Below are 56,922 nucleotides of genomic sequence, written 5' to 3' on the forward strand. Positions count from 1 at the left end.
TCGCGATCGGCTGGTCGCCGCCGGCAAGCCCAAACTCGTCGCGCTGGTAGCTGCCATGCGCAAACTCGTCACCATCCTCAACGCCATGCTCCGGGACAGTAAACCATGGAAAACAGCTTGACCCCCAACACAGTCGCTCCCCCATGGATGGGGGAGGATCCCTGAAAAGTAGCGCTCGACGCTCGGATCCTCCCCTGCTTGCGGGGGAGGTGCCGCGAAGCGGCGGAGGGGGAGCCGGATCGTTGCTCCAGGGAGACCATTCATCCCCAAACCGAGCCTAAGCTGCCCTTACAGCCCGCATCTTAAACATTTGAAATTGGTTTAAACCGATTCGACTGCGGGGCCTCCATTCCGTTCCAACGCCGCGTCTGGTAAGGGCCAGCCATTGTCAAGCACAGGAGGCAAGTGAATGAGCGAACGTTCCCACGATATCGCGGCAATGGCCGAGCAGGCCGCTAACAAAGATGGGTTCATTGCGGCACTTGACCAGTCGGGCGGATCGACCCCCAAGGCGCTGAAGCTTTACGGCATCGAAGAAGGTGCCTGGTCCAACGAAGCCGAGATGTTCGACCTCATCCACCAGATGCGCGCACGCATCATCAAGTCGCCTGCCTTTACCGGCGACAAGGTGATGGGGGCCATTCTGTTCGAGCAGACGATGGATCGCGACATCGATGGCACGGCGACGGCGGAATATCTTTGGAAGCAGCGCGGCGTGGTCCCGTTTCTCAAGGTCGACAAGGGCCTTGCTGACGCACAGGACGGCGTCAAGCTGATGAAGCCGATGCCAGAACTTGACGCGCTTCTGGACCGCGCTGTCACCAAGGGCATCTATGGCACGAAGATGCGTTCGGTCATCGATGCGGCAAACCAGAAGGGCATCGAGGCAGTCGTTGCGCAGCAGTTTGAGGTTGGCAAGGAGATCCTCGCCAAGGGCCTGATGCCGATCATCGAGCCGGAAGTCACGATCTCCATCGCCGACAAAGCGGAAGCTGAGGAGATCATGCTCGCCGAGATCTTGAAGCAGCTCGATGCGCTGCCGGAAGGCCAGAAGGTGATGCTGAAGCTGACGCTGCCGACCAAGGCCAATCTGTTCAAGCCGCTGGTCGATCATCCGCGCGTCGTGCGCGTCGTGGCGCTCTCGGGTGGCTATACCCGCGACGAAGCCAACGCGAAGCTGCGTGAAAACGACGGCGTCATCGCCAGCTTCTCGCGTGCGCTGACCGAAGGTCTGTCTGCCCAGCAGACCGAGGAAGAGTTCGACGCGCTGCTCGCATCTTCGATCGACAGCATCTTCGAGGCCTCGCGCGCGCGCTAAGTTGCAGCGGCGATCGTCGCTACGCGTTCATTAAAAACCCGGTCCAGAAATGGGCCGGGTTTTTTATTTGCCGTGGCTGAAGCCGGCAGTGATGACGATCAAGCCCAGAGCAAAGACTGCCAGTTTCCAGAAGTCGGCACGGCGCTTCAGCCCCGGAAGGCCAAGCGGCTTGATTATCTGAACAACCATGAGGCCGATGATGATGATGGACAGAATCTTTGTCATGCTGTTCCTCTTTGAGCAGCATAGTTGATCCCTGTCAAAGCTATTGGCTTTTCCAGATAGTTCAGTGGACTTGGAGGAATTTCGCCGCATAAAATGTGGCGTTGGAGACTGGGAGGAAGATGTGAATTCAAGATATGCCGAGGTCTATGCTGGCTGGAAGTCAAACCCGGAGGAATTCTGGGCGGAAGCGGCAAAGTCGATAGACTGGATCAAGGCACCGACAAAGATATTCGACGCAGACAGCGGTGTTTTCGGGCACTGGTTTCCGGATGCTGTCTGCAATTGTTGCTACAATGCGATTGATCGCCACGTGGAGCGTGGCCGCGGCAATCAGGTCGCGATCATCTATGACAGCCCCATCACTGGCGCCAAGCGCAGCTATACCTATGGCGAGCTGCTGCAGGAGGTCGAGGCGCTGGCGGCAGTCCTTCGTGCTCAAGGGGTAGAGAAGGGCGACCGCGTCATCATCTATATGCCGATGATCCCGCAGGCGATGTTCGCAATGCTCGCTTGCGCCCGACTTGGTGCCGTGCACTCTGTCGTGTTCGGCGGCTTTGCCGCACGCGAACTGGCCACGCGGATCAATGATTGTGCGCCGAAGGTCATCGTTTCGGCATCGTGCGGCGTGGAGCCGGGGCGGATTGTTGCCTACAAGCCATTGCTGGATGAAGCCATCGAGCTTGCATCCCACAAGGTGGAGCGGTGCATCGTCTTCCAGCGTGACGAGCTTCGTTGCGATCTTCTGTCAGGCCGCGACATCGACATGGCCGAAGCAGTAGCCAAGGCAATTGCGGACGGCGAGAAGGTTGAGTGCGTCCCGGTGGCCGCAACCGATCCGCTCTACATTCTCTACACGTCCGGCACGACCGGCCAGCCCAAGGGCGTCGTCCGCGACACGGGCGGCTATATTGTTGCTCTGCACTGGACCATGGAGAACGAGTACGGGATTAAGCCCGGCGAGGTCTTCTGGACCGCATCCGACGTCGGCTGGGTCGTCGGGCATTCCTACATTGTCTACGCGCCGCTGCTGGCCGGGTGCACTACGGTTCTATTCGAAGGCAAACCGATCGGTACGCCCGACGCGGGCACATTCTGGCGGGTGATCTCGGAGCACAACGTCGTGGCGCTGTTCACGGCTCCGACCGCCTTTCGCGCCATCAAGGGTCAGGATCCAACCGGCGAGTTCATCAGGAAATACGATTTGTCGAGCCTGCGAACCTTGTTCCTGGCCGGTGAGCGTGCGGATCCTGGCACCGTGAAATGGGCAGAAGAGCAGCTGGGCGTTCCGGTGATCGATCATTGGTGGCAAACGGAGTCGGGTCATCCGATCAGTCACAATCCGGTCGGTCTCGGGCAGTTGCCGGTCAAATATGGCTCGCCTGCAGTTCCGATGCCGGGATTTGACGTTCGGGTTGTGGACGATGGCGGCGAGCTTGTTCCTGCAGGAACGCTCGGCAATGTCGTCATCAAGCTTCCTCTGCCACCTGGAGCGCTGCCGACCCTGTGGAACGCAGAGCCGCGCTTCCGGAGCTCATATCTCGATGAGTTCCCCGGCTACTATAAGACCGCTGACGCAGGCTATATCGATGAAGACGGATATCTCTTCATCATGGCGCGGACCGACGACATCATCAATGTTGCGGGACATCGTCTTTCAACCGGTGGCATGGAGGAGGTGGTTGCCGAGCATCCGGATGTCGCCGAATGCGCGGTCGTGGGGGTCCACGATGAGATGAAGGGTCAGATACCTTGCGCTTTTGTCGTTCTCAATGCTGGTGCCGACCGCGATCCGGCCGAGGTTGAGCGGGAAGTGATCGCGCTGGTTCGTTCCAAGATCGGGCCGGTGGCGGCACTCAAATCGGTGGTGACGGTGAAGCGCCTGCCGAAGACACGATCGGGCAAGATCTTGCGCAGCACGATGCAAAAGATTGCCGACAAGGAAAGCTGGAACATGCCGGCGACGATCGATGATCCGGCAATCCTTGACGAAATCAGCGATGCGCTCAAGGGCAAGGGGATAGGCATCTAAGCCAAAAGCATTTCCTCGTTGACGCCTGGAACTGGTCAGGCCGGCGGAGAAAGCTGAAGCGCGACCGAACATAGCGGAACTTTGCACCCCCTCGCTCCGCCTTTGGGGTGCAGGTTTCGGCTGCGCATATGCGCAGAGCTGACCGGCGAACCTTGGGGGAGGAAGCGCAACGCGGTTGATGGACGCGCAGAAGGGCTTTTAGGTTTCCATCTTCTGATGGATGAGGTAGATGGGCGTCCCTTTCCCAATCCTTCTTCGCTGTCGCGCCCTGGTGTCGATGGCGAAGCCATTCGAGCAGTCATCCCATGTCCGTTCTTCACTGTGGCGTCGACTTCGGCACCACCAATTCCACGGTCGGCCTTTGCGCTGCCGGTGGTGCGCCATATCTCGTTCCGGTTGAAGGCAACGAGGTAACGATCCCGTCGGCGCTGTTCTTCAGTCTTGAGGACGGGAGTGTGCACTACGGCCGCTCGGCGGTGCACGAATATATGGATGGAGCGGAAGGTCGCTTCATGCGGGCGTTGAAGTCGATCCTCGGCACCAGCCTGATGAAAGAGACCACGCAGGTCGGACGCGACCGGATGACGTTTCAGGGGCTGATTGGCCGCTTCCTGCGTAACCTCCGAACCCAGCTCGAGGCGCATCACGGGAGTGTGCCCGAACATGTCGTCTTGGGGCGCCCTGTGTTCTTCATTGACGGGGACCCGGCGGCCGACCGCACCGCGCAGGACCAGTTGGAGGCCGCAGCGCGGGACGAGGGCTTTAAACATATCGAATTCCAGTTCGAGCCGGTTGCTGCCGCGCTGAATTTCGAGCGCGAGCTCAATGACGAGGCGCTGGCACTGATCGTCGATATTGGCGGCGGCACCTCGGACTTTTCGGTCCTGCGTCTGTCGCCGGAGCGCAGCAAGGCAACCGACCGTCGCTCGGATATCCTCTCGACTTCGGGTGTCCATGTCGGCGGCACCGATTTCGACCGGCAATTGAACATTGCCCGCGTGATGCCGGAGTTTGGGCTTGGCAGCAGCACAAAGGATGGAAAGCGCCAGCTGCCGGTCTGGTACTTCAACGACATGGCAACCTGGCACAAGATCAATCTGCTCTATACGCCGAAGACCATGCGCGATATCCATTCCTTGCAGCGCGAGGCCGCCGAGCCTGCAAAGCTCGATCGCTATCTGCATCTTCTGGAAAATCGCTCGGGTCACCGTCTTGCGGCGCAGGTCGAAGCGGCGAAGATCCAGCTGACCGACGCCGCCGATGCGGCGGTTCGGCTTAAAGAGCCGGGCCTTGACCTTTCAGTGCCCGTCGCACGCTCCGAGTTTGAAACCGCGAGCAACGAGCTTGTGCGCAAGATCGAGACCGCCATCGATGAAGCGCTGACGGCGGCGGGTGTTCTGGCTGGTGAAATCGAGACAGTTGTTCTGACTGGAGGCGGTGCGCAGGTGCCTCTGGTGCGCAAGACCGCTACCGAGCGGTTCCCGCATGCGCGTATCGTCAATACCGATCGCTATGGCGCTGTGGGCCTCGGCCTCGCGCTCGATGCAGCGCGCCGCTTCGGCTGATACTATCGCTCCTGACATCCTCCTGACAGGATGGTGTCAGGAGGACCATGTCATAGTGTCCTCTCATCCTTCTTGAGGACCCTTTGCCATGCGCCGCGCCGACCGCCTGTTTCAAATCGTCCAGCACCTTCGCGGGGGCCGTCTTGTGACGGCACGGATGCTGGGCGAACGGCTGGAAGTCTCCGAGCGCACCATCTATCGCGACATAGCCGACCTTCAGTCCACAGGTGTACCGATCGATGGCGAGGCAGGGGTGGGCTATCTGATGCGGGAGGGCTTTGAACTGCCACCGCTGATGTTCACGCGCGATGAGATCGTCGCACTGGTCGCTGGCGCGAGGATGGTGAGGGCCTTTGGCGGCGCGCAGATGGCACGGGCCGCTGAGGAGGCATTGGTCAAGATCGGCTCGGTGCTCCCAGAGCCTGAGAAGGCCCGCATTGCCCGGACGGAAATTCATATGCCGGACTGGGTGGTGAGCGAAGCGGAGCGCAAGCTTGTCGACGTTCTCGAGCGTGCTGTTGAAGCCCGTGACGTGCTGACGCTCGACTATAGGGACGAGACCGGAGCCTCATCGATGCGCGACGTGCGCCCGCTTGGGCTGTGGTTCTGGGGGAAGGTATGGACCCTCGTTGCCTGGTGCGAATTGCGCAACAACTTTCGCGCGTTCAGGCTCGACCGTATTCTGGAGGCCAAATCTGCGGGCCGGATTTTCCGGCCCGAGAGGGGCAAGCAACTTGCCGATTTCTACCGCTGCTGGGAAGCGCGCGGAAACGCCTGAGGATTACTCCTCGTCCTCGTCCTGGGGAGCGGTCGAGCGCAGCGACGAAAGCTTCGCGAAGACGGCATCTGCGTCGAGCTCTTGCTCCTCGTCCTGATTGTCGTTGACGTCGAGACCTTCAGTCATCGAGGCCGGCAGCAGGGTGTCGCCCGTCGGTGCTGCCGGAGGCAGGCCGCGCGATGCGCGCTGGATTTCGAGGTCAAGGTCGATCTGCGAGCACAGGCCGAGGGTGACCGGATCCATCGGGACGAGATTTGCGGAATTCCAGTGGGTGCGGTTACGGATCTGCTCGATCGTGGACTTGGTGGTACCAACGAGGCGCGAGATCTGTGCGTCCTTGAGCTCCGGGTGGTTCTTGACCAGCCAAAGGATGGCGTTCGGGCGGTCCTGACGCTTCGACAGCGGGGTGTAGCGAGGGGTGCGGCGCTTGGATTCTGGTACGCGAACCTTCGGTTCGGACAGCTTGATGCGGTAGTTGACATCTGCTTCGCCACGCTCGATCTCATCGCGCGAAAGCTGGCCGGTGATGACCGGGTCCAGACCCTTGATGCCCTGAGAAGCTTCGCCATCGGCGATTGCCTTCACCTCAAGCGGATGCAGCTTGCAAAAGCTGGCGATCTGGTCGAACGACAGTGCAGTATTGTCAACGAGCCAGACGGCGGTCGCCTTCGGCATCAGCAGTGTGTTGGCCATAGGATAAATCCTCTCGTTCGCCCGCGTCCCTGTCGCGGGCGGTGGCAAGCCACCAATTTATGGGAAATCTCTGACGCATATAACGTCATTTTGTTCCCCCCGCAACGAAAAGCGGCAATTGAGCAGCGCTACTCCTCATTACGCACATAATGCAGCGTCCCGGCGATACGAGGTCCTTTGCGGTTCTCGTCATCCGACGGGTGGTTGATGCCGTCAATAACCAGCACCTTTTCAAAGTCGAACGGGCTGATTCCCTCAAGACATGCAGCGTTTATGCCGTATTCATTCTGGTTCGAACGGCGCAGGTGATGAGTGTAGATGCCGCAACGCGAGCAGAAATAGTGTTGCGCCGTGTCGGTATTGAAAGTGTAAGTCGTCAGCGCGTCGGCACCTTCGAGAAGCTCGAAGTCTTCACGATCTGCTCCAACGGCGACTGCGCCACGCATACGGCAAAATGAGCAGGTGCAGCGGCGCGCACTGTCGAGGCCGTTCTTAAGACGGACGCGGAAGCGGACCGAGCTGCAATGACAGGCGCCGTTGTATGTATTCATCTACGCTATTCCTTTCATATATCAAGCACGATCTTGCCGATGTGGTCGCCCTCTTCCATGCGCTCATGCGCGCGCCAGGCTTCCTTCAACGGAAAGATCATGTCCATAACGGGTGCTATCTTGCGGGTGGCGAGCAGCGGCCACACCTTGGCCTCCAGTTCGGCCGCGATCTTTGCCTTGAACTCGATCGTGCGCGGCCGAAGTGTCGAGCCTGTATGCGTCAGACGTTTGACCATCAGCCGTGAGATGTCGGCATTGGCCTGGACCCCGCCCAGCGTGGCAATCTGCACAATCCGGCCTTCAATGGCTGCTGCCTGGTAATTGCGGTCGACATAATCGCCGCCGACCATGTCGAGGGTGAGTTCAACACCCTTGCGATTAGTCTCGTCCTTGACGACGCGGACAAAGTCTTCCTCGCGGTAGTTGATAGCCCGTTTGGCGCCAAGGCTTACGCAGGCCGCGCACTTGTCTGCCGTTCCGGCGGTGGCGAAAACAGTGGCGCCGAATGCGGATGCAAGCTGGATCGCAACCGTGCCGATGCCCGACGATCCGCCGTGAACGAGGAAATCCTCGCCTGCCTGCAGGCCGCCCCTTTGGAAGACATTGTGCCAGACGGTGAAGAAGGTCTCCGGGATCGCTGCTGCTTCGGTGAATGTAAATCCGTGCGGGATAGGCAGAGCGTTGGTTTCGTGCACGACGACATATTCTGCGTACGCGCCTCCGGCAGTCAGCGCGGTGACGCCATCACCGATCCGCCAGCGGGCGACGTTTCCACCTACCGCCACCACCTCGCCTGCAGCTTCGAGCCCGGGAAGGTCGGAAGCGCCTGGCGGTGGTGGATATGCGCCTTTGCGCTGAAGGACATCAGGCCGATTGACGCCGGCAGCGCGCACCCGGATCAGGATTTCTCCCAGCCCTGGGCTCGGGACTGGACGCCGGTCAGGTTTCAGAACCAGCGGCCCCCCTGGCTCGCTGATGGCTATTGCGGTCATCGCGTCGGCAACCATTTGCGCCAGTCCTCCCTCGTTTGCGTCCTCTCGTTCCTTATGTAGACTTGTACCTGCAAGGGCAAATGAAGGAGTTCAATATGGCGCTGTTCGATGATGAACCCCTGAGGCCGAAGAAAGTCCACGAAATCGGTCAGGACCTGTCGTTGCTCTCCGTCCACGAACTGGAGGAACGCATTCTCCAGCTGAAATCGGAGATTGCCCGCCTCGAGAACGAGCTGTCCTCGAAAAGCAGCAGCCGAATCGCCGCGGAATCGCTTTTCCGCCGCTGATGCCTTCCGGACGGTGCGTCTATGATTGCGCGGCGCTTAGTTAAGTGGTTGTAGAGCGCCGTCCGGTCTCTTGAGGGACTATTTTTTGGCGCGTCATTGTTATGTCGCGGTCAGTGGACAAAAGGGCGCTGCCGATTCACCCTGACGCCCGAATCTCAGGAAAGATTGGCGTACGGAGCCTGCCAATGTTCATCACCTATCGCCCGATCTTTTCGCTCTTGAGCGGGACTGCATTTTTGCTGGCCGCATCCGGTCTGCACGGCATCCTGCTGCCGCTACGCGGCCAGGCGGAGGAGTTTTCGACGGCCGCCCTTGGCCTTCTGGGAACCGCCTGGGCCGGTGGCTTCGTCGCTGGATGCTACTTCATTCCAAGACTGGTGCGGAAGGTGGGGCATGTGCGCGCCTTCGGAGCGCTGGCTGCTTCGGCCGCGATCATCGCTCTCTTGTCGGGCCTCATGATCGGCGAAGTCGTCTGGATCCTGCTGCGCGCCGGCACCGGCTTTGCGATGGCAGGCGCATTCATGGTGATCGAGAGCTGGCTGAACGAGAAGGCGACCAACGAAAATCGCGGCACAGTCTTCGGCCTGTACATGATGGTGACCTATGCCTCGATCATGGCGGGCCAGATGCTGGTCGCGGTGTTCGATGTCACTGCGGCGGATTTGTTCCTGATTGTCGGCATCCTGTTTTGCGCCTCGGTTATCCCCACGGCGGTTTCTTCAGCCGCAAGTCCGCAACCGCTTGCTGACGTCAAGCTCGATATACGAGGTCTTTACAAGAACTCGCCCGTTGCCGCCGTCGGCTGTCTGCTCATTGGGGTCGCCAATGGTGCCTGGGGGACACTGGGCGCTGTCTATGGCGCGCGTGCAGATCTGTCGTCCGGCACTGTCGCCCTGATGATGAGCCTTGTGGTTCTGGCCGGCGCTTTGGCACAGGTGCCGGTCGGGCGTGCATCCGACAGGACTGACCGCCGCTATGTTCTGGCAGCTGCTTCCTTTGGGGCCGGCCTCTTCGGGTTCCTGATGTTCCTCCTGACCCCGCGCGATCTTGGTGCCGTTCTCGGGATCACGGCGCTTTACGGCGCGATGGCCTACACGCTCTATTCGATCGCCGTTGCCCATGCGAATGACCACGCCTCGCCTGAGGATTTCGTCAAGGTGTCGGGAGGTCTTCTCTTCCTTTACGGCTTTGGCACGATGATCGGCCCGGTCATCGGCGCGGCGCTCATGGCCGGGATGCGGCCCGAGAGTCTCTTTCTGGCGACGGCGGCTCCGCATGTGGCGTTGGGCATCTACGCACTTATGCGTGTTCGTGTCCGTGCTCCGGTGCCGATCGAAGATCGCGAGGCATTCAAGACGCTGCCGGCCGAACGTGCTGTCACGACCCAATCCAGTTTGCTTGATCCAAGAAGCGAAGGTGACGCAGCACATGATGAAGAGAGTGTCGAGCTGACCCCTGCGGAGGCTTGAGCCGGTCCTCTGCACAAGGCCGCGTCACAAAAATACAACGGCCGATGGCGCGTACGCCATCGGCCGTTGATCTTGGGAAAATGATGGTGCGCTGAATTAGTGGCGCGTCGGAACCTGAAGTTTCCTGATCTCGTCCTTGAGAGCCAGCTTCCGGCGCTTGAGCTTAGTAAGCTCGATTGTATCGAACGAGGGCTGATTAAGTGCCTCGTCGATTTGTCGTTTGAGGTCGCCGTGTCTACGTTCCAGCTCGGCAAGGTGGGATGCAAGAGACATATTAGCTCTCCCTTTGGGTTCCTCGTATGTGTCGTATCCGGGCCTTCAGTGACCGCGGTTGAGACGGCACGATGATAGTTTGCCACCTAAAATCTGTTCTGTCGAATGCCGGTTCATGTCATTTCGTCGCGAATGAGAGTGTGCTATTTCTGAAAAAGTTCGATGCAGTGCGTCGATTTTTCCTTTCATTGGGACCACCGTTTAACCAGCCATCGGATCGGTATGTCGGAACAGGAACAGGCCTCTCTTCGTCTCGAGTTCGCCAAACTCAAACAGGAACATTCTGATTTCGACGCCGCGATCAATGCGATGCTCGCTACCGGATGTGACGCGCTGCAAATCCAGCGCATGAAAAAGAAGAAGCTTGCCCTGAAGGACAAGCTGCAGAAGCTGGAAGACTCGATCATCCCAGACATTATCGCCTGAGCCGCGCAACTTGCGGCAGGGGACCGATTGCGTTAATCCGCGGCGGTCTCGAATGGAGTACCGACATGGCCAGCACCCCCGTCGACGTTGCAATCATCATGGGGAGCCAGTCCGACTGGACCACGATGCGCCATGCGTCGGAAACACTCACCGCGCTCGCCATTTCGCATGAAAGCCGGATTGTCTCCGCTCACCGGACGCCGCAGCGTCTCTATGATTTTGCGACGAGTGCGAAGGCGAATGGGTTCAAGGTGATCATTGCCGGTGCCGGGGGTGCCGCTCACCTGCCCGGAATGACGGCCGCGATGACGCCCTTGCCTGTCTTCGGCGTGCCGGTGGAATCCAAGGCGCTGTCAGGCCAGGATTCGCTTTTGTCGATCGTGCAGATGCCGGGAGGCGTTCCGGTGGGAACCCTTGCCATCGGCAAGGCGGGTGCGATCAACGCGGCGCTAATGGCGGCCTCTGTGCTGGCACTTTACGACGAGGAGCTTGCCGCGCGGCTTGATGCCTGGCGGGCATCCCAGACAAATAATGTTGCAGAATTTCCGGTAGACGAGGCATGAGCGGCGCACTTCCACTCGGTTCGACGATCGGCATCGTCGGCGGCGGTCAGCTCGGTCGCATGCTTTCGATGGCTGCGGCAAGGCTTGGCTATCGCACGATCGTGCTGGAGCCGCAGGAGAATTGTCCGGCTGCCCAGACCGCGAACGAGCTCCTTGTTGCACCGTATGATGACCCGGCTGCGCTGGCTGCCCTCGCCAGCGAATGCGCGGTGGTGACCTACGAGTTCGAGAACGTTCCGGTAGCTGCCGCAAGCGCCCTCAACGAAAAAGTTCAAGTCTCCCCGCCTCCGCGCGCACTTGAGGCAGCACAGGACCGCGTGACGGAGAAGACGGGCCTAAACGATATGGGCATCGCGACGGCGCGCTTCGTCCAGGTCGATAGCGACGAAGATCTGATCGCAGGTCTTGCCAAATTCGACGGAAGTGGCGTCCTCAAGACCCGCCGCCTTGGCTATGACGGGAAGGGCCAGCGGGTCTTCCGCAACGCCGTCGCCGACGATGCGCGGGGTGTCTATGAGGCGATGGGATCGGTGCCGCTGATCCTCGAAGCTCTCGTCCCGTTCGAGCGCGAGATTTCCGTGATCGCGGCGCGAGGCAAAGATGGCGAGGTCGTCTGCTACGATCCGGCAGAGAACGTCCATCGCAACGGCATTTTGCATATTTCAACCGTACCTGCATCGATCAGCGACAGCACAGCAGAGGCGGCCCGCCGGATGGCAAGCTCGATCCTCGAAGGTCTCGACTATGTCGGCGTCATCGGTGTCGAGCTTTTTGTTCTCGCCGACGGCACCGTGCTCGTGAATGAAATTGCGCCACGGGTTCATAATTCGGGCCACTGGACCGAAGCTGCGTGCGCCATCTCGCAGTTCGAGCAGCATATTCGCGCTGTCGCCGGCTTGCGTCTGGGGGATCCACGCCGTCACAGCGACTGTGTGATGGAAAATCTGATCGGCGACGATATCCTTCGCACCGCCGAGCTGTTGGCCGAGCCTGACCTCATTCTTCATCTCTATGGGAAGGCGGAGGCGCGTCCGGGACGCAAGATGGGCCACTTCACGCGCATCGTTGCCAAAAAGGGCTGATCGCGCATCTTTCTTGCGCGGCAGGACGAATTATGGATTGCTGCAGGCCCATTCCTGAGAGGGCCTGCAGATGTCATTTGAAACCTGGGCCGCATTCGCCGTCGCGTCAGCCATCATGCTGGCAATTCCGGGCCCGACGATCCTTCTTGTTGTCTCCTACGCGCTGAGCCATGGCCGGCGTGTCGCCTTTGCGACCGTTGCAGGCGTGGCACTTGGAGACTTTACCGCGCTGACTGCGTCCATGCTGGGCCTCGGGGCGCTGCTAGCGACTTCGGCTACGCTCTTTACCGTTCTGAAGTGGGTGGGGGCGGCATATCTCGTCTATCTGGGCATCAAGCTCTGGCGCGCGCCGATGTCGCAGCAGGCGCTGCCGGAGGCCACACAGGAGGCGGGCGTCCGCCGCATCTTCCTCCACGCCTACGTCATCACGGCGCTTAATCCGAAGAGCATTATCTTCTTCATCGCTTTCCTGCCGCAGTTCTATAACCCGTCCGCGCCTGGCCTGACGCAGTTTGTCGTGCTTGAAGTGACGTTCGTTGTCCTTGCGACCCTGAATGCAGCAGTCTATGCCGTGCTCGCATCCAGGGCGCGCGGGATGATTCGCAAGCCGTCCGTGCAGCGCATCGTCAACCGCACGGGAGGTTCCTTGCTCATGGCCGCGGGATTGCTCGCTGTCAGCTGGCGCAGTGCCTCTGCATAGGGCCGGAATGCGTGGAAACTATTGACATGTTCACCGCTCCCGGTTTATGAGCAACCCGATTTCGCGGCGTGCCTCGCGGCACGCCTTCATGTTGGCCCGTATGGGCATATCAGAACACGGGCTAGACCGATGAAGATCAAGAATTCGCTTAAGGCGCTCAAGGGCCGTCACCGCGACAATCGTTTGGTTCGCCGCAAGGGCCGCGTCTACATCATCAACAAGACCGATCCGCGCTACAAGGCACGTCAGGGCTAATCCCCTTTCGCACTTCACGCGATATTCAGTTTGACGTTCTGCATCACGCGGGTAGTTTCCTGCAGATGCGGAACGTTTTCGTTTTTGGACTTGGTTTTCTGGCTCTTTTCCCTGCCGTTGATGCTGTTGCTCAACAGACAGGCCGGCAGGCTGCGGTCCTGACGCTCGAGGACCCGGAGACCCGGCTTGATGCGCTGTTTGCCGAATTGAAGCGCGCGCAGAACGAGAACGCCGCCAAGCGCATCTCAAGTCGCATCGTCAAGCAATGGTCGCTGTCGGGAAGCGCCAATATCGACCTTCTGATGCAATGGGCACAGAAGGCGATGGAGGCCGACAAGACGGATGTCGCGCTTGATCTGCTGGATCAGGTTGTCACGCTCGCGCCGGACTATGCCGAGGGCTGGAATCGGCGCGCCACACTGCATTTCATGAAACAAGATTATGCGAAGGCAATGGCTGATATCGGCCACGTGCTCGAGCTTGAACCGCGCCATTTTGGTGCGCTCGCTGGCATGGCTGAAATCCTGCGTGAAGATGACCGCAAGGAAGCGGCGCTGCGCGCCTACCAGCGTCTTCTCGACATTTATCCGATGATGCGCGAGGCGCAAACCGAACTCGGCAAGCTCGCTGACGAGCTTGCCGGGCAGGGCATATAGATTTTCCGATTAAAGGCGCTGCTTAGCCTTCGTCGCCGATATTTGCGATCCGCAGCATATTGGTAGCGCCCGGTGTTCCGAGCGGCACACCCGCCATGATGATGATGCGATCCTCATCCTTGGCAAAACCCTCTTCCTGGGCAATGCGGCAGGCGCGGTCGACCATATCGTCAAGATCGCGGGCGTCATCCGTCACAACACAGTGCACGCCCCAGACGAGCGAGAGCCTGCGTGTGGTCTCGGTAACCGGGGACAGTGCAATGATCGGCAGGCGCGGCCGCTCTCGAGCCGCGCGAAGCCCGGTTGCGCCTGAGCCGGTATAGCAGACGATGGCGGAGACATTGAGCGTTTCGCCGATTTCGCGGGCCGCCATCGAGATCGCGTCTGCACCGGTTGGTTCCGGGACCGAGCGCTGGGCGTTGATGATGCCCGGGTAAAGCGGATCGCGCTCGACCTGGACGGCGATCGCATTCATCGTTGCGACAGCTTCAACCGGGTATTGGCCAGCCGCCGACTCCGCCGACAGCATCACTGCATCCGCACCTTCGAAAACCGCGATCGAGACGTCGGAGACTTCGGCGCGGGTCGGGACCGGTGCGGTGATCATCGATTCCAGCATCTGTGTCGCGACCACAACCGGCTTGCCTGCCTTGCGGGCTGCGCGGGTGATCTGCTTCTGGATGCCCGGGACGGCTTCGAGAGGCATTTCGACACCGAGGTCGCCGCGTGCCACCATGAGGGCGTCGGACAGCTCGATGATCTCGGCCAGACGGCTGACAGCCTGTGGCTTTTCGATCTTGGACAGAAGCAGCGCGCGTCCGGCTGCGATCTGACGTGCTTCGACCAGATCTTCAGGGCGCTGAATGAAGGAGAGTGCGATCCAGTCCACGCCAGCTTCAAGTGCGGCGTCGAGGTCTTCCCGGTCCTTGCGCGTCAGGGCACCGACAGGAAGATCCGTATCCGGAAGGCTTACGCCCTTGCGATCCGAGATCTTGGTACCGGAAACGACGGTGCAGACGATCTTGCGACCATCAGTCTCGGTCGCGCGCAACCTCAGCCTGCCATCATCAATGAGCAGCTGATGTCCGGCCTGGACAGCCTTCAAGATTTCGGGGTGGGGGAGATGAACGCGGGTTGCGTCTCCAGGCGTCGGATCATCATCAAGGGTGAAGGTTTGTCCCGGGACAAGCTCTTCGGCGCCGTTGACGAACTTTCCGACGCGCAGTTTTGGACCCTGCAGATCAGCCAGAATACCGATTGGCCTGCGAACTTCGCTTTCCACTTTGCGAATGCGGGCAACGAGCGTGCGCATCAGATCGTGGTCGGCATGGCTCATATTGATGCGGAAGACATCCGCGCCGGCCTCGAAAAGCCGCTTGATCATATGCTCTTCAGAGGAAGCCGGACCGAGTGTGGCGAGTATCTTGACCTTGCGGCTGCGTCTCATGGAGTACCTGTTCCTGTGACGGATGGACCGTCATTGACCGGGTCGTCTGTCAGCTGGACCATCCAGCTCGACTGTTCCCGGGTGTCATATTCCTGAAAGCCTGCGCGCTGGAAGCCGCGCGCAAAACAGTCGCCTGCTCCGGCGATCTTGAACTCACGTTCGGCGACGCACATGTTGATCGGGCCATCCCATCGGCCGCCGCGATCTGCGTCTTCTGCGTAGAGATAGTAATAGCGCGAGGACAGCGGACCCTCGATCAGTGTCTTGCAACTGGATGCATCGATGTGCCACCAGCCCTCCGTTACCCAGCCCGCGCTCGCCCGATAGCCAATGGCGACCCCGACGAGGCTCTGCGTCGCGTTGCAGACGCGAAAATCGGCAAATGCAATATTAGGCGATGCCAGCAATGCTCCCGCGCCAAGCGTCAGAGAGACAGTGCAAGCCGCCAGGCGCGATCTTGCTGCATTCGCCAAAGCTGACCTCATCATTGATGCCAAAGGAATCGCCATGCTGAGCCTCTTTTCGAAGAAGTGCCGCGACATGTCAACGCGTGTAACGGTGGAATCGAACCGATTAGAGTGGGCGGAATCGGCCGGATATCGGCACATTTCAGGGCATCCTTCTTGAGGTCGGGGGTTGTGCATTGCGTCGCTTGAGCCTTCATGAAAGAGATGAATATCTCGGCAAATGGAATGTTTTCTCATGACACGTGACGCGCTTTTCGCTCCCTTCGAATTGATCGAGGGGGACAGGACCAAGGGGATGGTTCTTGTAGCAGATCACGCGGGCCGGGAACTCCCTGATGAGTATCGCGATCTTGGCCTGCCTCGAAGCGAATTCGACCGCCACATTGCCTATGATATCGGTGTGGAAGGTGTGACGCGTGCCCTCGCGCATAAACTTGGCGTGCCTGCGGTGATGGCGCGGTTTTCGCGACTTCTCATTGATCCAAACCGCGGCGAGGATGATCCGACACTGATCCGCCAGCTTTATGACGGAACGATTATTCCCGCCAACTACCCTCTTGGTATTGAAGAACGGGAGCGGCGGCTGGAGCGTTATTATCGTCCCTACCATGAGGCAGTGGGCTCAGTCATCGCATCGGTCGCAGCCATGACCGGTGCTGCGCCTTTCATCTTTTCGGTTCACTCGTTCACCCCATCAATGCAGGGGCGGGCAAGACCATGGCATGCCGGCGTGCTTTGGGACAATGACCCGCGCGTTGTTCGACCACTGATTGATCTGCTCGAAGCCGAACCGGGCATAATTGTCGGCGACAACGAGCCTTACGACGGGGCTTTGCGTGGAGATACGTTGTACAGCCATGCAACCGTCAACGGATATGCTCATGCGCTGCTTGAAATCCGCCAGGATCTGATTGCGGATGCGTCCGGGCAAGAAGCCTGGGCAGACAGGCTTGCCCCCATGCTTGAAACAATAAATGCCATGGCCGATATCCATGATGTGCGCCAATACGGCTCACGCACGGGGCCGCTGACACGGGAGATGAATCGATGATCGACCTTACCGAAGATCAAAAACGTGAACTCGAGGCAGCTGCGTTTCGACGCCTGGTCTCGCATTTGCGCGAGCGGACCGATGTTCAGAACATCGATCTGATGAACCTGGCCGGTTTTTGCCGGAACTGCCTCTCCAACTGGTATCGGGAGGCAGCTGAGACATCGGGGATCGCGCTCGACAAGGAAGCGTCGCGAGAAATCGTCTACGGCATGCCATACGATGAATGGCGTTCGCGCTATCAGACAGAGGCTTCGCCTGACAAGCAGGCGACGTTCGAAAAGAGCCGCCCAAAAGACCATTGATTCTTCGGGCCGCGTCGGGCAACCAACCCGCATCCCCATTGCGGCGCGACTCGCGAATTGTGTCGCTCGTCTTGCCTGAACGAACATCACGCTTGGAGTTATGATGTCAGACGAAATCACCGAGAGCAGCCAGACCGTCGCAGCAGGCCAGCTGCGCGCCTTCATCGAGCGCATCGAGCGTCTGGAGGAAGAGAAGAAGACGATCTCCGACGACATCAAGGAAGTCTTCGCCGAGGCCAAGGGCAACGGCTTCGACACCAAGGCGATGCGGACCATCATTCGCCTGCGCAAGAAGGACCAGGCCGAACGTGAAGAAGAAGAAGCGATGCTTGATCTTTACCTCTCGGCTCTGGGAATGATCTGAGCCCGTTCAAGAGGCTGAATTGAAAAGAGCGCCAGGGTTACCGGCGCTCTTTTTTTGTTTTCTCAGGTCTGATCTCAGGCCGATGCGCTTTCACCAGCCTCGCGGACGAATGCACCCTGCTTGCGCAGCGTTGCCTGAAGTTCCGCGATGTCGACATTGCGCGGCTGGACGCCGCGGTTTGCGGCGATCCCAGCGGCAGCACCTGCGGCGTGGCCAGTGAGCCAGCACTGCGGAATCTCACGCATGAAGCCGTGGCTGTTGGCGTCGCACGAGACATGGCGGCCAGCGGCGAGCAGGCCGTCGAGACGTGTCGGCACCAATGCGCCATATGGCACGGAAACGACCGGGAATTTTGGCGACACCGAGGGGCTGACGCCGATCTCGTCAGCGAGCGCGACGCCCGCGCCCCACTGCGAACGCTCGATACGGCCAGCGCCTGCCAGGCGGCGAGTATGGCGCACGCCGAGCTGCGGCGCGCTCAACAGCATGTAGGCGTTTTCGAAGCCCGGCGCGTTTTTGCGGAAGAAATCGCAATGCGCCTGCATAAAGCGGTGCGAGCGGATTTCGACCTCGGTGATGTCATCCACATTGAGCGCCGACAGGCCCGACTGTCTTGGCCCGAGGAAGAGCGCAATATCGTTGCGCCATGAGACGTACGGCGTCTGGAAAAAGCCAAGCTGATCGCGGCCCATGGTGTTGAGCTCGGCAAAGGCGGCTTCCTGCTGGCCGCGGAAGGCGAGCCAGGTTTCCATGTCGACGCCGCCGAGCATGAAGCCGGTGTTCATTGAGTGGTGAACGTCGCCCTCCTCGATGTCGGTGTCAAAACCAGCGCCTGCGCGGGCAAAGACGTCACCGTCGCCGGTGCAGTCGACGACGACCTTGGCCATCAGCGCTTGACGGCCTTCTTTGCTCTCAAAGATGACGCCCTTGACCGCGCCTTCCTCTACGATCGGCACAGCCGCCCACGAATGGAAGACGATACGGCAGCCAGCGTCGATCAGCATTTCTTGCGAGGTCAGCTTGAGGCGTTCCGGATCAATGGTCGGGGCCCAGGTGACGATGCCGTGGAAGGCCGAGGTGCGCAGACGCCAGTGTTTTGCCAGCGCCTCGTCCTTGACGCCCCAGATCGCGCGATCGGGGCCGGCCTTGCCTTCCGGCGGCAGACGGTCGAGCACTTCTTCGGCAAAGCCGCGGATGACCAGATTGCCGTGCCAGTCGGTCATGCGGTCGATCCAGATGACGACGCCGCCGGTCGAGAGGCCGCCAAGGTGGTTGTAGCGCTCCATGACGACGACTTCCGCGCCGGTGCGGGCTGCGGCGAGCGCAGCGGCGGTGCCGGCAGGGCCACCGCCGACCACGAGCACGTCACACTTGTGATAGATCGGCACGTCGCGGGTCTGCTCGGTGACAAAGCCTTCGCCATTGCGCTTGGGGAAGATGTAGCGGCCGGATTCGAAGATGTCCGAGGACAGGAAGCGGTCCTCGTTCTGGCGGATCTCGCGCACGGCTGGCGTGTCGGTCATGAAATTCTCTCTCCCATCAAGCCCCGCAACCGCAGGGCATTCGTGCGGCGGACAATATTCATGATTGGCTGCCTGCGGAACGATGTATTTGACAGCCAAAGCTTTCGCGTTTTGCGAAAGGTGGAGGGGAGAGGGAGAGGAGTAGGGTTGTGGGGGAGTAGGATGCTAGGCCGCCCCCCTTCGTCGCTTCGCGACACTTCCCCCGCGGGCGGGGGAAGATCCCGGAGATCGTAGTGCGCGACGTTCGGATCCTCCCCCGTTCACGGGGGAGGGGGACCACCGAAGGTGGTGGAGGGGGCGGTGCAAAGCGGGACAGTTGCAAGTGTGACTCGGTAGGCCGCCCCCTTCGTCGCCTCGCGACACTTCCCCCGCAGGCGGGGGAAGAACCCCGGAGATATGGTGCTCGACGTTCAGATCCTCCCCTGCGAAGCGGGGGAGGGGGACCATCGAAGATGGTGGAGGGGGCGGTTCGCGTTGACCTCAACCACAAAAAAGGGGCACCGGTTTCCCGGCACCCCTAAGACCATCGCTTGGGAGGATAATCAGTCCTTGACGCTGAGGCGCACGATGCGGTCGCTGGCTTCGTCTTCGCCGCGGCCCTTGTTGACCACGAAGACATTGCCCTTGCCGTCTTCATGCAGGTGGTTCGGCTGCGGGGCGTTTTCGAGGTTGGCGACGATGTTACCATCGACGTCGAGAACGGTGACCGTGCCCGCACCGCGGTTGGCGACATAGGCAAGACGCTTCACCGGCTCGAAGGCGACGTTGAGCGCGCCCGCGCCGACCAGCACGTTCTTGATGGTTTCGCCCGAAGCTGCATCGATGATCGAGAGGTTGTCGCTACCCTGCGCGGCAACGAAGATGCGGTTGGTTTCGCCGTCATAGGCGATGCCGATCGCGCCTTTGGCACCCGCGACCGGGATGACTTTCTCGACTTCGCCCTTGGCGGTGTCGATGATCGCAACTTCTGCGGTCGACAGAGAGATGACGAAGAGCTTGCCGCTCCTGGCATCGTATTCAAGGCTCAGCGGCGAGAATTCCTGGCCACGCTTGCCCGACTTGATCTCGATCTCGCCTGCAACTTCAACGCTCTTGGCGTCGAAGACCATGACGGCCGGGTGGCCGACCGGCGAGACGTAGACCTTGCCACCGGCGACGACGAGGTCACGCGAGTGGGTCGCTGCGCCTTCTTCGAACTGCTTCACCAGCGACAGGTCATCCTGCTTGTAGACCGCGACGGTGTTCTGGCGGGTGTTGCTGACCCAGACATTGCCGTTCTCGTCGTCGACGGCAACGCCGTAGAGCGCGTAGACGCCGCCTTCACGATCGCCACGACCAGGCGCTTCGCCCGGCGTAATCTGCGCGATGATTTCGAGCGTTTCCGGGTTTACCTTGAGCAGCGCCGACTGCTTGACCGGCGGACGACCAACAGCTGCGGTGACGAACAGAACGTCGTTCTTGGCGCTGTAGGCGGTCTGGTAGAGGCCTGGGACGAGCTTGGCGTCCTGCGTGTTGAACAGGTCCGTGCCCGAGATGGCGATGTCCGGCGAGACCTTCAGCTCGACGATGGCGGCGTTGTAGGGCGCCTGCGCGGCGAGAACCAGCGGGTGTGTGCCGACTGCGGCATCGGTCGGGAGCGTGAAGCTCGTCTCGAACTTGCCTTCGTCGTCAGCCTTGATGCCGTCTGCGAGCGGGGTGAGGCCGCGCGACAGGGTGATCTCCTGGCCCGGCTTGAACTTGTCGCCGACGATCTTGACTTCGCTGCCAGCCAGAACCGGTGCGCCCGGCTTGGCGGCCTGTGCACGGACCTGACCGGCATAGGCTGCATCCGGCGCATCGAATGCGACTTGCGCCAATGCTGCGCTCATACCAACGGCGAGCGAGCCGGCGAGAATGGCCGCGCGGGCTGCAAGGCGGAAGCCGTTGAGCCGGCGATGCGATGCGAAGTTTGTCATAGGCAATGTCCCAAAATGGTTTGAAGCCATGCACGGTCCGGAGGGCCACGAACCGTTGCGTGAAGCATTGCTACAAAAGGTGACCTAAAAACTCAAGTTAAATTTCGGTCATCACGCGCGCATCGTCGCGCCGCCGTCGACATAGAGATCGGCCATGGTGATGTGGCTGGCGCGGTCGGACAGGAGGAACACGACAGCGTCGGCAATATCGTCAGGCGTCGCGAGCTTGCCGAGCGGAATGCCGGCCTTGAACGTTTCGAGCGAGCCGGCGATGACGTTCTTTGCGCCGTTCTCGTCGGCCCACATGCCGGTCTGCATCGGCGTCAGCGTCGAGCCGGGGGCAACGATGTTGCAGCGGATGCCATGCGGCGCGAGTTCGATGCCAAGGCAGCGCGTGAACATGGTCGAAGCGGCCTTCGACGCCGCATAGGCCGCCATGGCGTGGCGCGGAATCCCGGCAGCATTCGACGAGACGGTGACGATCGCGCCCTTATTGCGCGGGGTCATGACGCGGGCGAGCGCACGCGAGACATGGAAGACGCCATCGGTGTTGACGGCAAAGACATTGCGCCAGGTGGCATCGTCCGTTTCGGTGACGATGTCGGTGGCAAGAATTCCGGCGACGTTGCAGCCATAGTCGATGGGCCCGAGCGTTGCTTCGACCTCGGCGATGACGGCGTCGACGGCGGCACTGTCACGCACGTCCAGCGCGCGGGTTTCGCAGCCAAGGTCAGCGATCTGCGAGATATCGAGGTCGGTCGCGACAACGCGGGTGCCTTCGGCAAGAAGCTGGGCGACGAGCGCGCGGCCAATGCCACCCGATGCGCCGGTGACGAAAGCGAGCTTTCCTTCAAGGCCGGTCGGTTTCATCGGCTAGTCTCCGTGTCGAGAAGGTCGCGAAGCTGCGGCGCGATCTGCGCCGTCGCCTCGGTCGAGGTCAGTTGCGAGTGCTTGAACGGAACCTCGATGACACGCAGCGAAGCTGCATGCGCGCTCCAGAGGTCGGAGGTGAGGTTCGTGCCATGATGGTCATTGCCAGCGCGGACATGGACCAGTTTGCCATCAAAGCGCTGGTGATAGTGGCCGCGCACCAGACGGTTGGTGTCGAGCACCGAGCGCACGACGCCGTCGAGCGCTGCCGTCGGCAGATTGCCGATTGGGCTATCGCCAGCGCGAAGGAAAGCGAGAATGTCGTCGCGGGTTTCGAGATCTGGATGGGCTTCCGGGTCATAGCCCGCGATGGCGAGAAGCGCACGCAGTGCGGCGCGCTCATCCGGCTCGGCTTCGGCACGCCAGCATTCGGCCGGATAGGCGTCGAGGAGGGCAAGAAGGCCGACCTTGTCGCCTGCGGCCTGAAGCTTGGTCGCCATCGCGTGCGCAATGATGCCACCGACCGACCAGCCAAGCAGGTTGTAGGGGCCTTGCGGCTGCACAGTGCGGATGGCGTCGGCGTAGGCAGAGGCCAGTTTGTCGAGGCTTTCCGGCAGTGACTTTTTCGGATCGAGCGCTGGCGACTGCAGGCCGTAGACCGGACGGTCGAGTTCGCGCGCCAAGCCGCGATAGCACCACGAAATGCCGCCTGCCGGGTGGATGACGAAGAGCGGGCTCTTGTCTGCATTGTCGCCCGAGAGCTTGATGAGGTTGCCGAGACCATCGTCGCTTGTCGCATCCGCATCGAGGAAGGAAGCGAGCGAGGACAGCGTCGGATGCTCGAAGATCGCGCCGAGGCCGGCATCGCGGCCAAGCACTTCCTGAATGCGGAGCGTGAGATTCACCGCCAGAAGCGAATCGCCGCCGAGTGCGAAGAAGTCGGCATCTGCGCTGGCGGGCTCAGAAAGACCGAGCACTTCGGCAAAAAGGGCGGCCAGCATGATCTCGGTCGGGCCGCTCGCCTCTCTGAGACCGGTGTCTTCAAAGCTTGGTGCGGGGAGCGCTGCGCGGTTGAGCTTGCCGTTCGAGGTGACCGGCAATTCGTCGATCACGACGAAGGCCGCCGGGATCATGTAGTCGGGGATGGTGGCTGCGAGATGGCGCTGTATCGCATCGTCGCAATAGGTCTCGCTCGGCACGATATAGGCAACGATGCGCTTGTCGCCGGGGCGATCTTCGCGCGCCATGACGCCGGTTTCGCGGGCAAGGCCAGACGACATGATCGCGGCTTCGATCTCGCCAAGCTCGATGCGCAGGCCGCGGATTTTCACCTGATGGTCGGAGCGGCCAAGGAAGACGACGGCACCGTCGGCGCGGAAACGCGCAACGTCGCCGGTGCGATAGATGCGCTCGCCGGGGCGGAATGGATCGGGCAGGAACCGATCGTCGGTAAGGTCAGAACGGCCAAGATAGCCGCGCGCCAACTGGACGCCGCCAAGCCAGAGTTCGCCGACGACCTCAGCCGGAACCGGCTTCATATTGGCGTCGAGCACGTAAAGACGCGTGTTCCAGACCGGGAAGCCGATGGGGACGGGCAGCGACGTGTCATCCTTGGCGGCTGGCCAGTAACTGACATCGACGGCAGCTTCGGTCGGGCCGTAGAGATTGTGCAACTCGCCGTCGATCGCCTTGTGGAAGCGGTCGCGGTGGTCGGCGGTCAGTTCTTCGCCGGAGCAGAAGACACGGGAAACTTTCAGGCCGTCAACGCCCGGCCAGGCAAGGAAGGCCGATAGCATTGACGGCACGAAGTGCAGCGTCGTGATCGCTTCGTCGCGAATGATTTGCGCAATCGCAGCCGGGTCGCGATGGGCGCCGGGCGCGGCAACGACCAGCGTTGCGCCGCACATCAGCGGCAGGAAAAATTCCCAGACCGAGACGTCGAAGGTCGCTGGCGTCTTTTGCAGGATGCGGTCATGCGCGCCGAAATCGTAATGCGTGCGCATCCATTCGAGGCGGTTGACGATGGCGCGGTGCTCGATGACCACGCCCTTGGGCTCGCCTGTCGAGCCCGACGTATAGATGACATAGGCCATGTCGCCGGGGGCGGGCAGGGCAAGCTCCTGCGACGAAGGCGCACTCGGCCAGTCGCTCGGAAGAACCAGCGGAATGTCACCGTCGAACAGCGGCGCGGTCTCGTCATTGGCGAGAACGCAGATCGGCTGAGCCGAGGTGAGGATCCGGGCGATACGATCGCGCGGATGTTCGGTGTCGAGCGGCAGATAGGCTGCGCCCGCACGTAAGGTGGCGACGAGCGCGATGACGAGTTCGAACGATCGCGGCAGGGCGACGGCAACGATCTTGTCTGCGCTGGCACCGAGAGCGATCAGCTTTTCCGCGAGCGCTGCGGTACGGGCATCCAGCTCGCGATAGGTCATCGTTTCGCCGGCGAAGCGCAGTGCCGGTGCGTCCGATGCCTTGCGCATGCCCTCAACGATCAGCTGCGTTAGCGAGACATCGCGAACGTCGTGGTCGGTCGCGTTGAGATCGAAGATGAAGCGCTGGGCTTCGTCGGTTGAGGCGGTCGGGACTTCCGACAGCGTTTCCGCCTTGAGCGCGTTGGTGAGGAACGCAGCGAGGCGTTCGCCATGCTGGCGCGTCACCTCTTCCGAATAGAGGTTTGGATTGGTGTCGGTCTCGAACAGCAGCTCTTCGTTGGCATCGCCACGGAAGGTGAAGGTGATATCATCGACAGCGCCGGCACCCAGAATGTGGAGCGTGACATCAAGGCCGGCCATCTTCGGCGCGACGTCGAAGGGCTGGACGTTGACCATCGCGCCAAACAGACGACGGGCACCACCGATGAGGCCAAGGTCGCGGCGCATCTGCTCAGAGCGATAGCGGCCATGACGGCGGGCCTTGATCAGATCCTTGGCGACGGCGGACAGGAACGCCGGCATCGGCTGCTTATCGTCGATGGCAACACGCAGCGGCAGAACGTTCATCAAGGTGCATGGCACGCGTGCGGCCTTGCTGCCAAGACGGCCCATATGCGGCACGCCGACGACGACTTCGGCCGTGCCGGTAAAGCGCTGGCAATAGGCAGAGACGAGCGCGGTCAGCACATCTGGCCAGGTGACTTTGGCGGCCTGCGCTACGCTGCGCAGATTATTGAGCACTTCGCCACGCAGATGCATGGTGTGGCGACGGAACGAATGCGCGGAGACCGGGCGCCCCTGTGCCATCGAGCCGGGCTCGGGCAGGTTGGCGAGATAATCGTGCCAATAGGCGCGGTCGGTCTCGCGGCGCTCGGCGGTGAGATAGTCAGCGTTTTCGGTAATCGCCTGTTCAAGCGGCGGGAAGGCCGGGGCTGGCGTTGTGCCATTGACGGTGGCCGAATAGAGCTCAGCAACGCGATTGGTGATCAGCACCCAGCCATAGCCGTCGATGGCAAGATGATGGACGCGCTCGTACCAGAAGAAGCGCTGGTCGCTGATTTGGAACAGCGTGAAGGCAGCGATTGCATCGCGCGTCAGATCAAGCGGGGTGTCGGTGTCCTTGCGCATCGCGGCATGCGCAACGCTCTCGGCAGCAACTTCGCCGCGAAGATCAACGAAGCCGAGCGTCGGGCGCGTTGACGGATCGAGAAATTGCACCGGGCCTTCGGCGCTTTCGGCAAACCGCAGCGTCAGCGCCTCGGTCTCGCCGACCATCTGATCAAAGGCGGCGCGGAAGATGTCGACGTCGAGTTTGCCGACGATCTCCAGATACTGGCCGGTGTTGAGGATCGGGTTTTCCGGCTCCAACTTCTGGAAGTACCAAAGGCCGGACTGTGCTTCAGTCAGTGGAAACCGCGTCATATCAGTGCCCCCCGGATTTGGCATGTCCGCATGGTGCGGCGTCTGGGTCAGACGCGCTAAGAGCGCTGCTGCCCGATCATGGTGTCACGCGAGATGCGTGAAAAAGCTGTGTTGCCTGTTGAGGGTCAGCTTGCGGACTGGCGCTTTTCGACGGCGTTCCACCACGCGCCAAGCGTGAAGTGTTCGGCGAATTCGCCAAACTCGAGATCAACGCCGGCCTCCTGCCAGAGCAGGATCAGGTTCATCAGCCGCATGGAATCGAGGCCGAGATCCATCAGATTGTCGTCAACGCCGATGGCTTCCGGCTCTTCGCCGATCATCTCGGCAATGTCGGCGCGCATCTTTTCGAGCGTCACAGCCATGTCAAACTCCTTTCAGACGAGCGCGGCGATAAGCTGCGCCGTTGTCATCGGCACGCCGCAGCGGCCCGCAACCCAATCGAGAGCAAGGTTATGCTTCTCGCGCGAAAAATCTGCCAGCGCATCGGCGGCAAAGAAGGGCTCGATATCGAGCTGGAAGGCTTCGCCCGCCGTCATCATGCAGCCGATATGGGCATAGATGCCGGTGATGATCAGTTGGTCGCGCTTGCGCGCGCGCATCAAGGTTTCGAGGTTCGAGCGCTGGAACGCGCTGTAGCGATGCTTGACGAGAACGAAGTCGGACGCCTCAGGCGTGAGTTCATCAATGATCGCCTGATGCTCGGGCGCAGTCGACATGCCGGGCCCCCACAGATCAGCCTGAAGGCCGCGATCGCGGCGGTCCTGATTGCCGTTCTGCGCGGTGTAGAACACCGGAATGCCTTGCGCGCGGCAATGGGCGGCAAGCTTGGCGATATTGGCAGCCGCCGGCGCGATGGGCGAAGCATCACGCTCGAATGCGCCAACGAAATAGTTCTGCATGTCGTGGATGAGGAGCGCAGCACGGCTCGTCTCCACCTTCCACGGACCACGCGCGGCAGGAATCTCGTCCTCGCGCGGCAGGTCGTAGCTGGCGATCTTGGGAAGTCCGGCCATCGGATCAGGCTTTCTTTTCGAGGAAGTCCGCACGCAGCTTGGCGCGCAGTTCCTTGCGGCTGATCTTGCCGACTGCTGTGGTCTGGAATTCGCTGACGAAGACGATCTGATCCGGCACCTTAAAGTCGGCGACCTTGCGCGTGCGCATGAAAGCCTTGAGTTCGGAGGCCTTGGGCTGTTCGCCTTGCGGGATCACGAAGGCGCAGCTCTTTTCGCCAAGGAACGGATCCGGCAGCGACACAACGGCAGCGTCGAACACGCTCGGATGCGCGAGGAGGTGATCTTCGATCTCCTCAGCCGAGATCTTTTCGCCAGCGCGGTTGATGTGGTCGGTGGCCCGGCCCTGAACGACGAGGTAGCCCTCGGGCGTGCGCTTGACGACATCGCCGGTGCGGTAAAAACCGTCCTCTGTGAAGGAGCGCGAATTTGCGCCCGGATCATTGTGATAGCCGCGAATGGTGTAGGGTCCGCGGGTCAGAAGATTGCCCGGCTCGCCTTCTGGTACCGGATTGCCCTGATCGTCGACGATGAGGACTTCATCATCGGCGCTGATCGGACGGCCCTGCGTCTCAACGATGATCTCATATGGATCATCAAGGCGCGTGTAGTTGACGAGGCCTTCGGCCATGCCGAACACCTGCTGCAAGGTGCAGCCAAGGCTACCTTTCACCCGGCGGGCAGCTTCCGGCATGAACTTTGCACCACCAACCTGCAAAATCTGAAGGCTCGACAGATCGTAGCTCGTCTTCGGCGCGGCCTGCATCCAGAGGAGCGCCAGCGGCGGAACAAGACCGGTGATCGTCACCTTTTCGCGCTCGATCAGCGCAAAGGCCGTTTCCGGTGATGGCGATGGGCACATGACGACCCGCGATCCGGCATAGAGCGCGCCAAAGACGCCTGGCGACGACATCGGGAAATTATGCGCGACGGGAAGCGCCGACATGTAGACGCTGTCGGCATCAAGACCGCAGATCTCGGCGCTGGCTCGGAACGAATAGATATAGTCGTCATGCGTGCGCGGGATCAGTTTGGACAGGCCCGTGCTACCACCCGAAATCTGCAGGAACGCAACCGACGACGGGGACGGATCAGCAGGTAGAAGCGCGGCGTTGGCCTTGAAGCTCGACAGGGCGACGAACTCTTCGGCTTCGCCAACAACGATGACGTTCTTGATCGCAGGAACAGCTGCAACGACTTCACGCGCCAGCGTACGGTAGTCGAAATTGTCGTAGCGCTCGGCGATCACATAGGCGGCAGCTTCCGACTTCTGCGCGAAGTGGACGATCTCGGTCAGACGATGGGCCGGCAGGGCGTAGACGGGAATGAGACCGGCGACGAACAAGCCGCAAACGACCGAGAGGAATTCCGGGATATTGCCAAGCTGGACAACAACGCGGTCGCCCGGCTGAAGGCCAAGCGCGAGGAAGCCGGCAGCATTGGTTTCGGCCTTGGAGAAAAGCTCGCCATAGGTCCAGCTGGTGCCATCGCCGCCGGTGACGGCGACGCGGTCGGGATGCTCGGCAGCACGCTCGCGCAGGAAGCCCGGAAAGGTCTCACCGCGCCAGTAGCCGCGTTCGCGATAAAGCCGTGCCAGTTCGTCCGGCCAAACCTGTTGTAGCGGAATCATGCCGCGATCTCCTTGAGCGGATAACCGCCTTCATCAATGCCAAGAGCCGACAGCATGGCGAGAAACTTGGCGGACGTTTCGTCGATCTCCGCTTCCGGCTCAGAACCTGGAACGATGCCTGCGCCTGAATAGACGCGAACATTGCATCCGTTGACTTCTGCGCATCTCAAGGCGACGTACCACTCGCCGTCGCCGGAGCGATCGACCCAACCGACCGCACCGGCATAAAAGCCGCGGTCATATTCTTCGAGTTCCCTGATCGCAGCTGCCGAAGCAACTCGAGGCATGCCGCAGACCGCAGGGGTAGGATGCAGAAGGGCAGCGAGTTCAGCTGCACTCGTATCATCACTTTTGAGCGTAGCGGTGATGCGCGTTCCGAGGTGCCACATGGTCGCGGTCGCGCGAAGGGTGGTGCCGTCGGGGATGAATATGTCCGTGCAGTAGGGAGCGAGGAGGTCGGTAATGGCCTCGATCACCTCGCGATGTTCACGCTGGTTCTTGTTCGAGTTCTCGAGCCATCTGGCGGATTCGCGATCACGAACCGGGTCGATATAACGACGGGCGGAGCCGGCCAGCGGGTGCGAAACCACTTGGCGGCCTTCGCGTGAAACAAGAAGTTCCGGCGTCGCTCCCATCAAAGCGGCAGTGCCCCCGGGAAGCGGCGTCTGGAACGCGGTTACCGACGTATCCTGTGACAGATGCTGCATCAGTGCCTCGCGATCGATCGGCTGAGGAGCCGTGATGGCCAGACTGCGCGACAAGACGATCTTGCGCAGCTCCTCTGCCGAGGACTTTGAAGCCTCCATCATCGCAAGGGCGCGCGTGACAGCGGCGCCGTAATTCTCCGCAGGCGGCTCGGCAGAGACGATCCATGGCTGCGAGCCTAGGTCACCGGCACGCGTCGCACGTCGTGGCTGGAACTTTGCAAAGGAGAGCTCGGCAGGCTGATAAAGGTAGTCGCGGGCCTCGCGGTCAAATGGCATTGCGCCGACAAGGCGATCTGCTCCGTCAGCATGTTGCGCGAAGAATGACGCGACGCGCGCACCTAATGTCGAGGCAGGTCCAGGCTCGAGTTCACGCTTCAGGCCGCTCGCAGTGAGATTCCCGGCCGGTGTCAGCAACCTGAAAACATTCGGTGCGTGTTGATGAAAATCAGAACTCATTTGCCTCGCGTCTCCTGCCGCTTCGTCAGCGAACGCTGCGTCGGAATCGACCGTTTCACGCAGAACGTTTCCCTTGTTCTATGAAGATTGGGTACGTTCGTCCCGCCAGATCACGGCATGTTCAGATGCCGTATTCCCGGGAGGAATATAAATGCGAGTGAAAAAGTCAACTTACATTCTCGCAATGTGGTCCGCTTTGGGATAGGCCACGGTCCGGGAAAGGACTTTAGGGCGCAGGATGACGCAACCGACTTACGATAGGGTATCGATCTGGCTTCACTGGCTGATTGCGGCGGCTATGGCGATACAGTTCGCGACCGGCTGGCTATGGGGCATCTACGAAAGAGGCAGCGAGCCGCGTTTCATTCTGTTTCGCATTCACATTGTGGTTGGGAGTGTGATTTTCGCGCTCGCCCTTATCCGGATCAGCTGGCGGCTGACGCACAAGGCGCCACCTCCGCCAGCTGGAATGTCGCGCGCGACATTCATCGCTTCAAAGGCGGCGCACGGGCTGCTTTACCTTGCGATCATCGTTCAGCCCCTGCTTGGGCTGCTCACGATTACGGCCTTTGGCAAGAGCATCGGCCGCTGGCCGCGCGACCTCCATATGATTCTCGTGAACGTCATTGCGGCGATCATTCTAATCCACGTCGCGGCGGCGATCTGGCACCAGTTTGTCCGTCTCGACAATCTCATGCGGCGCATGCTGCCATCGCGTATCTGAGGAGCGGATCAATGTCTTTCATTTCGAAGATATATCGCGGGATTTGCGCTGTTGCCCTTCTCGCGCTTGGGGCTGTCGGAGCAGCGGGAACCGCAGCCGCGCAGATCGTGGTAACGGACGTCAGTGGACGTGAAATCCGCCTTGAGGAGCCAGCGAAGCGCATCCTGATCGATGACGGACGCTATCTTGTCGCTCTGTCGCTGATCCACCCTGATCCGGTCAGTATCCTGTCTGCATGGCCCAAGGACATTCACCGGATCGGCGAGGCCTATTATCGGGATTTCGCCGCCAAGTTCCCGGCAATCGAGAGTCTGAACCAGACGTCGAGCTCCGCCGGGAGTTTTTCGGTCGAGCAGGTGCTGGCCTCCGAGCCGGATCTGGCGATCTTCTCGCTGCAGTCGCGCCCTTCCGAGATCGAGATCAGCCAGCTGGAGCGCGCGGGCATCCCGGTGGTGGTTATCGACTTTTTCAACCACCCGCTGGAGAATTCGGAGCCAAGCTTTCGTCTCCTTGGGGCCGTCACCGGGCGGGAGCAGCAGGCCGAAGCGTTCATAAAGCTGCGGCGCGAGCGGATCGACATGATCAGGTCGCGGCTGGAGGCGGACAGTTCCGCTCGGCCAAATGTGATGCTTGAGCCACATGCCGCGCGCACAGAAGAATGCTGCCCTTCACCCGGCAAGGGGAATATTGGCGATTACATCGAACTTGCCGGAGGCACCAATATCGGTGCCGATGTCATCAAGGGCATCACCGGCGTTCTAAATCTGGAATATGTGATCGAGGCCGATCCGGATGTCTACATCGCAACCGGTGGCCCTCACATGCAGGGCACGCAAGGGCTGCTGATCGGTCCCGGCTATGACGAAGCTACGGTTCGCACAACGCTGGATCGTGTGCTCGCTCGTCCAGGAATATCGGGCCTGAAAGCGGTGCGCGAGGGGCGTGCCTATGGTCTGGCGCACCAGCTTCTCAACTCCCCCCTCGACATCCTGACGATAGAGACGCTGGCGTCCTGGATACGCCCGGATCTTTTCGCCGATATTGATCCGGAAGAGACGATGAAGCGGCTCAACGAGGATTTTCTGGCTGTACCCCTTCAGGGCATCCACTGGATCGCGGTCGGGAAATAGTGCTCGAACTCCCGCGCTCTGCGGGAGTTGCCGGTTCTGCGCAGGTTTTGACTTAGTCGTCGACGTGGTCGTGGCCGCCGACGCGGTCTGGACGCCAATAGCCTTCCGAGGAGATCTGCTCACGGGTCAGGCCGCGAGCGATGAGGGCATGTCGCTGACGCCGTACGTTGCTGGTCTCGCCGATGATGAGCGCGCGGCCGATGCCCTGCGGCAGTTCAAATGCCTCCACGGCATCAAACATCAAGTTGTTCGGGCCAGCTGGTGCCCCGTTGCGGTGCAGCCAGCGAATGTCGGCATCGGCCTTGGTTTCGATCGCAATTTCGCCGGCTGGCCCGTCCGTTTCGAGGAACACATAAGCCCGCTTGCCTTCGGGCATGGTCTCCAGGATGTGTGCGAAGGCGGGAATGCAGGTTTCGTCGCCCGTCATCAGGTGCCAGTCAGCAGAGCTGTCGTAGGTGGTTTTTCCACGCGGTCCGCGCGCGACAATCGTGTCACCAGCCTTGGCGGATTTTGCCCAGTCCGTGGCCGGTGAAGCGCCGTGCTTGAGGAAATCGACGTCGAATGTTCCTGCGGCGCGGTCCATGGAGCGGATCGTGTAGTGCCTGCGACCCGTTTCGCCGTTCGGCAGCGTCATGAAAAAGACGATGGCCTGCCCTGGCAGGTAGTCAAACTCAGCGATGTCATCGCAGGTGAATGTGACCCGGTGCATGTTGGGTTCTGCATCAGCGCTGGAAATGACCCGTAGGGTCCAGTCTCGCAGGTTGGCCTTCCCGGTGGGTGCAGGTGCCGTGCTCATGGACATTCCTTTCGAGTTAAAAGTCCCTGTCACAGACGATGCCGTCTACCATGACCTGGACGAAACCGCGGCTGCAACGTTCGACGCGGGCTTCGATGCCGTAGACGCTGGCCAGGGTTTCAGGGGTGATCGCCTTGGAAGGCGCTGCATCTGCGGCAAGGCCGCGTGGGGATAGAACGAGGATACGCTCGCACCAGCGGCAGGCAAGTGCGATGTCATGAAGCACCACGATGGTGATGGTGCCGCGTTCGACACCAAGCTCCTGAACAGCGCTCATCACTCGGTGCTGATGAGCAAGGTCCAGTGCGCTCGTTGGCTCGTCAAGAAGAAGGACAGCGGGCTTTCGCGCAATCGCCTGGGCAAGGCTGGCAAGCTGGCGCTGACCGCCAGACAGTTCGTCAAGACCGCGCATGGCCAGATCAGCAATGCCTAGCCGCTCCAGCGTCGTCATGGCAATCTGGCGAGCTTCAGTTGAGGAGGTCAGGCCCTGCGATGTGCGCAACGCGCTCAGCATCGCTTCATATACGGTCAGGGCAACGCGCTGCGGCAATGATTGCGGCATATAGCCGACATGCCTGGAATATTCGGGAAGCGACAGGCGCAGCAGGTTGGTATCGCCCAGATGGATCTCGCCGCTTGCCCGCTGCAGTCCCGCAAGCCCGCGCAGAAGAGTCGACTTGCCCGCCGCGTTGGGGCCAACAAGCGCGGTCAACGTCCCCGGTTTAAAAGGAGCCAGCGTCAGATCCTTGATAACGGGGCGCCTGGCGTACCCGATCGAGAGACCGCTGACCTTCAACTGCGTGTTTTTAGGGCCGTTACTCACGTGCGCTCCCTGCGAAAGAAGATGAGCGCAACAAAGAAGGGAACGCCGATCAGGGCGGTGACAATGCCGACCGGAAGGATTGCTCCGGGGACGATTGACTTGGCGACCACGGATGACAAGGACATCACGAGCGCGCCAGAGAGCATGGAGGTCGGCAGGAAGAAACGGTGATCTTCGCCGACCAGCAAGCGTGCAATATGCGGTCCGACAAGGCCGATAAAGCCGATGGTTCCGACGAAGGCGACCGCGACACCGGCAAAGATGGCAACCCGCAGAAGCGCCATGAAGCGCAGGCGTGGCACGTTGATGCCAAAGCTGCGGGCGCGGTCTTCGCCAAGGCGCAGCGCTGTCATGGGCCAGGAAGCGCGCAGCGAAAAGGGCCCGATCAACACAAGAATGAGAGCCAGGATGCCGATCTTGTCCCATGTGGCGCGCGATAGGCTGCCCATGCTCCAGAAGACGAGTTGCTGCAATGCTTCTTGCGAAGCGATGAACTGGATCACCGCCACCAAGGCGTTGAAGGTAAACACCATCGCTATGCCGAAAAGAACCAGCGTTTCGGGGCCGGTTCCACGCAGGCGCGCAAGTGCCTGCAAAAGCAGGACGGAGCCAAACGCGAAAATGAATGCGTTGGCGGAGATTAGATAGGTGATGTCCATCCCGGGCCAGCCAAGGCCGAGAACGATCGCCAGCGCCGCGCCGAGCGAGGCTGCAGACGAAACGCCGAGCGTGAACGGGCTTGCCAGCGGATTGTTGAGGATGGTCTGCATTTCAGCGCCGGCCAGAGACAAGGCTGCGCCAACCAGAAGAGCGATAACGGCTTGTGGCAGACGTACGTCCCACACGATGATCTGCTTTGGACCGGACAATTCTGACGGGAAGAAGATGCCGCGCACCGCTTCTATTGCCGACAGGCTGGATGGTCCGGTGGCAACGTCCGCAAGAAATGCAAGCACTGCGGCAGTTGCGAGCACGGCCATAATGGCCATGCGGCGCCGTACGAGCCGGTCATACTCCGCAAGGTGCGGAAATTCTGCACTTCTGTCTGCCACGCGGGTTTCCCGATTGTCGGCCTTCAGCGCCGTTGCGCCGCCCTTGGCCGCATATGGACCGGGCGCCCGCTTATGAGATACATGAAACTGATCGTCAAGTTTGAGCGCATCAATATGCCAGTTACTTCTCCCGCCGGGCTGTCGCCTGCAAAGCTCCCACCTGAAGAAGCGGCCCTCGCCATCTTCAATGGTGAACCATGTTCCCATCGGCTTACACGCCAGGCGGTCCAGACACGCGATGGCAGCCGATATCAATTGTTTGTCGCAACGCCGATGGAGGTGATCGCTGGGTCCGCGCGGCCTGTCCTTTATATGCTCGACGGGAATGCGGCTTTCGATGCGTTGACGCCGGGCCTACTCGCTGCGGTGCCGAACCTTTCAATTGTCGGTGTCGGCTACGACACAAATCTGCGCTTTGATCGGCCAAGCCGCTCGCGCGACTACACGCCGCCGCGCGATGCCAGTGATCCGAAGCCTGATCCCCAGCGCCCGGAGCGACTCGTCGGCGGGGCTTCGCTTTTCGTCGCTCGCCTGATCAATGAGTTGGTTCCTTATGCCGAGGCGGAGCTTTCGTTCCATGCGACCACGCGCTCGATCTGGGGACATTCGCTTGCCGGCATGTGTGTCCTGCATACGCTCTTCACCAGGCCTGGAGTCTTCAATCGCTATATTGCCGTCAGCCCGTCACTTTGGTGGGAGGACAGGCTATTGCTGCGACGCGAGGAAGAGATTGCGGCGGACCAGCTCGGTACCGCTGACCTCCTCATCATGCTCGGCGATAGTGAGCGTCGTTCAAGCCCCGAGGGCCCGCATTGGGATGGGCCCGCGCCGCATACGCTAGAAATGATCGAACGGTTGAGCCAGCGCCCGGGGATCAGCGTATCGCATGAAATCTTTGCCGGAGCAGGACATGCAGCGACGCTTCCAGCTTCGCTGGCACCTGCGCTTGCCTTCGCTGCGAGGTAAATTTCACACAGTTTCCAGGAAGCTTCGGACTACCTTGAAAAGTGGCAACAAAAAGGTTGACTCAATTAGTCATGTTTTATAGCCCATGAGCCAGAAGTCAGGGGGACACCACTGACAGGACCTGAGCTGCGCCATGCGCCAACGCACGGCAAACATCGGAGACTACGTGACCATGGGATTTGACGAAGAGACATCCGGAGCCGGGACAAGCGTCAAGACAACGCTGGGCTTGCTGCCGGTAATTGCGATTTCCGCAGCGCTGACAAGCCCGGTCCTTGCGCAAGAGCAAGGCGTGACCGAACTCGACGTGATCACGGTCGAAGGTGGCACCGGCAGTGATCCGCGTACAAGCCTCAAGGTCGAACGCGCTTCTTCGAACAAGGTCACGGCACCTCTTCTTGATACGCCGCGCACGGTTCAGGTCATCACCCAGCGCCAGATGGAAGAGCGCGGTGCATCCTCGCTTGCGGACGTTTTGCGCACGACGCCTGGCGTTACGCTCGGTACCGGCGAGGGTGGAAACCCGATGGGCGATCGTCCGTTCATTCGCGGCTATGAAGCTTCGACCGACACCTTCGTTGACGGCATCCGCAGCTTGGGTCGGACCTCCTATGAGGCGTTCAACCTTGAATCGATTGAGATCATCAAGGGCCCGGGTGGTGCATATGCGGGGCGTGGCTCAACCGGCGGCTCGCTCAACATGGTCACCAAGAAGGCACGGCTGGGCGAAGACTTCCATGAATTCTCCGGCCTGATCGGCACGGACAGCCAGTATCGCGGCTCGTATGACGGCAATTTCAGCGTCGGCGACAATTTCGCAGCCCGTCTCAATCTGAACTGGCAGGATTCGGAAGTGCCGGGACGCGGCGGCATCGAAGATGACAAGTTCGGCGCGGCAGGATCCTTTGTCGGTCAGATCAGCGAGGCGACCAAGCTGACGCTGGGGCTCTATCACAACAAATCCGAGAGCACGCCCGATTTCGGCATCCCGATGGCAAACGCTGCCTTCAACAGCCGGTTCAGCACGACCCAGTTCGGCACCGGTACGAAGCAGGATCCTTGGCGTCCGGTCGGTATTGCTGACCATGGACAGTTTTACGGCTCGTTCCTGCGCGACTTCCGCGAGGTGACCAATCAGGCCGTCAACCTCTCGATCGATCATGAATTTTCCGACACGCTGCGCCTCAATTCCACGCTCGCCTATCTCGGTAACGAGCAAAAGTACGTCGTGACGCGGCCGACTATCCAGGCCACCGGCCCGGAGACTGGATGGCTCGATCGTTCAAGCCGTCAAGGCTACCGAGACACGCGCACCCTGGCCTGGGCAACCAGCCTTTCGGGCGAGGCAAACACGGGCGCAATCGAGCACAGCTACGTCGTCGGCTTCGAGATGAGCGATGAGCGTCAGCGCACCGGCGCTGTCAGCAATGTGCCGTCAGTGGGGCGCGATCCCAACGTCCTCAATCCGAACCCGTGGGCACCGATCAGCGGTGGGCCAGTGACCTTCGGTCCGCTGCAGGAATCGGTTCGTACCAAGACCAAGTCGGTCTTCGTCTTCGATACGCTGAAGTTCAACGAGCAGTGGTCGCTCAATCTTGGCGCGCGCTACGAGAATTTCGACGTTGAGCAGGGCACTCGTACACGCGACGACAACATCTTCTCCTATCAGGCGGGCATTGTTTACAAGCCTCTGCCGAACGGCAGCATCTACGCCTCGTTCGGCACCTCGGCCAACCCGTCGGGCCAGTGCGCCGGCCAGGCTGGCGGATCGGAAGGTGCGAGCGCCTGTACCCTTACCGCTGCCAATGAAGATCTGAAGCCGGAGAAGAACCGCAGCTACGAGATCGGCACCAAATGGGACCTGTTTGACGATCGCCTTTCGGTGACCGCGGCCCTGTTCCGGACCGAAAAGACCAACCAGCGCGTCAACGATGCGTTCGGCAATGTCGAACTTCTGGGCAGCAGCCGCGCACAGGGCATCGAGCTTGGTGTTGCAGGCAACATCACCGACCAGTGGTCGATCAGTGCCGGCTACACCTACACCGATGCCAAGCTGACGGATGCAGGCTTTGACAATATCGGCACGAGCGCCGCACCGGTCTGGGTGCCAAGCGCAGATGCGGGCAACAAGCTGCACTACATCGCGCCGCACAGCTTCGCGGTCTGGACGACCTATGACGTGACCGAGAAGTGGCGCGTCGGCGGTGGCGCGACCTATACCAGCAAGCGCTTCATGAACTCGGCCAACACCGCAGTGCTGCCTTCGCAGTGGCGTGTCGACCTGATGACGGCCTACCAGTTCAACGACAAGGCGGGCATCCAGCTCAACGTCAACAATGTGTTTGATGAAAAGCTCTACGACGCCTCGCATGTCGGCTTGTTCGCCAACGTTCAGGCAGGCCGCAATGCAACCGTGAAGTTCAACTACAAGTTCTGATCTCACGACCCGAAGAGGGCGCCGTCATCGCGGCGCCCTTTTGTCATGGAAATGCCGGTCAGCCGGCACTTCGAACTGCTTGTCCATTGATCGCCGAACAGGACCACGGTCATGCTTGTCACCATTCCTGACGTCATCACCCCCGCCGAACTGGCCTATATCCGCCAGATCCTTGAGGGCACCGACTGGGTCGATGGACGCACCACGGCTGGCGATCAGGCGGCGCTGGTGAAAAAGAACCTTCAGGTTCCGGTCGAATCGGAAGCTGCGCGCGAGCTGAGCCAGATCGTGATGCGCGCTCTTGGGCGCAATCCGACATTTTCCTCGGCCGTGCTGCCGCTTCATGTGCTGCCGCCCATGTTCAATCGTTACGACGAAGGGATGACCTTTGGCGCGCATGTCGATGGCTCGATCCGGGTGGTGCCTGGAACTGGCACGCGGATCCGCACCGACGTCTCCTCGACCTTGTTCCTGACGCCGCCGGAAGATTATGACGGTGGCGAGCTGGTCATCCATGACACCTATGGCACTCATACGGTCAAGCTGCCCGCGGGGCACATGGTGGTCTATCCGGCTACCAGCATGCACTCGGTGAACCCGGTCACGCGGGGCAGTCGCTGGGGCTCGTTCTTCTGGAGCCAGTCGCTCGTCAAGGACGACTGGCGCCGCAACATGCTTTATGATCTCGACATGTCGATCATCCGCATTCGCCAGCAATTGCCTGACGATGACCCGGCAGTGGTCGGTCTCACCGCGCACTATCACAATCTCATCCGCCACTGGTCGGAGACCTGATGGCAGGCGCAGCCGAAAGCCCGATCCCGGCCGATATCCTCTCGGCCTTCGACTATGAGCGGCACGCAAGGGCGCGCCTGCCCACCGATGTGTGGGCCTATATCGATGGGGCCGGGGCAGACGGCATCACCAAGCGCTGGAACCGCGAGGCGTTCGACCGCATCCCGCTTGCGGGGCGCGTTCTCGCCGATATGAGCGAGGCCAGCACCGCGATCAATTTGTTCGGCATGGAAATGAACATGCCGATCATCCTTGCTCCGACCGCGTTTCACATGCTGGTGCACCCCGAAGGCGAGCGCGCGACGGTGGTGGGCGCAAGTGCCGCGAAGGCATGGATGAGCGTCAGCTGTCAGGCGAGCGTCAGCCTTGAGGAGATTGCAGCTGTCTCCGAAACAACGCTGCTTTTCCAGCTTTACATGCAGCAGAGCCGCGACGACACGCTGAGGCTGGTGCGCCGGGCAGAAGCTGCCAATTATCGCGCGCTGTTGGTGACTGTCGATGCACCGGTCAATGGCGTGCGCAATGATGAACAGCGCGCGGGCTTTCGCCTGCCGCCGCATGTACGGGCGGTCAATCTGGACGGGATGCCATCTCCGGTCTCACGCGCCGGGCCGGGTGAAAGCCCGGTGTTCAAGGGGCTGCTCGATCGCGTGCCGACCTTTGCTGACATTGAGTGGCTACGCAGGCAGACGTCTCTGCCGCTGCTTTTGAAGGGCATTGCTCATCCCGACGATGCCGAGCGGGCGATTGGCTGCGGGGTCGACGGGATCGTTGTCTCGAACCATGGCGGGCGCACGCTCGATACGCTGCCCGCAAGCCTCGACATGCTGAAAGATGTGGCTGCGCGCGTTGACGGACGGGTGCCGCTGATCGTCGATGGTGGCATCCGCCGTGGCACGGATGTCTTGAAGGCTCTGGCGCTCGGCGCCAACGCCGTGATGATTGGCGCACCAATCCTCCACGCCCTCGCCGTCGGCGGCGCCGTCGGCGTCCTGCACCTCCTCACAATCCTCCGCGCCGAGCTGGAAGTCGCAATGGCGCTGACGGGATGTAGGGGAGTGGGGGAGGTGGAAGAGGGGGTACTCGCAGAGCGGCGTCTATCAGGAAGATAGTATTGCCGCGACAGACGCCGTTTCCGCGTCTGCTTGCGAAACGCTGACACCAACTTAGGCAAAAAAAGAAAAGTCCCGGCCTTTGGAGCCGGGACCTGAAACGTTTTGTTGGTCAGTTTGGATCAGGCGATGTCAACCACCTGGTTGTGCGCGTTTTCAAGCTGGCCGATCAAGGTGACGATGCTTCCGGTGTATTCGGTGTTGATGTCATCGAAGGCGGAGGCAAGATCGGCCCAGTAGGTGCCGTCATTCTCACCAAGTGTGTCGGCGTGACTGACGATCTGGTCGAGGACGACGGTATAGGTGTCTGCCTTCAGTTCATCCGCGCGTGCGGTTGCTTCCGGATCGCCGGCATTAGACCAGAAGTCGATGATGGCGTCGCGGTCGAGATCAAGATCGCGGATCAGTGCTTCAAAATTCTCCGCAACGTCTTCTGTCTGCGTTGCCTGAGCGTCCGCAATGAAGGCCGCCTTGTTCTTCTCCATCTCGATGTGCTGATCAACAACCTGTCTCAGCGCATCTGCGTCGGAGAAGACGCCAAGCTTCTCGATGGTCTCGATGACGCCAAGCGCAACCGCCTTTTCGCGTCCGCCATTGTCCGGGAAGGCAGTGCCTTCCAGGAGTGCGGCGAAGTCAGGGTCGGCCTTGATGGCTGCAAGGACTGCTGCTTCATCATCGGCAGTATTGACCGGACGCAGGAAGGCGACCTCTTCGTCAACCACAGCGTGGGCCTGGTAGAGCTTGTTGACTAAGGTGACGATGCTGCCGCTGTAATCGCCGCGGACGTCCTGGAACGCCGCAAATATTTCTGCTGCTTCGCCCTGATCCTCAAGCGCCTTTGCAAGCTGCGTCAGCGCGACGGTGTAGAGCTCTTCCTGGAGAGCATCGACCCGCAGGTGACCGGCTTCGGAGTCGGTTTGCGTTGCCAGCGTGCTGTAGTAGTCGATAATGCCCGCGCGGTCGTTCGCCAGGTTAGTTACGAGTTCTACAAAAGTCTCGAGGCCTTCGGTCGTGTAAAGGTTCTGCAGCGCAGCCTGCTTGTTCAGCTCGGTTTCGATATGCTTCGAGGCAGCTGCCTTGATGCCATCGACGGAGGTGAAGTCGCCGAAGAGGTCGAGCACTTCCTTGACGCCCAGGCCGACGGCGTCGATGCGCCCGCCGGATTGAGGGAGCTTCGCCAGATCTTCAGCAACGCCGAGGCTTTCCGCATGCTCGCGGATCAGGGCAATCAGATCCGCAGGCGTCTCCGCATTGTTGAACGCGGCTCCGATCTCGTAATCTTCAGCGAAGTTGATCGCCAGATTGTGAGCTTCCTTCAGCTGGTTGATCAAGGTGACAACGCTGCCGGTGTAGGCCCCGTTGACGTCATCGAACGCGCCAGCGAGGTTCTCCCAATAGGCGGAAGCATCATCACCGAGCGAGTCGGCATGTGCCATGATCTCGTTCAGGACGATCGTGTAGGGGTCCTGTTCCAGTTCGGTCGCCCGCGCTTCCCCTTCCGGGTCATTGCTGTTTGCCCAAAATTCGATGATCTCGGCACGATCATCGGCGAGGTTGCGGACCAATCCTGCGAAGGTGTCGGCAAAGCCTTCAGTCTGAACCGCTTGGGCACCCGCGATGAAGTCTGCCTTGTGCTGCTCCATGGAAATATGGAGCCCGATGACACTCTTCATCTCGGCGACGTCCGTGAACACGCCAAGCTTCTCGATGGTCTCGATGACGCCAAGCGCAACCGCCTTTTCGCGTCCGCCATTGTCCGGGAAGGCAGTGCCTTCCAGGAGTGCGGCGAAGTCAGGGTCGGCCTTGATGGCTGCAAGGACTGCTGCTTCATCATCGGCAATATTGACCGAACGCAGGAAGGCGACATCGTCGTCGGCTGCAGCGTGCGCCTCGTAGAGCTTGTTGACCAAGGTGACGATGCTGCCGCTGTAATCGCCGCGTACATCCTGGAATTCTTCAAAGATCTTCGCGGCCTCGGTCGGATCGCCAAATGCTTCCGCGAGTTTGGTCATCGCAACGGTATAGAGCTCTTCCTGGAGAGCATCGACCCGCAGGTGACCGGCTTCGGAGTCGGTCTGCGTTGCCAGCGTGCTGTAGTAGTCGATAATGTCCGCGCGGTCGTTTGCTAGGTTAGTTACGAGTTCGACAAAAGTATCTAGGTCTTCGGTCGAGTAAAGATCGTTCAGCGCTGCCTGCTTGCTTAGTTCGGTCTGGATATGCTTGGTGACGGCAGTTTTGACTTCAGCTCCAGATTTGAAATCGCCGAACAGATCCCGCACTTCCTGCACGCCCTTTCCGACGGCGTCGATGCGCCCGCCGGATTGAGGGAGCTTAGCCAGATCTTCAGCAACGCCAAGCGCGTCCTCGTGCTCGCGGATCAGGGCGATGAAGTCGGTGTAGGACGCCGCTTCGCTGAACTCGACCGCAAGCGGCGTGCCGAATGAAGGCGGAAGCTCGTCCGGTACGTTCACATTCTCAGGAATGACCAGCTTTTCGCCGGCGACAGGGGTGAAGTCCTGTGGGATCGGGATGTCTGCCGGTATCGAATAGCCTTCCGGCTTGTCATAGGTCGGCAGGAAGGGCGCGATCTCTGCAACGCGGGCCATCAGCGCGCCGCTGTCGCCGTTTTGGATCGCGTCCTGTGCAGCCTGGTCTTCCGCGAATTGAGCAAGGCTGATGCCGTTGCCAAGGGGGCGGCCTTCCTTGAAGCCGTAAGTAATAAAGTGGTCGAATGCTGACGTGATGCCGTTCTGAGCTGCTTCGGCAACGTCCGGATTAGCATCCAGATAGCCCTTCATGTCGAAGAAGGGAGACGTGTTGCGCGGCTCGTTCTGGCCGTGTCGCAGGAAATGCTCCAGCGGCGATGAAAACGCCCCTGCGTCAACCGCCGCCGCCACGTCCGGATTTTCAGCAAGGTACACGACTGGATCAAAGAACAATGAAGGGCTGCGCGGCTCATTCTGGCCGTGCTGAAGAAAGTGCTCCAATGCTGAAGTAAAGACACCATCTGTTACAGCAGCAGCTACATCGGGATTCTGGTTCAGATAGAGAACCGGATCAAAAAAGGACGACGGTGCCCGGTTTTCAAATCTTCCATAAAGCTCGAAGTGCTGCTCAGCGGTGAACAGCCCGCGCGCGACAGCAGCCGCGACATCAGGGTTGTTACGCAGATACCATTCCGAATTGAAAATATTCATAAGACTTCTCCCCGTAACCCGGCCAGAGGGCCAACCGTTGCCTAGGTCGCACAGGGAAAAAGCAATGTCCAGTGTCTACTAGAATGAAAAATAAGTCGAAAATCGCTAACTATTGATTTGTAAGAGAATTTTCCGAATCAACAGTGAAGTTAATAATTGTTGTGACTGGCGTCCGGGATCAAGGTTCGGCACGTTCCTTGTAGTGTCTTGCAAGGTGCCCCCGAACACCATGATGAGGCCGCGCGCTCGCGCAGGCTTACTTGATGAGGCGTCGGGCAGGTTCAAATGGAGAGATGTAATTCGGATAAAATATCACGTAAGCTTGGGTGATATTTCCAGGAATGATGGCTTTGCTGGCGAGGAAATACTACCCGCCAGCAAATGCTCAGCACTCGCTGCTTGCTGCGGGAGAGGGAGCCATCGGGGGAGGGGGCGCTTGCGGGCCTTCTACCGCCGTCTCACCTGAGATCGGATCCAGGCCTTTCGCAAGTGCCGGGTGGTCTTGTTGCGGCGACGTTTCGACAGGTTCTGCCTGGCTGGTGCCAATATCAGAGCCTCCTAGTCCGCCGGTCCAGCCGCTCGAACCAGCGCCGCCGGGAGAAGTGCCCGAATCAGCACCCTCGACGGGCGGCGTTTCGGACGCAGATGGGCCGTCGGCCGCGCTAACTTCGCCCATTCCGGAGTTGTTATCAGTGGCCTGGGCGGAATTATCAAGTGACGCGGCGAGGTCTTCCGTTTCTCCCGCTGGCTTCGTGCCGAGATCGACGCAATCGGTTCGGGCAGCTGCGTCAGGTGACGGCGCCACCGCTGATGGTGCCTCTGTCTGGCCGGACGGTGCCGCCGGCGTTTCCTGCTGAACCGGGGTCGCTGTGTTGGTCTGCGCAAAAGCAACTGCGGGGCTCATTATTGCGCCGGCAAGGGGTATCGCAAGCAGCATGTGCTTCATGTCGTCCTCCATCAGGGATTCGATAATGAACACATGAGAAGAAGATTCGTTGCGTTATCGGTATTTCAGCGCTTCTCTACTATGACCCGAGGGGTGCCTGTTTCAACGCGTCCAACAATTGCTGCGAGCGGATAGCCAGCTGATCTGACCTTTTGCAGCACTTCTCCAGCGCCATCGCTGGCCACAGCGATGAGGAGCCCCCCCGAGGTCTGCGGGTCCGTGAGGATGTGCTTTTTCCAGTCTTCCAGGTCGGCCGGCAGATCAATGCTGTCGCCATAGCTCTTCCAGTTGCGGTGAGATGCGCCGGTGACGCACCCTTGCTGTGCGAGCGTGTCGGCTTCCCGAAGAATAGGAAGGGCGTTAAAATCGAGATGAATGGAGTGGCTGGCGCCCCGCGCCATTTCCAATGAGTGCCCAAGTATCCCGAACCCGGTGACGTCGGTCATTGCGCTCACGGAAGGATGTGTCGCGATCTCCGTGCCAATGCTGTTAAGAAGCGTCGTTGAGGCGACCATCTCTTCATAGGCTGAGGGGGGGAGCAGCTGCTTCTTGATGGCGGAAGAGTAGATACCGATGCCAAGGCCTTTGGTGAGGATCAATGTGTCACCGGCTTTAGCCTTCGAATTGCGCTTGATGTGTGCAGTCGGACAGGTGCCGATGACTGCCAGCCCGTAGACTGGTTCGGGGCAGTCGATGGAGTGGCCGCCCGCGACAGGTATCCCCGCCTCAGCGCAAATCGAAGCGCCGCCCGCCAGGATCTGGCGGATGTCGGCAGGATCCATCTTGTCGATCGGCATGCCGACGATTGCCAGGGCAAAAATCGGCCTTCCCCCCATCGCGTAGATGTCGGAAATCGCGTTGGTCGCGGCAATGCGCCCGAATGTGTGGGGATCATCGACCATCGGCATGAAAAAATCCGTCGTCGCGATGATCGATGTCGTGCCGTCGAGATCCCAGACGGCCGCGTCATCTGCCGTCTCCGTCCCGACGAGCAAACTGGCGAAGGGGCCAGTCTTCGGCATTTCGCTTAGAAGATCCTGCAGTACCCCTGGTGCAAGTTTGCATCCGCAGCCGCCACCATGAGCGAGGCTGGTCAAGCGCTGCCGTTCCGTTGTCTGGTCCATGATCTGCCCTGCCATAATCGTGTTGAGGGGAGCCTATACTGAAAAGGAACAAGGTGTCAGGGCTTCATTATACATGAATAAAAAGATCAGGTTTTATAGTGTAAGATGATCCTTGCGGCGTCTTTGACAGGTTCTAATTGTGTGTGTAGCATCATCTCAATGCCCGCTCTGTATTCGGGCTTAACCCCATGCAGGGAGGTTCTGATGAATATGGAAATCTCTCGGCGAAACTTTCTTAAAGGCGCGGGCGCTGGCGTTGCTGCAACAACGATCGGCGCTTTTGGCTTTGGGGAGGCGGAAGCCGCTTTCGTTGAGGGCCTGAGGGCCTACAAACTAGCCGGAACGACTGAGACCAGAAACACCTGCCCGTATTGCTCGGTCGCGTGTGGTGTCATCATTTATTCCAAGGGCGACATCACTCAGGGAACGGCGAAGGCTGTCCATCTCGAGGGCGACGTCGACCATCCAACCAACCGCGGAACGCTTTGCCCGAAGGGCGCGGCTCTTCTCGACTTCATCAAGTCTGAGACCCGCCTGACAAAGCCGAAGGTTCGTCGCGCAGGCTCGGACAAGTTCGAGGAAATTTCCTGGACCCAGGCACTTGATGAAATCGCACGTCACATGAAGGACGACCGCGACGCCAACTTCATCGAGCGCAACATGGATGGCGTCCCGGTCAATCGCTGGACGTCCACCGGTTTCCTCGCTGCGTCGGCAACGACCAACGAGACCGCATTTCTGACATACAAGGTCGTTCGTTCGGCCGGCATAGTGGCTTTCGACAACCAAGCGAGAGTCTGACACGGCCCCACGGTGTCCAGTCTGGGCCCAACATTTGGTCGTGGTGCAATGACGAATTCGTGGACGGATATCCGTAACACGGATTTGGTGGTTATCATGGGCGGCAACGCCGCCGAAGCACATCCCTGTGGTTTCAAATGGGTCACGGAAGCGAAAGCTAATCGTGGCGCTAAGCTTATTGTCGTCGATCCGCGCTTTACCCGCTCGGCGGCTGTCGCTGACTATTACGCGCCGATCCGCCAGGGTTCGGACATCGCGTTCCTGCTCGGTGTCATCAAGTACTGCATCGACAACGACAAGGTGCAGTGGGACTACGTCAAAGCGTTCACCAACGCTGCCTATATCGTCAAGGACGGCTTCGCCTATAGCGATGGCCTGTTCACCGGTTATGACGCCGAAAAGCGTGAGTATGACCGGTCGACCTGGGATTACGAGATCGGCGATGACGGCTACGTCCTGACGGACGAGACGCTGCAAAACCCGCGTTGCGTATGGAATCTGCTCAAGGAGCACATTGCGCAGTACACGCCTGAAATGGTCGAGCGCATCTGCGGCACGCCGAAGGAAAAATTCCTGAAGGTTGCCGAGATGATCTCGGAATGCTCGGCGCGCGACAAGACGATGACTTCCATGTACGCGTTGGGCTGGACACAGCATTCCAAGGGTTCGCAGAACATCCGCTCGATGGCGATGCTTCAGCTGATCCTCGGTAATATTGGTGTCCGTGGCGGTGGCATGAACGCACTTCGCGGCCACTCCAACATCCAGGGTCTTACCGATGTCGGCCTGATGTCGAACCTGATTCCTGGCTACCTCAACATTCCGACCGAACGGGAAGTCGATTACGCGACCTATATCAGTTCGCGTGGTTTCAAGCCGCTTCGGCCGAACCAGATGAGCTATTGGCAGAACTACTCGAAGTTCTTCGTCTCCTTCCAGAAGGCGATGTGGGGCTCGGCGGCAACGCCGGAGAATGACTTCGCCTATCACTACCTGCCGAAGCTCGATCTCCCAGCGTACGACATCTTGCGTGCCTTCGAGATGATGGATCAGGGCCAGATGCATGGCTATTTCTGCCAGGGCTTCAACCCACTTCTGTCATTCCCGGATCGTGGAAAGATTACCCGCTCGCTGGCGAAGCTGAAATATCTCGTCGTGATCGATCCTCTGGAGACAGAGACCTCGCGCTTCTGGGAGAACCACGGCACGTTCAACGACGTCGACTCGGCATCGATCCAGACTGAAGTTTATCAGCTTCCGTCCACGTGCTTTGCCGAAGACGAAGGTGCCCTGGTCAATTCCGGGCGGTGGCTGCAGTGGCACTGGGCGGCGCAGAACCCTCCTGGTGAAGCCAAGCATGATACCTGGGTGATGGCACAGCTCTTCAATCGCCTGAAGAAGCTGTATCAGGAAGAGGGGGGCAAGTTCGCAGAGCCGATCCTCAACCTGCACTGGCCATATGCTGATCCGGAAGATCCGAAGCCCGATGAGATCGCACGCGAACTCAACGGCTATACGGTGACGGAACTGCGTGACCCGAACGATCCGACCAAGGTTCTGGTCGAAGCGGGCAAGCAGGTATCGGGTTTCGGTGTCCTGCGTGACGACGGTTCCACCGCGTGCGGCTGCTGGATCTATTCCGGCTGCTTCACCGAGGCCGGCAACATGATGGCCCGCCGCGACAATGCCGACCCGGATGCGACCGGCGCCTATTCGAACTGGACGTTCTCCTGGCCGGCCAACCGCCGCATTCTCTATAACCGCGCATCTGCCGATCTTGATGGCAAGGCGTGGGATCCGTCCCGCAAGCTCATTGAGTGGAACGGTGAAAAATGGGAAGGCTACGACGTGCCGGATATCGCGGTAACGGCAAAGCCACGCGAGGTTGGCCCGTTCATCATGAACCCGGAGGGGCAGTCTCGACTGTTCACCCGTGGCATGATGCGCGATGGGCCGTTCCCGGCCCACTACGAACCCTTCGAGTCACCGGTCGTCAACGTTGTCGCTCCGGCAATACGTGGTAATCCGGTGGCGCGCGTGTTCGAAAGCGATCGCGAGACTTTTGGCGATGCGGATGAGTTCCCCTATGCGGCGACTTCCTACCGTCTCACCGAGCACTTCCACTACTGGACGAAGCACGTTTGGGTGAACGCAGTTCTCCAGCCAGAATTCTTCGTCGAGATTTCGGAAGAACTCGCCGCGGAGAAGGGCATCGACAAGGGGGGCTGGTGCCGGGTCTGGAACAAGCGCGGCTCGGTCCACGCCAAGGCAGTCGTGACCAAGCGTATCCAGCCTCTGGTCTGTGACGGCAAGCCGGTTCACATCGTCGGTATCCCGCTTCATTGGGGTTTCACCGGTGCGGCCAAGAACGGCATGGGCCCGAACTCGCTGACGCCATTCGTCGGCGATGCCAACATCGAAACGCCGGAATTCAAGGCGTTCCTTGTCAATATCGAGCGGTCCGACGGACCGGCGTCGGCTTAGGGGAGGATTGAAAAATGACCATCAACGTCAATCCCCCCGTCGCTGCCGACACCCAGCAACAGATGGGGCCGCAGGATTATATTCGGCGGTCCGCGTCGACGGTGCCGGAGCCCGCTCGCAAGCTCGAAGCCGTAGCCAAGCTCATCGACGTGTCGAAGTGCATTGGCTGCAAGGCCTGCCAGTCGGCATGTCTCGAGTGGAACGATCTGCGCGAAGAGGTCGGCGTCAACGTGGGCGTCTACGACAACCCTCACGATCTGACGCCGAACACCCTCACGCTGATGCGCTTCACCGAGTGGGTCAACGACGAGAACGGCAACCTCGAATGGCTCATCCGCAAGGATGGCTGCATGCACTGCTCCGATCCGGGCTGTCTCAAGGCATGCCCGGCTCCCGGTGCGATCGTGCAGTATTCGAACGGGGTCGTCGACTTCGTCAAGGAGAACTGCATCGGTTGCGGTTATTGCGTACAGGGATGTCCGTTCAACATCCCGCGCATCTCCAAGGTCGATAATCGCGCATATAAGTGCACCTTGTGCTCCGACCGCATCGCGGTGGGGCAGGGTCCAGCATGCGCGAAGGCGTGCCCGACCAAGGCAATCGTCTTCGGTACCAAGGAGGAGATGAAGGCTCACGCTGCAAATCGCATCGAGGACCTGAAGTCTCGCGGCTTTGCAAATGCGGGCCTGTATGACCCGCCGGGTGTGGGCGGCACGCACGTCATGTATGTTCTGCATCATGCCGACAAGCCGACCATCTACGCCGGACTGCCGGACAATCCGCGCATCTCGCCGGTAGTTGAAGCATGGAAGGGTGTGACCAAATATGCGGGTCTCGCACTGATGGGCGTTGCTGCTGCGGCTGGTGTCGTTCACATGGCTATTTCCGGTCGCAACCGCGTGACGGTCGAAGACGATGACGAGGCAAGGCGACTTACCGCCCAGGCCCCCGGGGCTCAGCCTCTTGATCCGGACAAGGAGCCGATGGCATGAGCGAAGCGGCTATTCACGACAGCCGGCGGCCTGTGCCGCCGGTTAGCAAGAAAGATCTCGATCGCGGCGACCGGCTCCTTCTCGGTCGCGAGGTCGTGGTCAATCGCTACACGCGTTGGGCTCGGATCAACCACTGGATCACCGCAATCAGCCTCATCCTGCTGGCCCTTACCGGCCTCGCGCTGTTCCATCCCTCGCTGTACTGGCTCACCGGTCTTTTCGGCGGTGGACAATTTACCCGCATGATCCACCCATGGATCGGAGTGGTGCTTTTCTTCTCTTTTGCGGGCCTGTTTGTCCGGTTCTTCCGCCTGAACCTGCCAGCACGTGAGGACGCGCAGTGGACTGCGCGGATCGGCGACGTGCTCAAGGGAAATGAAGAGAAGCTTCCGGAAATCGGCAAGTACAATGCGGGTCAGAAGTTCGTCTTCTGGGCCATGTCGATCCTGATCGTCACCCTGATCATTTCAGGCCTGGGTGTATGGGAAGAGTACTTCTCTGATCTTCTGACCATACCTCAGCGTCGCGTCGCTGTTCTGGTGCATTCGATGGCGGCGGTGGCGATCATCTGCGTCTGGATCGTCCATGTCTATGCAGCTTTCTGGGTTCAGGGTACGCTGAGTGCCATGACCCGCGGAAAGGTGACTGGCGGCTGGGCTTGGCGTCATCATCGGAAGTGGTTGCGTGCTCTTGCTGCCTATGGTCAGCGCGATGACGTGACGCCAGGCGACAAACGCTGACAACCAACCTGATCCGGCGAATTGTTCGCCGGATCATTCATCCGAGAATGCCGCGTGGCCCGTGCGGCTCGTGGAGGAATTAATGCCCCGTAAGATCCCCGTTGAGGGTGACGTCACACAGATCGGCGAGGTTCGCACGCCGCCAGTTGCCAGGGTCCCCGACCCTGTTCGGCTATTCGAGCGGCGCGCCCAGCGCTTCGAATTTCTCGCGGGGCCGGATGGAATCGGCCCGTATCTCGGCTTCCTGGGCAGGGTCGCACAGGCACAGCACGCGGTTGCCATGGAGCTGCCTGAGCCGGTTGCGCCTGATGAAGCTAATGTCAGCCGCTCGCTCGAGTTCGGGATGCCGCCGCTCGATCGCAACGCCTTTTCACCAGATGCCGAGTTCATGTCGCTTAGCGAGAAGCTGTTTGGCGCGCTTGAGCCCGTTGAAAAGCCAGCCGCAGCGCAAACAGCGCTCGAGACAATCCGCAATTCCAGCGAAGCGGAGATAGCTGCGATTGTGGCAGATCTGATGGCCGATGCCGTCCCGGTCGAGAGGATGGCCGAGTACGGCTATGTGGCCGCAGCTCTCCAGCTTCACTTCGCGCGTCTTGCATCGACATTGCCTGAAAAGCAGCTCAAGTCGGTGGGCGACGGTGCCTGCCCTTCTTGCGGGGGGCCTCCGGTGAGTTCGCTCATCGTCAACTGGCCACGCGCCAACGGCTCACGTTTTTGCTCTTGCGCGCTGTGCGGGACACTCTGGCACCATGTCCGGATAAAATGCGCGATCTGCTCATCGACGAAGGGCATCCGCTATCAGGAGATTGACGAGGGGCCTGGCACCATCAAGGCTGAGACCTGCGATGAGTGCGGCTGCTACGTGAAGATCTTCAACCAGCAAAAAGACGCTTCGCTCGATGCTTTCGCTGATGATGTCGGCAGCCTTGGCATCGATCTTTTGATGAAGGACACCCAGTTCCGGCGCGGTGCGTTCAATCCGTTTTTGCTCGGCTATTGAGGCAGGCGGAATGAATACGGCGTTTCGCGCGATCCCGTCGGTAGATGTTGTTCTTCGCTCCGGTACGGGTTCCGTTCTGGTCGAGAGGTTTGGTCGCGCGGAGGCAGCGAGTGCCATCCGTTCCCAACTCGACGACCAGCGCGAGATCGCGCGAGCGGGAGGGCAGTTGCTCGACGCAGAAGGCGTAGCGGAAGCAGCGCTCGCGAGACTTGAGGCTGCAAGCCTGAGTTCTCTTCGCCCAGTCTTCAACCTCACCGGTACGGTGCTGCACACCAATCTTGGCCGCGCCGCTCTTGCAGAAGCCGCTATCGAAGCCGCATCCGAAGCGATGCGCCACGCTGTCGCGCTCGAATTCGACCTCGACAGTGGCAAGCGCGGCGAGCGTGACGAGCATTTGCGTGCGCTCATCTGCGAAATGACGGGAGCGGAGGATGCGACGCTCGTCAACAACAATGCCGCCGCTGTGCTTCTGGTGCTCAACACGCTGGCTGGACAGGGTGGCGGGGCTGTCGTCTCCCGCGGGGAGCTGATCGAGATCGGCGGTGCATTTCGGATGCCGGATATTATGGCGCGTGCTGGCGCCAGATTGATTGAAGTTGGCACGACGAATCGCACGCATGAAAAGGACTACAAGGCCGCGCTCGCCGAAGACGGCGTCGCTCTGGTTTTGAAAGTCCACACCTCCAACTATCGCATCGAGGGCTTCACCAAGGAGGTGGAGGCGCCAGCCCTGTCGCAGCTTGCCCGTGCGGCGAACGTCCCGCTCGTCAACGATCTCGGGTCAGGCACTCTGGTCGATCTTGCGAAATGGGGCCTTCGCCGTGAGCCAACCGTCCGCGAGGCGGTCGCGGAAGGGGCCGACATCGTCACCTTCTCCGGCGACAAGCTTTTGGGCGGTCCGCAAGCCGGGTTCATCGTCGGGCGCAGCGACCTGATCGCGGCGATCAACAAGAACCCGATGAAGCGCGCGCTTCGCGTCGACAAGCTGCGTCTCGCCGCTCTGGAAGCGACATTGAAGCTTTACCGCGATCCAGACAGGCTGGTTGAGCGGCTTCCCACCCTGCGCCTCCTTGCTCGTCAGCACGATGAGATCGCTACGCTGTCTTCCGGCCTGCTGCCGCAAGTTCAATCGGTTGTGGGTGCTGACTATTCTGTCCAGGTGGTGGAATGCGCGAGCCAGATTGGCTCTGGCGCACTTCCCCTTGATACGTTGCGCTCGTCTGGTCTCGGCTTTCGCCCGCAATCAGGTGGGGGCGGGGCGCTTGACCGGTTGACAGCTGTCCTGCGGAGCCTGCCGATCCCGGTGATTGGCCGGATCGCCGACGGGATGTTGATCCTCGACCTTCGCTGCCTGGAAGATCCCGAAGCGTTTCTCGCCAATCTGAGCAGGTTGAAACATGGGATGGGTTGATCGCCTGCTGCCAAGGAGGGCTCAGCCAGACGAGATGGCCCAGGCGCTCGTCGCGGCGAAGTCGGGTGACTATGCCACGGCATTGGCGATCTGGGAGAAGCTCGCGCGGGCGGGAAATCCACGTGCGCAGAACAACATCGCTGCCTGCTTTTCCGGCGGATATGGGGTGGAAGAAAATCCGGAGCTTGCCGCAAAATGGCTGAAGCTCTCAGCCGCGTCTGGCGATCCGGTTGGCCAGCGCAATCTGGCTACGCTTCACTTTCGCGGTGAGGGCGTGACCCAGGATGATGGGGAAGCCATGAGGCTTTACCTGCTTGCCGCCGAGCAAGGTGACGCAATCGCGCAGGACATGCTGTCCTGGATGCACGCGGAGCAGGGCGACTTTGCCGCCGCACGCGACTTTGCCGAAAAGGCTGCTGCTCAAGGAGTGGCAGCTTCCATGACACGGCTTGGCAATCTCTATCATGATGCGCTCGGCGTTCCGCGTGACCCGGAAGCGGCAATCAGCTGGTGGCAAAAAGCCGCCGCGCTTGGCGATGCCGACGCTCAGGCCATGCTGGGCGCCGCTCGGCTCACTGGGTCGGGCATAGAGCGCGATCCTGTCGATGCGCTGGCATGGCTGCTTCGCGCACGCGATGGCGGTTCAAAGCTTGCAGCCAATTTCATTCCAGCGACCCATGAGGCGCTGTCGCCGCAAGAGCGCGAAGAGGCCGCACGGCGCGCCGCGCAACCGCTTCCAGGTCCCGACCAGCCATGATTGTTGGAACGGCCGGCCATATCGACCATGGCAAGAGCTCGCTGGTAAGGGCTCTGACCGGCGTCGAACCGGACCGGCTGAAGGAAGAGAAAGCCCGGGGCATCTCGATCGATCTCGGTTTTGCCTATCGAACGTTCCCGAATGGGCAGCGCATCGGCTTCATCGACGTGCCGGGGCATGAGCGCCTCATTCATACGATGCTTGCGGGGGCTGGCGGCATCGATTTTGCGCTCCTTGTCGTTGCTGCCGATGACGGTGTGATGCCGCAGACGAGGGAACATCTTTCCATCCTCAACCTGCTCGGTGTGAGACGCGGCATTGTCGCCCTTACCAAGGCGGACCTCGTCAATGAAGACCGGCTTCTCAGTGTTGAAATCGAGATAGAAGCGCTCCTTTCGGGTGCGGCTCTTGAGGGCGCAGAGGTCATCGCGGTCTCCAGCGCTACGGGCCTTGGAATAGATGTTCTCGAAAGGCGACTGTCCGATGCCGCAGTCGAAATCGGCGAGCGCAGCTCTGCGGGACGTTTTCGTCTTGCTGTGGACCGCGCTTTTGCGCTCCAGGGGGCAGGTACAATCGTTACCGGCACAGTGCTGGGTGGCGAGGTCCGCATCGGCGACAACGTTGTTTTGAGTCCCTCAGGTATTGCTGCACGCGTCCGCTCAATCCACGCGCAAAACGAGAAGGCGGAGATCGGCAGGGTAGGCGACAGATGCGCGTTGAACCTTGCGGGCGAGCGGATTGGGCGGGATGCGATCTCGCGCGGCGATATGGTGGTTGATGAAGCGCTCCACGCGCCAACGTCGCGAATTGATGCGCAGCTGTCAGTTCTGCCCGGAGAGCCTAGACCGATCAGCCAGTGGTTCCCGGTGCACCTCCATCACGCGGCAACGGAAGTTCCAGCACGTATCGTCTTGCTTGAGGATGACACCATTGCGCCGGGGGGCCAGGCCATCGTGCAATTGGTGTTGGAGCGCCCCATCGCCGCCGCTGCCACGGACCGCTTCGTCATCCGAGACACCTCTGCCCAGCGAACAATTGGCGGCGGAAGGTTCATCGATCTGCGTCCCCCCGCGCGCAAACGTCGCTCTCCAGAGCGGCGCGCCCAGCTTGGTGCCTTGTCGGGTGATGCGCCGGGCATGATTGTCGCCGAGTTGCTCGACACTGCGCCTTACTTTCTCGACCTCGATCGTTTCGCCCGGGACAGGGCGCTGGGCGATGTGGAGGCGGCGCGGCTGTTTGCGGACGTTATCCGCATTCCGCCGGAGAGCGGCAACATCGTGATGTCTCCCGCACGCTGGTTGCGTATGCGGCAAAAGCTGCTGGGTGACCTTGAAACGTTTCATGCAGACAATCCCGATCAGCCGGGAATCGGGATGGAGCGCTTGCGGCTTCAGGGCGAAATCCGCCCGCCTGCCCCTCTTTTCCGGATGATCCTTCAGGGGCTGCAGCGGCAGAACCTCGTGTCTCTCGACGGGGCCTGGGTGAGGCTTGCCCGGCATGTGGTTCGCTTCTCGCCGGACGATGACGCCTTATGGCAGAAGATAGAGCCGCACCTTTGGGGAGCAGAAAAGTTTCGCCCGCCGCGCACGCGCGACCTTTCCAACATGTTCGGCGTCAACGAGCCGCATATGCGCGCGCTTCTCAAACGGGCGAGCCGGATGGGGCTGGTCCACGAAGTCGCACATGACAGCTTTTTTGCCCGCTCGGTCGTTGCCACCATCGTTGCAATCTTGCAGGATGTTGCTGTGGGGAAGGAAAAGGGCGAGTTCACTGCTGCCGACCTTCGCGACCGGCTGGACAACGGCCGCAAGGTCTCGATCGAGATCCTTGAATTTCTGGACCGTCACGGCGTCACGATCCGCCGCGGCGATCTTCGACGCCTCAATCCGCACAGGCTCGACCTGTTCGGCACGTCAGGCGCAGAAGGAGGAGAAGCGTCCCCGGTGGGGCGTCCGGACTTCAAATCCGGGTGGGGCCGTGAGACGGTCCCAGGTGGGTTCGACCCCCACTCTCCTCCGCCAACTTCCCGGAGCGAAGATTGACCAAAGAGCATCCCTTTATTGCCGGGCTGGAGAATGAGGCCAAGGGCTGCGAAGCGGCGGAAGCCGAATTTCGCAACACCATGAACGCGAAAGTTGCAGAACTGGCGCAGGCGCGCGCTTTCGCGTTTCGCCGCATGAACGTGATGCGCTCCTTGTTCGACACGGTCGCTTCAGCCGAGGATGAGGAAATTGCCATCACCAAGGCCGTGAAAGGTTTGCGAGACCGTCTCGGCTGGATTGAAGACAGCGAGGCACGCGAAGAGGTTCTCGCGCACTATGCCATTGTCGCACGCGCTGCGTTTCATGCCACGCATCCGGATGATCGTCGCGATGAGGCCGACGATGTCCCAGCTGAGCCTGCAACTGCGCTTTCACAGTTTGAAGCTTGGTATGCTTCTTCGCGGGAAAAGCCGTTCTGGGTGCTGTTCGAGCACTACATGCCGGAGACTCAGCTTGTCGATTTTTGAGTCACGTCCGGCACTGTTCGACAAATGGCTGATGGCTGAATATCGACGCCGGGACGATTTCACCGCGCTGGTGGTCCTGGTTTCCATCGAAGGCACCGCGATCGATCTGTTGCGCTCGACTTTCATGAACGTGATCGGCGATGACATGCGCTGGCGCGAAATGCGCGATCTGCTTGATGGTTCAGGCGTCAAATGGAATGGCGTCGCCTTCTTCCCGGTCGACAGCATCACAGGCCCGGTCAACAACGACCTGGCGCGTTCGAAGCTGCGGGAACTGGAGACGGCGCTGCGCGAGGACCGTCGTCTCCTCAACAAGGGCCACTTCTTCGACCGCAAGGGGCGGAGAATGAAGGTGGAAGAAGTGATGCACTAACGCGTGTCGACCGTCAGGTGGTCTTTGGCGATGACCTGACGATGGGCGTGATCTTACGGATACGGCCATTAGCGAAGTCGAGCGCAAAGCAATCTGAACGGGCTTGCCCTACTTCGCGAATTGCCAGTTTCAGGCGGCGACCACGCAGTTCAGTGCGGCGAAGTTGCGCCTTCTCTCCATTGATCCAGGCGGCTCCGCCGACATCCTGATACGACTGCTCCAGATCGACGCGATAGGATTTTCCGCCGCGTTCCCACTTCCAGATACCATCGACATTGGCCGGGACCACCCATTTGTAGATGTTGACGCTGCCAACCTTGCGGGTTTCGTCCGGACGCCAGTCTCCCATGTCGAACGCATGAGACACGACGCGGGTGCCAGGGCGCAGTTCACTCAGGAGCCTTGGTTTCAGCTGCTCGTTAATGGACTGCAGGAGGTAAAGCGTGACCGCTGACGCCTCGGAGAAGTTAGCCGTAAAGATATCTTCCTCGACGAAATCAACCAGATCCTCAACCTGGGACATCTCGGCATATTCGAACGCCTCGGCAATGCGCACGGGATCGACCTCGATGCCGATCGCGCGGGCGGACGATTTTCTTGCAGCAGCAACGACGATGCGTCCATCGCCGGATCCAAGATCGTAGAGCACGTCCTTTGGCCCGACATTGGCCAGCTCCAGCATCGCTTCAACCACGTCATCTTCAGACGGCACGAAGGGCACGTCGAGATAGGTGCCCTCGGCGGAAGAGTAATTGTCGATGTCGTCGAGATAGCGGCTGAACAAAGCGGTTCCTGTCAAATGTGGATGTGGGGCGAGCAACAGTGATGCATATTAGTGCGGCGAACGAGTTCTGACCACCGTCGCAGTTGTGGGAGGCAACCGAGCGATCAGGCACGGCAACCTTTATCCGGCTTTTTGCTGTCAACCGAGCCGCATCTGCATGCTATTCTTTTGTCAAGGCAGGAAGTTGTTGAACCTTCATGATTAGAAGCCTAGCGTTCCGATAAAACAGGAGGCGCTAATGAGCGATCCCGACCAGACCGGAATTCCGTTGCCTGAAGGCCCAACCGACGTCATCCAGACCGAGTATGAGGTCGGCCAGGACAACATCCAGAAGGATCTCGGCGCGCTTTCCTTCGACATACACAATCCGGTGTTCACGATCTCCGGCCTGGTGATCGTTCTCTTCGTCATCCTGACACTGGCACTTCAAAACGAGGCTGACGCCTTCTTCAACGGGCTGAGAGG

At 60.4% G+C, this 56,922-nt stretch carries 52 protein-coding genes, 1 tRNA gene and 2 pseudogenes (1 of these 55 only partly in view); 33 read left to right on the forward strand and 22 right to left on the reverse strand.

The annotated features are described in order from the left end of the window. Together IOD40_RS17790 and IOD40_RS17795 are read left to right on the forward strand one after the other, a co-directional pair. Positions 1–121, forward strand: a pseudogene (locus tag IOD40_RS17790) (IS110 family transposase); the annotation flags it as partial. Between the two features lie 288 nt (positions 122–409). Next, positions 410–1,318 (forward strand): fructose bisphosphate aldolase, encoded by a 909-nt coding sequence (locus IOD40_RS17795; RefSeq protein WP_267905138.1) that lies wholly within the window; start codon positions 410–412, stop codon positions 1,316–1,318. A gap of 63 nt (positions 1,319–1,381) precedes the next feature. Here the strand turns inward: IOD40_RS17795 and IOD40_RS17800 are convergent, their stop codons facing one another. Beyond that, a complete protein-coding gene (locus tag IOD40_RS17800; protein ID WP_198478056.1) occupies positions 1,382–1,543 on the reverse strand; it encodes a hypothetical protein in 162 nt (53 codons plus the stop codon). A 121-nt stretch (positions 1,544–1,664) separates the two neighbouring features. On the opposite strand from IOD40_RS17800, the gene IOD40_RS17805 reads away from it, so the two are divergent. The 3 genes from IOD40_RS17805 (at position 1,665) to IOD40_RS17815 (ending at position 5,915) form a co-directional block, all read left to right on the forward strand. Next, positions 1,665–3,572 (forward strand): propionyl-CoA synthetase, encoded by a 1,908-nt coding sequence (locus tag IOD40_RS17805; protein WP_198478057.1) that lies wholly within the window; start codon positions 1,665–1,667, stop codon positions 3,570–3,572. A 305-nt stretch (positions 3,573–3,877) separates the two neighbouring features. Further along, on the forward strand, positions 3,878–5,137 hold the full coding sequence (locus IOD40_RS17810; protein WP_198478058.1) for an Hsp70 family protein: 1,260 nt from the start codon (positions 3,878–3,880) through the stop codon (positions 5,135–5,137). A gap of 88 nt (positions 5,138–5,225) precedes the next feature. Beyond that, on the forward strand, positions 5,226–5,915 hold the full coding sequence (locus IOD40_RS17815; protein ID WP_198478059.1) for a helix-turn-helix transcriptional regulator: 690 nt from the start codon (positions 5,226–5,228) through the stop codon (positions 5,913–5,915). 3 nt (positions 5,916–5,918) lie between these two features. Here the strand turns inward: IOD40_RS17815 and IOD40_RS17820 are convergent, their stop codons facing one another. The 3 genes from IOD40_RS17820 to IOD40_RS17830 all read right to left on the reverse strand — a co-directional run bounded on the left by IOD40_RS17820 (position 5,919) and on the right by IOD40_RS17830 (position 8,151). After that, a complete protein-coding gene (locus tag IOD40_RS17820) occupies positions 5,919–6,608 on the reverse strand; it encodes a DUF1013 domain-containing protein (protein ID WP_198478060.1) in 690 nt (229 codons plus the stop codon). Between the two features lie 128 nt (positions 6,609–6,736). Further along, positions 6,737–7,159: a GFA family protein gene (locus IOD40_RS17825; protein ID WP_198478061.1), complete on the reverse strand. Its 423-nt coding sequence runs from the start codon at positions 7,157–7,159 to the stop codon at positions 6,737–6,739. A 14-nt stretch (positions 7,160–7,173) separates the two neighbouring features. Continuing rightward, complete coding sequence (locus IOD40_RS17830) at positions 7,174–8,151, reverse strand: NAD(P)H-quinone oxidoreductase (RefSeq protein ID WP_198478112.1); 978 nt, start codon at positions 8,149–8,151, stop codon at positions 7,174–7,176. Between the two features lie 95 nt (positions 8,152–8,246). On the opposite strand from IOD40_RS17830, the gene IOD40_RS17835 reads away from it, so the two are divergent. Then, positions 8,247–8,438, forward strand: coding sequence for a DUF1192 domain-containing protein (locus tag IOD40_RS17835; protein ID WP_198478062.1), 192 nt, complete (start codon positions 8,247–8,249; stop codon positions 8,436–8,438). 185 nt (positions 8,439–8,623) lie between these two features. After that, a complete protein-coding gene (locus tag IOD40_RS17840; protein ID WP_198478063.1) occupies positions 8,624–9,907 on the forward strand; it encodes an MFS transporter in 1,284 nt (427 codons plus the stop codon). Between the two features lie 96 nt (positions 9,908–10,003). Here IOD40_RS17840 and IOD40_RS17845 read toward each other — a convergent pair whose 3' ends face one another. Beyond that, positions 10,004–10,180: a YdcH family protein gene (locus tag IOD40_RS17845; protein WP_198478064.1), complete on the reverse strand. Its 177-nt coding sequence runs from the start codon at positions 10,178–10,180 to the stop codon at positions 10,004–10,006. A 222-nt stretch (positions 10,181–10,402) separates the two neighbouring features. Between IOD40_RS17845 and IOD40_RS17850 the strand changes: the two genes are divergently transcribed. The 6 genes from IOD40_RS17850 (at position 10,403) to IOD40_RS17875 (ending at position 13,862) form a co-directional block, all read left to right on the forward strand. Continuing rightward, a complete protein-coding gene (locus IOD40_RS17850; protein WP_198478065.1) occupies positions 10,403–10,606 on the forward strand; it encodes a YdcH family protein in 204 nt (67 codons plus the stop codon). Positions 10,607–10,671: 65 nt separating this feature from the next. After that, the gene (gene purE, locus IOD40_RS17855) at positions 10,672–11,169 is read left to right on the forward strand and encodes a 5-(carboxyamino)imidazole ribonucleotide mutase (RefSeq protein WP_198478066.1); all 498 of its coding nucleotides are present in this window, start codon (positions 10,672–10,674) and stop codon (positions 11,167–11,169) included. Continuing rightward, complete coding sequence (locus IOD40_RS17860; protein WP_198478067.1) at positions 11,166–12,251, forward strand: 5-(carboxyamino)imidazole ribonucleotide synthase; 1,086 nt, start codon at positions 11,166–11,168, stop codon at positions 12,249–12,251. Before purE ends, IOD40_RS17860 begins: the two co-directional genes overlap by 4 nt. Before the next feature lie 70 nt (positions 12,252–12,321). Then, positions 12,322–12,951 (forward strand): LysE family translocator, encoded by a 630-nt coding sequence (locus tag IOD40_RS17865; protein ID WP_198478068.1) that lies wholly within the window; start codon positions 12,322–12,324, stop codon positions 12,949–12,951. 129 nt (positions 12,952–13,080) lie between these two features. Next, positions 13,081–13,206 (forward strand): type B 50S ribosomal protein L36, encoded by a 126-nt coding sequence (gene ykgO / locus IOD40_RS17870; RefSeq protein WP_024847254.1) that lies wholly within the window; start codon positions 13,081–13,083, stop codon positions 13,204–13,206. Positions 13,207–13,271: 65 nt separating this feature from the next. Continuing rightward, on the forward strand, positions 13,272–13,862 hold the full coding sequence (locus tag IOD40_RS17875) for a tetratricopeptide repeat protein (RefSeq protein ID WP_198478069.1): 591 nt from the start codon (positions 13,272–13,274) through the stop codon (positions 13,860–13,862). 22 nt (positions 13,863–13,884) lie between these two features. Here IOD40_RS17875 and pyk read toward each other — a convergent pair whose 3' ends face one another. Next, positions 13,885–15,309, reverse strand: a complete 1,425-nt coding sequence (gene pyk / locus IOD40_RS17880) for a pyruvate kinase (protein WP_198478070.1) — start codon at positions 15,307–15,309, stop codon at positions 13,885–13,887. Beyond that, a complete protein-coding gene (locus IOD40_RS17885; protein WP_407649222.1) occupies positions 15,306–15,818 on the reverse strand; it encodes a DUF1036 domain-containing protein in 513 nt (170 codons plus the stop codon). Before IOD40_RS17885 ends, pyk begins: the two co-directional genes overlap by 4 nt. Positions 15,819–16,011: 193 nt before the next feature. Here IOD40_RS17885 and IOD40_RS17890 point away from each other — a divergent pair, with 193 nt between their 5' ends. From IOD40_RS17890 to IOD40_RS17900, 3 genes are all read left to right on the forward strand, one after another. After that, positions 16,012–16,827, forward strand: a complete 816-nt coding sequence (locus IOD40_RS17890) for an N-formylglutamate amidohydrolase (RefSeq protein WP_198478071.1) — start codon at positions 16,012–16,014, stop codon at positions 16,825–16,827. Continuing rightward, positions 16,824–17,132, forward strand: coding sequence for a DUF1244 domain-containing protein (locus tag IOD40_RS17895; protein WP_198478072.1), 309 nt, complete (start codon positions 16,824–16,826; stop codon positions 17,130–17,132). Before IOD40_RS17890 ends, IOD40_RS17895 begins: the two co-directional genes overlap by 4 nt. A 103-nt stretch (positions 17,133–17,235) precedes the next feature. Further along, on the forward strand, positions 17,236–17,496 hold the full coding sequence (locus IOD40_RS17900; protein ID WP_198478073.1) for a DUF2312 domain-containing protein: 261 nt from the start codon (positions 17,236–17,238) through the stop codon (positions 17,494–17,496). A gap of 74 nt (positions 17,497–17,570) precedes the next feature. On the opposite strand, the gene IOD40_RS17905 is transcribed toward IOD40_RS17900, so the two are convergent. The 8 genes from IOD40_RS17905 to IOD40_RS17940 form a co-directional block, all read right to left on the reverse strand. Continuing rightward, on the reverse strand, positions 17,571–19,118 hold the full coding sequence (locus IOD40_RS17905; RefSeq protein ID WP_233714044.1) for an FAD-dependent oxidoreductase: 1,548 nt from the start codon (positions 19,116–19,118) through the stop codon (positions 17,571–17,573). 443 nt (positions 19,119–19,561) lie between these two features. Then, positions 19,562–20,974 (reverse strand): YncE family protein, encoded by a 1,413-nt coding sequence (locus IOD40_RS17910; protein WP_198478075.1) that lies wholly within the window; start codon positions 20,972–20,974, stop codon positions 19,562–19,564. Between the two features lie 111 nt (positions 20,975–21,085). Further along, positions 21,086–21,844, reverse strand: coding sequence for a 2,3-dihydro-2,3-dihydroxybenzoate dehydrogenase (locus IOD40_RS17915; protein WP_198478076.1), 759 nt, complete (start codon positions 21,842–21,844; stop codon positions 21,086–21,088). Further along, positions 21,841–25,701: a non-ribosomal peptide synthetase gene (locus IOD40_RS17920; protein ID WP_198478077.1), complete on the reverse strand. Its 3,861-nt coding sequence runs from the start codon at positions 25,699–25,701 to the stop codon at positions 21,841–21,843. The genes IOD40_RS17915 and IOD40_RS17920 overlap by 4 nt, the downstream gene beginning before the upstream one ends. A 125-nt stretch (positions 25,702–25,826) precedes the next feature. Further along, positions 25,827–26,063, reverse strand: coding sequence for a phosphopantetheine-binding protein (locus IOD40_RS17925; protein WP_198478078.1), 237 nt, complete (start codon positions 26,061–26,063; stop codon positions 25,827–25,829). Between the two features lie 12 nt (positions 26,064–26,075). Then, positions 26,076–26,714 carry an isochorismatase family protein gene (locus IOD40_RS17930; RefSeq protein ID WP_198478079.1) on the reverse strand — a complete coding sequence of 213 codons (639 nt, stop codon included), beginning with the start codon at positions 26,712–26,714 and terminating at the stop codon, positions 26,076–26,078. A 4-nt stretch (positions 26,715–26,718) separates the two neighbouring features. After that, complete coding sequence (locus IOD40_RS17935) at positions 26,719–28,341, reverse strand: (2,3-dihydroxybenzoyl)adenylate synthase (protein ID WP_198478080.1); 1,623 nt, start codon at positions 28,339–28,341, stop codon at positions 26,719–26,721. After that, positions 28,338–29,504, reverse strand: a complete 1,167-nt coding sequence (locus IOD40_RS17940; protein WP_198478081.1) for an isochorismate synthase — start codon at positions 29,502–29,504, stop codon at positions 28,338–28,340. Before IOD40_RS17940 ends, IOD40_RS17935 begins: the two co-directional genes overlap by 4 nt. A 238-nt stretch (positions 29,505–29,742) precedes the next feature. Here IOD40_RS17940 and IOD40_RS17945 point away from each other — a divergent pair, with 238 nt between their 5' ends. Both IOD40_RS17945 and IOD40_RS17950 read left to right on the forward strand, forming a co-directional pair. After that, a complete protein-coding gene (locus tag IOD40_RS17945) occupies positions 29,743–30,228 on the forward strand; it encodes a cytochrome b (RefSeq protein ID WP_198478082.1) in 486 nt (161 codons plus the stop codon). A gap of 11 nt (positions 30,229–30,239) precedes the next feature. Continuing rightward, the gene (locus tag IOD40_RS17950) at positions 30,240–31,358 is read left to right on the forward strand and encodes an ABC transporter substrate-binding protein (RefSeq protein WP_210336971.1); all 1,119 of its coding nucleotides are present in this window, start codon (positions 30,240–30,242) and stop codon (positions 31,356–31,358) included. 52 nt (positions 31,359–31,410) lie between these two features. Here IOD40_RS17950 and IOD40_RS17955 read toward each other — a convergent pair whose 3' ends face one another. From IOD40_RS17955 to IOD40_RS17965, 3 genes are read right to left on the reverse strand one after another with little or no spacing between them, the layout of a single operon-like run. After that, complete coding sequence (locus IOD40_RS17955; RefSeq protein WP_198478083.1) at positions 31,411–32,154, reverse strand: siderophore-interacting protein; 744 nt, start codon at positions 32,152–32,154, stop codon at positions 31,411–31,413. A 16-nt stretch (positions 32,155–32,170) separates the two neighbouring features. Further along, entirely contained in the window at positions 32,171–32,977 is an 807-nt protein-coding gene (locus IOD40_RS17960) for an ABC transporter ATP-binding protein (protein WP_198478084.1), read from the reverse strand. Further along, positions 32,974–33,966, reverse strand: coding sequence for a FecCD family ABC transporter permease (locus IOD40_RS17965; protein WP_198478115.1), 993 nt, complete (start codon positions 33,964–33,966; stop codon positions 32,974–32,976). Before IOD40_RS17965 ends, IOD40_RS17960 begins: the two co-directional genes overlap by 4 nt. Before the next feature lie 135 nt (positions 33,967–34,101). On the opposite strand from IOD40_RS17965, the gene IOD40_RS17970 reads away from it, so the two are divergent. From IOD40_RS17970 to IOD40_RS17985, 4 genes are all read left to right on the forward strand, one after another. Then, the gene (locus IOD40_RS17970) at positions 34,102–34,995 is read left to right on the forward strand and encodes an alpha/beta hydrolase (protein WP_198478085.1); all 894 of its coding nucleotides are present in this window, start codon (positions 34,102–34,104) and stop codon (positions 34,993–34,995) included. 133 nt (positions 34,996–35,128) lie between these two features. Then, positions 35,129–37,432 carry a TonB-dependent receptor gene (locus IOD40_RS17975; protein WP_198478086.1) on the forward strand — a complete coding sequence of 768 codons (2,304 nt, stop codon included), beginning with the start codon at positions 35,129–35,131 and terminating at the stop codon, positions 37,430–37,432. A gap of 111 nt (positions 37,433–37,543) precedes the next feature. Next, positions 37,544–38,227, forward strand: coding sequence for a Fe2+-dependent dioxygenase (locus IOD40_RS17980; RefSeq protein WP_198478087.1), 684 nt, complete (start codon positions 37,544–37,546; stop codon positions 38,225–38,227). Continuing rightward, positions 38,227–39,339 (forward strand): alpha-hydroxy acid oxidase, encoded by a 1,113-nt coding sequence (locus IOD40_RS17985; RefSeq protein ID WP_198478088.1) that lies wholly within the window; start codon positions 38,227–38,229, stop codon positions 39,337–39,339. The genes IOD40_RS17980 and IOD40_RS17985 overlap by 1 nt, the downstream gene beginning before the upstream one ends. A 122-nt stretch (positions 39,340–39,461) precedes the next feature. Here the strand turns inward: IOD40_RS17985 and IOD40_RS17990 are convergent, their stop codons facing one another. From IOD40_RS17990 to selD, 3 genes are all read right to left on the reverse strand, one after another. After that, positions 39,462–42,536 carry a hypothetical protein gene (locus tag IOD40_RS17990; protein ID WP_198478089.1) on the reverse strand — a complete coding sequence of 1,025 codons (3,075 nt, stop codon included), beginning with the start codon at positions 42,534–42,536 and terminating at the stop codon, positions 39,462–39,464. Between the two features lie 385 nt (positions 42,537–42,921). Continuing rightward, entirely contained in the window at positions 42,922–43,515 is a 594-nt protein-coding gene (locus tag IOD40_RS17995) for a hypothetical protein (RefSeq protein WP_210336972.1), read from the reverse strand. A gap of 32 nt (positions 43,516–43,547) precedes the next feature. After that, positions 43,548–44,606, reverse strand: coding sequence for a selenide, water dikinase SelD (gene selD, locus IOD40_RS18000; protein WP_198478091.1), 1,059 nt, complete (start codon positions 44,604–44,606; stop codon positions 43,548–43,550). 204 nt (positions 44,607–44,810) lie between these two features. Between selD and fdnG the strand changes: the two genes are divergently transcribed. From fdnG to IOD40_RS18050, 10 genes and pseudogenes are all read left to right on the forward strand, one after another. Next, the gene (gene fdnG, locus IOD40_RS18005; RefSeq protein WP_198478092.1) at positions 44,811–47,891 is read left to right on the forward strand and encodes a formate dehydrogenase-N subunit alpha; all 3,081 of its coding nucleotides are present in this window, start codon (positions 44,811–44,813) and stop codon (positions 47,889–47,891) included. A gap of 14 nt (positions 47,892–47,905) precedes the next feature. Beyond that, on the forward strand, positions 47,906–48,883 hold the full coding sequence (fdxH, locus tag IOD40_RS18010; protein WP_325099770.1) for a formate dehydrogenase subunit beta: 978 nt from the start codon (positions 47,906–47,908) through the stop codon (positions 48,881–48,883). Next, complete coding sequence (locus IOD40_RS18015) at positions 48,880–49,623, forward strand: formate dehydrogenase subunit gamma (RefSeq protein ID WP_198478093.1); 744 nt, start codon at positions 48,880–48,882, stop codon at positions 49,621–49,623. Before fdxH ends, IOD40_RS18015 begins: the two co-directional genes overlap by 4 nt. A gap of 82 nt (positions 49,624–49,705) precedes the next feature. Continuing rightward, positions 49,706–50,623 carry a formate dehydrogenase accessory protein FdhE gene (gene fdhE, locus IOD40_RS18020; RefSeq protein ID WP_198478094.1) on the forward strand — a complete coding sequence of 306 codons (918 nt, stop codon included), beginning with the start codon at positions 49,706–49,708 and terminating at the stop codon, positions 50,621–50,623. Between the two features lie 10 nt (positions 50,624–50,633). Further along, positions 50,634–52,034, forward strand: a complete 1,401-nt coding sequence (gene selA / locus IOD40_RS18025) for an L-seryl-tRNA(Sec) selenium transferase (RefSeq protein ID WP_198478095.1) — start codon at positions 50,634–50,636, stop codon at positions 52,032–52,034. Next, entirely contained in the window at positions 52,021–52,791 is a 771-nt protein-coding gene (locus tag IOD40_RS18030; RefSeq protein WP_198478096.1) for a tetratricopeptide repeat protein, read from the forward strand. Before selA ends, IOD40_RS18030 begins: the two co-directional genes overlap by 14 nt. Further along, positions 52,788–54,614 (forward strand): annotated as a pseudogene (selB, locus tag IOD40_RS18035) (selenocysteine-specific translation elongation factor); the annotation flags it as partial. The gene IOD40_RS18030 and the pseudogene selB, both read left to right, overlap by 4 nt. 102 nt (positions 54,615–54,716) lie before the next feature. Beyond that, positions 54,717–54,812, forward strand: a tRNA-Sec gene (locus IOD40_RS18040). A gap of 17 nt (positions 54,813–54,829) precedes the next feature. Then, positions 54,830–55,300 (forward strand): hypothetical protein, encoded by a 471-nt coding sequence (locus tag IOD40_RS18045; protein ID WP_198478097.1) that lies wholly within the window; start codon positions 54,830–54,832, stop codon positions 55,298–55,300. Beyond that, entirely contained in the window at positions 55,287–55,673 is a 387-nt protein-coding gene (locus IOD40_RS18050; RefSeq protein ID WP_198478098.1) for a hypothetical protein, read from the forward strand. The genes IOD40_RS18045 and IOD40_RS18050 overlap by 14 nt, the downstream gene beginning before the upstream one ends. A 13-nt stretch (positions 55,674–55,686) precedes the next feature. Here the strand turns inward: IOD40_RS18050 and IOD40_RS18055 are convergent, their stop codons facing one another. Then, positions 55,687–56,457, reverse strand: a complete 771-nt coding sequence (locus IOD40_RS18055; protein WP_198478099.1) for a class I SAM-dependent methyltransferase — start codon at positions 56,455–56,457, stop codon at positions 55,687–55,689. Between the two features lie 238 nt (positions 56,458–56,695). On the opposite strand from IOD40_RS18055, the gene IOD40_RS18060 reads away from it, so the two are divergent. Beyond that, positions 56,696–56,922 carry the beginning of a BCCT family transporter gene (locus IOD40_RS18060; protein WP_198478100.1) on the forward strand. 1,426 nt of this gene lie beyond the right edge of the window, so only the first 227 of its 1,653 coding nucleotides appear in the window; its start codon is at positions 56,696–56,698; its stop codon lies off the right edge, out of view.

Source organism: Aquamicrobium zhengzhouense (assembly GCF_016124105.1).
GTDB lineage: Bacteria > Pseudomonadota > Alphaproteobacteria > Rhizobiales > Rhizobiaceae > Aerobium > Aerobium zhengzhouense.

Bases quoted from the DNA above. Each gene is read 5' to 3' on its own strand.
- IOD40_RS17795 (WP_267905138.1), top strand. From the start codon at position 410: ATGAGCGAACGTTCCCACGATATCGCGGCAATGGCCGAGCAGGCCGCT.
- IOD40_RS17800 (WP_198478056.1), bottom strand. From the start codon at position 1,543: ATGACAAAGATTCTGTCCATCATCATCATCGGCCTCATGGTTGTTCAG.
- IOD40_RS17810 (WP_198478058.1), top strand. From the start codon at position 3,878: ATGTCCGTTCTTCACTGTGGCGTCGACTTCGGCACCACCAATTCCACG.
- IOD40_RS17815 (WP_198478059.1), top strand. From the start codon at position 5,226: ATGCGCCGCGCCGACCGCCTGTTTCAAATCGTCCAGCACCTTCGCGGG.
- IOD40_RS17820 (WP_198478060.1), bottom strand. From the start codon at position 6,608: ATGGCCAACACACTGCTGATGCCGAAGGCGACCGCCGTCTGGCTCGTT.
- IOD40_RS17825 (WP_198478061.1), bottom strand. From the start codon at position 7,159: ATGAATACATACAACGGCGCCTGTCATTGCAGCTCGGTCCGCTTCCGC.
- IOD40_RS17830 (WP_198478112.1), bottom strand. From the start codon at position 8,151: ATGACCGCAATAGCCATCAGCGAGCCAGGGGGGCCGCTGGTTCTGAAA.
- IOD40_RS17835 (WP_198478062.1), top strand. From the start codon at position 8,247: ATGGCGCTGTTCGATGATGAACCCCTGAGGCCGAAGAAAGTCCACGAA.
- IOD40_RS17840 (WP_198478063.1), top strand. From the start codon at position 8,624: ATGTTCATCACCTATCGCCCGATCTTTTCGCTCTTGAGCGGGACTGCA.
- IOD40_RS17845 (WP_198478064.1), bottom strand. From the start codon at position 10,180: ATGTCTCTTGCATCCCACCTTGCCGAGCTGGAACGTAGACACGGCGAC.
- IOD40_RS17850 (WP_198478065.1), top strand. From the start codon at position 10,403: ATGTCGGAACAGGAACAGGCCTCTCTTCGTCTCGAGTTCGCCAAACTC.
- purE (WP_198478066.1), top strand. From the start codon at position 10,672: ATGGCCAGCACCCCCGTCGACGTTGCAATCATCATGGGGAGCCAGTCC.
- IOD40_RS17860 (WP_198478067.1), top strand. From the start codon at position 11,166: ATGAGCGGCGCACTTCCACTCGGTTCGACGATCGGCATCGTCGGCGGC.
- IOD40_RS17865 (WP_198478068.1), top strand. From the start codon at position 12,322: ATGTCATTTGAAACCTGGGCCGCATTCGCCGTCGCGTCAGCCATCATG.
- ykgO (WP_024847254.1), top strand. From the start codon at position 13,081: ATGAAGATCAAGAATTCGCTTAAGGCGCTCAAGGGCCGTCACCGCGAC.
- IOD40_RS17875 (WP_198478069.1), top strand. From the start codon at position 13,272: ATGCGGAACGTTTTCGTTTTTGGACTTGGTTTTCTGGCTCTTTTCCCT.
- pyk (WP_198478070.1), bottom strand. From the start codon at position 15,309: ATGAGACGCAGCCGCAAGGTCAAGATACTCGCCACACTCGGTCCGGCT.
- IOD40_RS17885 (WP_407649222.1), bottom strand. From the start codon at position 15,818: ATGGCGATTCCTTTGGCATCAATGATGAGGTCAGCTTTGGCGAATGCA.
- IOD40_RS17890 (WP_198478071.1), top strand. From the start codon at position 16,012: ATGACACGTGACGCGCTTTTCGCTCCCTTCGAATTGATCGAGGGGGAC.
- IOD40_RS17895 (WP_198478072.1), top strand. From the start codon at position 16,824: ATGATCGACCTTACCGAAGATCAAAAACGTGAACTCGAGGCAGCTGCG.
- IOD40_RS17900 (WP_198478073.1), top strand. From the start codon at position 17,236: ATGTCAGACGAAATCACCGAGAGCAGCCAGACCGTCGCAGCAGGCCAG.
- IOD40_RS17910 (WP_198478075.1), bottom strand. From the start codon at position 20,974: ATGACAAACTTCGCATCGCATCGCCGGCTCAACGGCTTCCGCCTTGCA.
- IOD40_RS17915 (WP_198478076.1), bottom strand. From the start codon at position 21,844: ATGAAACCGACCGGCCTTGAAGGAAAGCTCGCTTTCGTCACCGGCGCA.
- IOD40_RS17920 (WP_198478077.1), bottom strand. From the start codon at position 25,701: ATGACGCGGTTTCCACTGACTGAAGCACAGTCCGGCCTTTGGTACTTC.
- IOD40_RS17925 (WP_198478078.1), bottom strand. From the start codon at position 26,063: ATGGCTGTGACGCTCGAAAAGATGCGCGCCGACATTGCCGAGATGATC.
- IOD40_RS17930 (WP_198478079.1), bottom strand. From the start codon at position 26,714: ATGGCCGGACTTCCCAAGATCGCCAGCTACGACCTGCCGCGCGAGGAC.
- IOD40_RS17935 (WP_198478080.1), bottom strand. From the start codon at position 28,341: ATGATTCCGCTACAACAGGTTTGGCCGGACGAACTGGCACGGCTTTAT.
- IOD40_RS17940 (WP_198478081.1), bottom strand. From the start codon at position 29,504: ATGAGTTCTGATTTTCATCAACACGCACCGAATGTTTTCAGGTTGCTG.
- IOD40_RS17945 (WP_198478082.1), top strand. From the start codon at position 29,743: ATGACGCAACCGACTTACGATAGGGTATCGATCTGGCTTCACTGGCTG.
- IOD40_RS17950 (WP_210336971.1), top strand. From the start codon at position 30,240: ATGTCTTTCATTTCGAAGATATATCGCGGGATTTGCGCTGTTGCCCTT.
- IOD40_RS17955 (WP_198478083.1), bottom strand. From the start codon at position 32,154: ATGAGCACGGCACCTGCACCCACCGGGAAGGCCAACCTGCGAGACTGG.
- IOD40_RS17965 (WP_198478115.1), bottom strand. From the start codon at position 33,966: ATGGCCATTATGGCCGTGCTCGCAACTGCCGCAGTGCTTGCATTTCTT.
- IOD40_RS17970 (WP_198478085.1), top strand. From the start codon at position 34,102: ATGAGATACATGAAACTGATCGTCAAGTTTGAGCGCATCAATATGCCA.
- IOD40_RS17975 (WP_198478086.1), top strand. From the start codon at position 35,129: ATGCGCCAACGCACGGCAAACATCGGAGACTACGTGACCATGGGATTT.
- IOD40_RS17980 (WP_198478087.1), top strand. From the start codon at position 37,544: ATGCTTGTCACCATTCCTGACGTCATCACCCCCGCCGAACTGGCCTAT.
- IOD40_RS17985 (WP_198478088.1), top strand. From the start codon at position 38,227: ATGGCAGGCGCAGCCGAAAGCCCGATCCCGGCCGATATCCTCTCGGCC.
- IOD40_RS17990 (WP_198478089.1), bottom strand. From the start codon at position 42,536: ATGAATATTTTCAATTCGGAATGGTATCTGCGTAACAACCCTGATGTC.
- selD (WP_198478091.1), bottom strand. From the start codon at position 44,606: ATGGACCAGACAACGGAACGGCAGCGCTTGACCAGCCTCGCTCATGGT.
- fdxH (WP_325099770.1), top strand. From the start codon at position 47,906: ATGACCATCAACGTCAATCCCCCCGTCGCTGCCGACACCCAGCAACAG.
- IOD40_RS18015 (WP_198478093.1), top strand. From the start codon at position 48,880: ATGAGCGAAGCGGCTATTCACGACAGCCGGCGGCCTGTGCCGCCGGTT.
- fdhE (WP_198478094.1), top strand. From the start codon at position 49,706: ATGCCCCGTAAGATCCCCGTTGAGGGTGACGTCACACAGATCGGCGAG.
- selA (WP_198478095.1), top strand. From the start codon at position 50,634: ATGAATACGGCGTTTCGCGCGATCCCGTCGGTAGATGTTGTTCTTCGC.
- IOD40_RS18030 (WP_198478096.1), top strand. From the start codon at position 52,021: ATGGGATGGGTTGATCGCCTGCTGCCAAGGAGGGCTCAGCCAGACGAG.